The organism is Cytobacillus sp. FSL R5-0377 (assembly GCF_038004385.1).
Lineage (GTDB): Bacteria > Bacillota > Bacilli > Bacillales > Cytobacillaceae > Cytobacillus.
This window is the reverse complement of record NZ_JBBORA010000001.1, coordinates 2,250,344-2,308,014: the sequence shown is the minus strand read 5'-3', so window position 1 is coordinate 2,308,014 and position 57,671 is coordinate 2,250,344. Positions and strand designations below refer to the sequence as shown.

Here is a 57,671-nt window from a genome sequence, read left to right as displayed (position 1 = left end):
GATGCTTCTCGCTATGCTGATCAGATTGTCATCATGCATAACGGTGAAGTGTACAAAAAAGGGACACCCAAAGAAATTTTTTCTTCTCCGGAAGGCTTGCTTAAGCTTGGACTCGATGTTCCGGAGGTTGTCCGCTTTCAGCTGAAAATGGAAAAATCGCTTAACATCCGTCTTTCTAAGACGTGCCTGACTATGGATGAGCTGACGGATGAGATTGCTGCTGTGATGAAGAGGGGGACAGATACATGATGGACAAAATGATTTTTGGGCGCTATGTTCCGGCTGAGTCTGTCATCCATAGGATGGACCCTCGTTCAAAGCTTGTCCTTATTTTCTTATTCGTGTGCATTGTCTTTCTGGCAAATAATTTGCTGACATATGGATTGCTGACGATTTATACCTTTTTTATGATTGCTTTATCTAAAGTGCCGATCCGGTTTATCTATACAGGATTAAAGCCGGTCCTGCTGCTTGTTATTTTTACTTTATTTCTTCATTTGTTTTTGACAAAAGAGGGGGATGTTCTCTTCCGGTTTGGATGGATTACGATCTATGAAGAAGGTCTGAGACAGGGGATTTTCATCTCTCTGCGTTTTTTTCTGCTCATTCTGATGACTTCTATTCTGACTTTGACCACGACTCCTATTGAAATTACGGATGGTCTGGAAAGTCTGCTCAATCCATTAAATAAATTCAAGTTTCCGGTGCATGAACTGGCTTTGATGATGTCGATTTCTCTCCGCTTCATTCCGACACTCATGCAGGAAACCGATAAAATTATGAAGGCCCAGACAGCCAGAGGGGCCGATTTTACAAGCGGTCCGATTAAAGACCGTGTTAAAGCCATTATTCCTCTTTTAATTCCTTTGTTTGTCAGTTCGTTCAAACGGGCAGAAGAGCTTGCTGTGGCGATGGAATCACGGGGCTATAGAGGCGGGGAAGGCAGAACGAAATACAGGCAGCTTAACTGGGGTCTGAAGGATACATCGATGCTCGCCATGCTTGCAGCTCTCACCCTGGTGTTAATCCTGCTGAGATCATAAACGGGGTGGCCTTATGCAAAGATTTAAATGTATTGTGACATATGACGGAACCCTTTTTGCAGGCTACCAGGTGCAGCCTGGGAAGCGGACTGTGCAGGGAGAGCTGGAACGGACCTTAAAGAAGCTTCATAAAGGAAAAGACATTAGGGTGACTGCTTCAGGAAGAACCGATGCAGGTGTCCATGCAAGGGGGCAGGTGATTCACTTCGATTCCCCTTTGAACATTCCGATTGAAAAATGGGATATTGCCCTTAATTCCCTGCTGCCGGATGATGTGGCCATCATCGGGACGGAGACAGTGCCTAACGACTTCCATGCCCGGTTTGATGCGAATGGGAAGGAGTATCGGTACTTCGTGCACCGATCAACCAGGAGAGATCCGTTTAAACGCCATTATGCCTATCAATACCCCTATGCCTTAAATATGGATGCTATCAGACAGGCAGCGGCGGATTTAATAGGGACACATGATTTTACAAGCTTCTGCTCCGCTAAGACGGAAGTGGCAGATAAAGTCAGGGAACTTCAGGAGATAGATGTGCGTGAAGAAGGGGATATGCTCATCTTCCGATTTAGAGGCACTGGATTCTTATATAATATGGTCCGGATTCTGACCGGCACCCTTCTGGAAGTCGGCTCAGGGGAAAGAGACCCCGGATCCATGCCAGCAGCCCTAAAGGAAAAAAACAGGTCAGCTGCAGGAAAAACAGCACCTCCCCAAGGTTTATATTTGTGGAAAGTTTTTTATTAAAATTTTGGAAAAAACATTTGAGGAACCGCGGGGGCGCGTTGTAAAGCCAAACTCGTTTGAAAAAAGATTTTAAAACAACTAAACCAGGTGTAACATTCGCTTGACATTAGACTGTCAAAGTTATATTATAGCATATGGTATTATTATTAAAACCACGATAAGCCCCGGAACTTATTGTGTCGAATAGATAAACCAAAAATGATTATGAATGGAACTATTAGGAGGGAAACTGATGCGTACAACGTTTATGGCGAATTCAAACAATATCGAACGTAAATGGTACGTGATTGATGCTGAAGGCAAAACTCTTGGTCGTCTTGCTAGTGAAGTAGCGTCAATCCTACGTGGTAAACATAAACCAACTTATACACCACATGTTGATACTGGTGATCATGTAATTCTTATCAACGCTTCAAAAATCGAACTTACTGGGAAAAAGCTTACTGACAAGATCTACTACCGTCACAGCATGCACCCAGGCGGTCTAAAATCAAGAACTGCTCTTGAAATGCGTACAAACTACCCTGAGAGAATGCTTGAGCTTGCTATCAAAGGCATGCTTCCAAAGAACTCTCTTGGCCGTCAAATGTTCAAGAAATTACACGTATATGCTGGTAGCGAACATAAGCACCAAGCACAACAACCTGAAGTTTACGAACTTCGTGGATAATTTTTAGGGAGGTTATTAACTTGGCACAGGTTCAATATATTGGTACTGGTCGTCGTAAGAGCTCCGTTGCACGTGTTCGTTTAGTTCCAGGCGACGGTAAAATCATCATCAATGGTCGTGAAATCACAGATTACATTCCTTTTGCAGCTTTACGTGAAGTTGTAAAACAGCCGCTTGTAGCTACTGAAACAGTTAACAGCTACGACATTCTTGTAAATGTAAACGGCGGTGGATACACTGGTCAAGCTGGCGCAATCCGCCACGGCATCGCTCGTGCATTGCTTCAAGCTGATCCTGAATTCCGTCCAACATTAAAGCGCGCAGGACTATTAACTCGTGACGCACGTATGAAAGAGCGTAAGAAATACGGTCTTAAAGGTGCTCGTCGTGCTCCTCAGTTCTCAAAGCGTTAATTATCAGCGTTTCAAAGACTCTTTTCACTTCTGTGGAAAGGGTCTTTTTTTTGTTTAAAATATACTTTCAAACAAATTTGCCCACCAATCATAGCTCTAGTATTCGTTACATGTGAGCGGATATTCATTGTCAATATCTGATTGACCTGGAATCATCCTGGAAGGAAAGCAACTCATATCATTTATGAGGATTTATCCTGAGTATTGTTTCTGGTTCATATCCCCAATTCCCCAACCATGTGCTCGTTTCTGTGCAAATAAGGAGACATGGGTTCCCTCTTTAGAAATTTATTTCTATTTCATCAAACTGTACAAGCAATTTAAATATTTTTGAATATCATTTATAAACAATTTAGAAAGGATGATAAGATGAAACATTATATCGTCCCTCCTTCTTGGCCAAATTCTATTTCAACGGGATGCTGTATTCTAAAACCGCCTAGCCAAACATGTGATTGTCCACCTGGACCGCAGGGACCGCCAGGACCAGAAGGACCACAGGGGATACAAGGTCCAGAAGGACCAGAAGGACCACAGGGGGTACAAGGACCAGAAGGACCACAGGGGGTACAAGGACCAGAAGGGCCAGAAGGACCACAGGGGATACAAGGTCCAGAAGGGCCGGAAGGACCACAGGGGATACAGGGACCAGAAGGGCCAGAAGGACCACAGGGGATACAGGGACCACCAGGACCTCCAGGACCCGGATTAACTGGCTTTCAAATAGTGACACAATCTATCACTTCGACAGCTGGAGTCGCGACCCTTACTATTACTTGTCCACTTAATAATATTGCGATATCTGCTGGATTTTCTATAGCTGGAGGTAATCAAGTTAGAATAACTCAAATGCAGCCGGTTGGCACTCCCCCTAATCAATGGATTTTTCGAGCAGAAGGTCAAGGTGCTCAACAGTTCACACTATCCGGTTTTGTTATTTGTGCACAAATCGTTTAACTAGCTGAAGTAATTATAAAAACGGTGGTAAGTTAACAACAGATGATAAGTATCGAAAAGTACAGGAATAAATTGTAGAATACAAATTCAAACAAGATATTAATACAAACAAGGTATTCTTAATTAAGGCCCTTCCCTAAATGGGGTAAGGGTTATTTATTGTGACTACGGATGATAGGGGATAGGGAGGGGTATACGACAAACTGACATCTCCGCAGACAGGAAAGAGCAGGAACCGGTTCGCTTCCACGATATGGGCTGACAATAAATACAGGTGGCCTGACGCCAGCAGGTGTTTACTAACGTCTGATCTGCTGTTTACAAGCACCGTCAACTTTAGCTCAGCCGGCTGGCGGGGCTAATTCCTGTATCAGCGAAAAAATTGGAAATTATATTATTGCAAATATCGGGCTGAGAGAGGATTATTCACGCTGAGAGAGCATCAGCGGAGCTCAGACTGTATATGTTAGCGTTTTCATTCACTATCTCGCCTATATCCTCCCGTCTTTCCCTAATACCCTTGAATCTGTATTTGAGCATGTTACGATAGATACCGTTGATAAAATACGAACGGTTATACGAACAGTTTTTCATTTAAAGGAGGATGTCCATGTTAGCCAATAAAACAATCGCATTTTTAGGAGCAGGGTCAATGGCGGAATCAATGATTTCAGGAGTCATTACAGCTGAAAAAATGTCACCTGATCGGGTTTTTGTAACGAACAGAAGCAATGCAGACAGATTGGAAGAGATTCAAGACTTGTATGGTGTAAGTGCCATGCCGCAAAACGAAATCCCCTTTGAGGAAATTGATTTATTTATTTTAGCTATGAAGCCAAAAGGGGCAGAAGAAGCCCTTCTTTCGATTAAAGACAAATTATATCCCGGTCAGGTGATTCTTTCTGTTTTGGCAGGCATAACAACAGAGTTCATGGAAGAGCATTTAAATCCCGGACAGCAGGTAGTGCGTGTGATGCCGAATACTTCAAGCATGATTCAGGAATCTGCTACTGCTGTTGTCGCAGGAAAGAATACGAGCATGGCCAATGTGGAAATGGTTAAGGAATTGCTGGAATGCATGGGGGAAGTTTATATCATCGATGAAGACCAAATGGATGTTTTTACGGGATTAGCCGGAAGCGGGCCTGCTTACTTCTATTATCTGATGGAAAACATGGAGCAGGTAGGGGTACAAAATGGAATGGATGAAAAGACTGTCCGCAAAATTGTTGCCCAGACGATTTTTGGAGCAGCGAAGATGGTGCTTGAAAAAGAAGAAGCGCCAACTTCTCTAAGAGAGAAAGTGACCTCTCCAAATGGCACGACCGCCTCAGGACTCGAAGCCTTAAGGAGATACAACGGAGGCGAAGCCATCACACAGGCAGTTGAGCATGCCGCCAAACGTTCGAAGGAAATCAGCAAAGAGCTGGAAGACGCCCTTGTCACTTCCTAAGGGAAAAGGATTTACAAGTTTACAGGAGGTATTGGATGTTGATTAACGAAAAGCAGATAAAAAGAGTTGTTATTAAGATTGGGAGCAGCTCATTAACAAGCATGCACGGGGAGATTAGCCGCAGAAAGCTTGAAAAGTTTGCTGAGCAAATTGTCGAGCTGAAGGATGCCGGCTATGAAACAGCCGTTGTGTCATCAGGTGCTGTAGCAGCAGGATATAGGAAGCTTGGCTGCCTTAACAGACCATCTTCTCTTCCGGAAAAACAGGCTGCAGCTTCGATTGGCCAGGGGCTATTAATGGAATCTTACTCAGAACTCTTTTTATCTCATGGCTATGTAGCTTCACAAATCTTGATTACCAGAAGCGATTTCTCTGATGAAAAGCGTTATGGAAATATGCATAACACCATGAATGTGCTGCTGGAGCGAGGCATCATCCCGATCATTAATGAAAATGATACGGTTACAGTCGATCGTTTGCGCTTCGGGGACAATGATACTCTGGCTGCAAAAGTGGCTGGTCTGATTGATGCGGATTTCCTGATTATTTTATCAGACATAGACGGCCTCTATGACAGCAATCCAAATGATAATCCTCACGCAAGTCTTCTCGAGAGGGTTCACTGCATAACACCTGAAATTGAAGCTGCTGCAGGAGGATCTGGCAGTGCTGTAGGAACAGGCGGCATGAAGTCAAAAATCCAGGCAGTGAAAATTGCGATGGCTGCAGGAATTGACTCCTTTTTAGGAAAAGCAGGAACGGAAAACATTTTAATGGAAGCTGTGGAAAACAGAGCAAGAGGCACTTACTTCACGCCAGAGCCGGATGCATTCAATCTGGATAATGAAAAGCAGTGGATAGCATTCCACTCGGGTCCTGAAGGAAAGGTGACCATCAATTCCCATGGGATAGAAGCGATTGTGGATCATCAGGAAAACTTGTACTGCTCTGATATTCAGGAAGTCAAAGGGAGATTTAAGGATGGAGCAGTTGTCCGCATCCTGGATGAAGAAGGACAGGAAATTGGCCTCGGCCGCATTAATTATTCAAACGAACAGTTAACCGGCAATACAGGAGATGAAGAGCTTGAACCGGCCATAGCGCAGGAAACGTTTGTATGCTCCCGCGACTTTAAGCTGCCGGCATTGGTTTGAACTTTTTTAGGAGGGATTCAATGACTACTGCATCAGCAGTATTAAATAATGTAGAAGAACAGGCAATAAAGGCAAAGAAGGCTGCCAAAACCTTAAGTATTTTAAATACTGAAGAAAAGAACGAAGCACTCCATACAGTTGCAGATGCGTTGGAGACTGGATATGAATCGATTCTTGCAGCTAATATGGCCGATCTTAAAAGCGGTAGGGAGAAAGGGTTCGAAGAGGCGTATATGGATCGGCTGTCATTATCGAAGGAGCGGGTTTATGAATTTGCAGACGGCCTTCGCCAGGTAGCTGAACTTCCCGATCCGATTGGAGATGTTATGTCAGGCTGGACCTTGGATAATGGGCTGAAGGTGGAAGAGGTCCGTGTTCCGCTTGGTGTCATCGGAATGATTTATGAAGCAAGACCTAATGTTACAGCCGATGCGGCGGGTCTTGCATTAAAATCAGGAAATGCTATTGTTTTAAAAGGCGGATCATCAGCACTGAATTCGAATCAGGCTATAGTAGAGATTATTCATGAGGCTCTGGAAAACACGAAGATACCTAAAGAAGCTGTCCAATTCATTGCCTCATCGGACAGGGAAGCGACAAAGCAGCTGTTCACCATGAAGGAGCATATTGATGTGTTAATTCCGAGAGGCGGCGCATCCCTCATTAAAGCAGTGGTCGAGAATGCGACGGTGCCTGTTCTTGAGACAGGAGTCGGAAACTGCCATATCTATGTAGATAAGGATGCAGATCCGGATAAAGCGATCAATATCCTGATTAATGCCAAAACCGACCGTCCCGCAGTCTGTAATGCGGCAGAAACACTGATTGTCCATAAAGCATGGCTGAATCAGCATAAAGAATTGCTTGCAAAAGCTCTAAAGGAACATGGCATTACTGTGCATGGAGATGAAGCTGCGGCAAAAGTCTTGCCCGATGTTGTGCCTGCAGGCAAGAGCGACTGGGCCAATGAATATTTAAGCATGGATTTAGCTGTGAAAACCGTTAATAGCCTTGAACAGGCCATTGACCATATTGATCAATACGGCACTAAGCATTCAGAGGCGATTATTACCGAAAATGGGGACACAGCTAAAAAGTTTATGCAGCTGACAGATGCAGCTGCGCTGTACCATAATGCTTCGACCAGGTTTACGGATGGCGGCGCTCTGGGCTTTGGGGCTGAAATCGGTATTTCCACACAGAAGCTCCATGCGAGAGGACCGATGGGGCTGCCAGCACTAACAACCCGCAAATATCTCATGTCAGGGAATGGGCAGATCAGATAAAGTGTTTTTATAAGCATCAGCTCCGGCTGGTGCTTTTTTTAACTACACCTTAAAAAATTGGCAGCCCGATTAGCGGCTGCTTTTTGCATTTCTCTCCCGCTGCAGATAAAGACTATCTGTAAGGGGTGAGAAAGCGTGACTGTCATAACAACGTTCAAAGAGAAAAAAAGAGAAAAGCAGATCAAATATGAAAAATCAGTCCTTCGGGAAATTTCGATAAAAGCTTTAAAAGAAAAAGTACAGCAATTTTTTGGATCTTCCAGATTTGTCTCTGGCCTGATCATGAATGCCGGAATTGAAGAGGCCTGCTATGATGTAGCGATTGAAGCCTATTTGCTGGGGGCCAATTATAGCCGTTTTGGGCGCTATGGCGAATCGCTGGATCAGGTTCGCCACAGATGTGAAAAAGAATATAAGCACTTAGTGGATACGCTCTATAACTTTTTCCTGTATTGGGGCCATGGCTCGGAAGCGGCTATGAGTGAATCCCTTTATTATATGTGCGAGCAATATGTAAACAGCTGGTGGTCAGAAGGGTTTAACAAAGGGGAGAGAAGGCATAAATTGCGTCTCCACTAAAGAATTTGGTTAAAGCGCTGTCTCCTGATCGAAGTTCTAGATCTCCATCTTGTCCCATATATTGAAGTGAGGATAAGCAGGAGGGGACTGATTAGGGCGTATGAAGAAAAAATTAAAAATAGGCGGGTTTGCAATCGGGCTTATCGTCCTTTTTCTTATTTTACAATATGACTTTACGGATGATGATTCCTGGGAATCGTGGAATCTGCCTTTAACCGGGAAGATCATCTTGCTTGATCCCGGCCATGGCGGCCCGGATGGCGGAGCAGGTGACGAAGGGGCACTCGAGAAAGATATTGCGCTGGATGTATCATTAAAGGTAAGGGATTACCTCCAGGAGCAGGGAGCACTTGTGCTCATGACGAGGGAGGATGACAGGGACCTTGCACCCGAGGCAACCAAGGGATACAGCCGGAGAAAAGTAGAAGACCTGAAGAAACGGCTTGAAATGATAAATACGTCTAACTCTGACTTTTATGTCAGCATCCATTTAAATTCGATTCCCTCTCCCCAATGGAGCGGAGCACAGACCTTCTATGCACCCGGGATTAAGGAGAATGCCAAAGCCGCAAAATTTATACAGGACGAACTTCGCCGCAACTTGGAAAATACAAAGCGGAACTCCAAGCCTCTGAACAATGTATTCATCTTAAAATACGCCAAAAAACCGGGTGTCTTAGTAGAAGTGGGATTCTTATCAAACCCGGGGGAGCGGGCTAATCTGAAAACTGATGAATATCAGGATAAAATAGCTGCCTCTATCTATAATGGAATAATGCGCTACTATACCAACGAAAAAGAATTGACTGAAACATGGGAATGAAAAGGTGCTGAGAAAGTGCCTTTTCTTTTTTGAATGTTTTTCCGGTGTGATAGAATTAACTGTATAGAATTTTCAATATGTTATACTAAAATGGAAACGAATTCAAAAGGCGGGTGCAATGTATGTTAACTGAACAGAAAGTCAGAGAAGCTTTAAGCGGCTTGAAGGAACCATTTATACATAGAACATTGGGCGAACTTAACGCCATTGAAGAAATTAAAATCAAAGAAGAAAAGAACCATGTCAGTGTTAAGATTCAGGTTGCCAAGACAGGTACTGCTGAACAGCTTCAGCTTCAGACGGAAATCGTCAATCTTTTAAAAGAAGCAGGGGCTGCGACCGTTGGCATCCGCTTCAGCGAGCTTCCTGATGAAGTGCTTTCGCAATTTAGAGAGGCAGCGGCTGAAGAAGACAAAGGCCTGCTTTCTCCTGGTAATAAGACGGAATTCATCGCTATTGCCAGCGGAAAAGGAGGTGTCGGCAAATCAACCGTTTCGGTAAACCTGGCTGTATCCCTGGCAAGACTGGGCAAAAAGGTCGGATTGATTGATGCCGATATTTATGGATTCAGCGTTCCGGACATGATGGGCATAACGAAGCGTCCTGTGGTTAGGGGAGAACGTATTCTGCCGGTTGAACGCTTTGGCGTAAAAGTAATTTCAATGGGATTCTTTGTAGAAGATAATGCGCCGATTATCTGGAGAGGTCCGATGCTTGGCAAAATGCTGAACAGCTTTTTCAATGAGGTAGAGTGGGGAGAATTAGATTACCTTCTTCTTGATTTGCCTCCTGGGACAGGAGATGTTGCACTGGATGTTCACACCATGCTTCCTTCCTGTAAGGAAATTGTCGTTACAACTCCGCACCCTACAGCAGCATTCGTTGCGGCCAGAGCTGGTGCAATGGCGCTTCGCACAGAGCATGAAATCCTGGGTGTTATTGAGAACATGGCTTATTTTGAGAGTCAATTGACTGGAGAAAGAGAGCACGTGTTTGGTCAAGGCGGGGGTATGAAGCTCGCTGAAGAACTGCGTACAGAAGTGCTGGGCCAGCTTCCTCTTCAGCAGCCTGATTGGAATGAAGAAGATTTTGCACCGTCCATTTATGACGAAGAACATAAGCTTGGTCAAATCTATACAGACATTGCCCGTAAAGTAATCCAAACGATTGAAAGTAAATAAAAGATAAAACCTCTTCCGATGGAAGAGGTTTTATTCTTAAGGGTTAAGATCCGCCGCCGCCGCTACCGCCGCCTTGGCTTTCACCTTGGCCTCCGCCTTCACCCCCGCCTTCTTGACCGCCTTCTTGACCTCCGCTTTTTGTTTCCTCAGCTGCCTTTAGAAGGATATCCTGAATTTTTGCTTTAAAAAGCGGGCTTTCAAATGTCTCAGTCATTACTTTCTGAATGTGCTCCCGATATTCCTTGCTTTTAAGGACATTTGTCACTTCTTTTTCAAGCTCGGGATCTTTAAGTACTTCAATCATCATTCCCCGGTATTCAGGGTCTTTCATAAGGTCTTTTAAAAGCTTTTCATTTTCCTTTTGCATGCTTTTGGCCATGCTTTCGGCAAACTTTGGATCGTCAAAAGACTTTTTCCAAAACTCTGTGCCTTTATCAGAAGTTAAGGTCTTTTCAATGGTTTCACTTACAACCTTTTGGTCCATGACCATCTTTTGCTGCATTTTTTCATCAGCCATCAATTCTTCAAGTGCTTTTTTTCCTTCATCTGTCTTTAATATATCTACAACCATTTTTTTAGTTTGCTCATAATCCATTTGGCTGGCGCCCGATTCACCTTGGCCGCAGCCTGAAATGAAAAACACTAGCGCTAATGGAAGGAGCAAACGGAAATTTGTTTTCATGGTGAAGCTCCTTTCAGAGGTGTCCTTACCTTTAGAATGAAGATTTTTAGCAAATATTATGCGCTGGAAATACAATGCCTAGATTTTTCAAACTTTGGTTGGTACAATCAATAAGAATGAATTTATTTATTATGGGGGAAAAATAAATTGACTAGCCGTAATTGGGTAAAACTGTTTATAACAACTCTTTTAGTCGGTGGATTAACTACAGGAGTTGTTGGGTTTATTGTGCGCTGGGATGAATTTGCGCCTATTTTTATTGACTTCGCTTTCCTGCAAATTCTGTCAGTATTGTTCTGGCTTATCGGTGTAGGATTAATCTTCAGTATTATTAGCCAAATGGGCTTTTTTGCTTATTTGACTGTACACCGCTTTGGATTGGGGATTTTTAAAGGGTTATGGAATCCTATTCAAATTGTCCTTATTTTATTTGCTCTATTTGACCTGGTTTATTTCCGATATAAGGCTTTTGCGGGTGAAGGAGATAGCATGCTGCCGTATATTGGCGTTGCAGCATTTCTTCTTATAGTCGCTCTTGTGGTCGCAGCATTAAAAACCAAACAGACCAACCAGCATGCGTTTATTCCTGCAGTGTTCTTCATGGTGGTCGTAACCGCCATTGAGTGGGTACCGGTATTAAGGGTAAACGAAGAAAGCTGGCTATATCTGATGCTGATCCCATTATTAGTATGCAACACCTATCAGCTGCTAATTCTGCATAAGCTGAATGAAGATTCACAAAAACAGAGAAACAATATAGCTAAAAAGCCATCCAAATAACGGATGGCTTTTGTTGTTTTATCGAAGTCCAACGGGCATGAAGTGCACCCACTTTAAGACTCAGCGTAATCAAAGGAGGATAAGTGAGGGGCAAACTGCTCGTAAAGGCCCGAAAAGAGGAATAATGACTAATAAGTACCAGATTCCTGTTCAACGTCTTTGAGGCCCGCTTCCTGCGGGCCTCAAGTAATAATCAGTGGTGGATAAAGATGGCCCCCATGGATCAAAGCTTCATTTTATTTCATTCGTTTTTGTCTCGGCATTAGCAATCATTTCTGAGACGGAAACAAAGCTAAGCCCCCTGGATTTTATATCATTTAAAATGAGCGGAAGAGCTTTAGCCGTTTGTTTAGCAGAATCGGATGCATGCAAAAGGACGATATCACCTTTTTTGGCCTTTGATACATTCTCTGTTATCCGATTGACACCCGGATTCGTCCAATCCTTTGAATCGACGCTCCAGTGGACAACGGTAAAACCCATCCTGTCAGCAATCTTTAAGGTTTTCTGATCAAAATGCCCTGTTGGCGCGCGTACAAGCTTAATGTCTTTAATATTCAGCTTTCTAAATGCCTCCTGCGCCCTTGCAAGGTCCCTCCTGATTTTATCCTCTTCAAGCTCTGTATAATCTTCATAACCATAGCCCAGAATTCCGATTTCATAGCCTTCTTTCGCGATCCTTGACACTAAATCCGGATGGCGTTCGGCCCAGGAACCGGCCAGAAAAAAGGTAGCAGATTTTACATTTTCTTTTTTAAGAATATCCAATATGGGCTCTGCTTTGACATCCCCCCATCCTATATTAAAAGTGAGGGCTAAATCCTTTTCCCCTTTGTATATCGCCTTAGGCCCGTCTTTAGCTGAAAAAGCAGGCAATTGGACAATACTTTGCATGTAGAGGAACCAGGCAGTGAAAAATGCTGCAATGACAATCAGCGAAATTTGTTTTAAAGACTTACCATTCAACACGAAAAAAAAGTTCATATTTGTTCACCTCGTCCGATACCTTCCTAGTCTCATACCTATGCTGAACTTGTCTCTTCCATGTATAAAAAATTTATTCATAAAAATTATCAATTGGAAAAATACTACAATAAACAAATTAAAGAATATAATGGAGGCAATTTAATGATTGGAATGCTTTTAAGCCAAAAAGAGCTAAAAGAAATGGAGTATCTGATCAAGCGGGAAATGGACGAAATATTATTCGATTTAAAAGATGACAGAATCGACCACATTGTCAAAAGAGCCATGGAGGAACGATATAAAATTTTATTTTCATTATTTCAGCGCTTGGCAACACCAGCAGATTGCCTTAAATATATGCGTTCCAGCCAGCATCATGAAAAGAAGGGGTAATATTTTTTGTGCTGAAGAAAAAATGGCAAAAAGGATGTTGACTTCTTCTTGGTATCTTGGTATATTAATAAACGTCGCTGATGACGGAAAGCATTAATGAAAACAACTTAAAAAAAGTTGTTGACGTCAAAGTTGACACGTGATATATTAATAAAGTCGCTTCTGGGCGGCGGATTGATCTTTGAAAACTGAACGAACAATACGTCAACGTTTAATCATTAGTCTTTTTTGAAAAGACAATCGAGCTATATCAACTCTTATATGGAGAGTTTGATCCTGGCTCAGGACGAACGCTGGCGGCGTGCCTAATACATGCAAGTCGAGCGGACGGATGGGAGCTTGCTCCCTGAAGTCAGCGGCGGACGGGTGAGTAACACGTGGGCAACCTGCCTGTAAGACTGGGATAACTCCGGGAAACCGGGGCTAATACCGGATAACTCTTTCCCTCACATGAGGGAAAGCTGAAAGATGGTTTCGGCTATCACTTACAGATGGGCCCGCGGCGCATTAGCTAGTTGGTGAGGTAACGGCTCACCAAGGCGACGATGCGTAGCCGACCTGAGAGGGTGATCGGCCACACTGGGACTGAGACACGGCCCAGACTCCTACGGGAGGCAGCAGTAGGGAATCTTCCGCAATGGACGAAAGTCTGACGGAGCAACGCCGCGTGAGTGATGAAGGTTTTCGGATCGTAAAACTCTGTTGTCAGGGAAGAACAAGTACCGGAGTAACTGCCGGTACCTTGACGGTACCTGACCAGAAAGCCACGGCTAACTACGTGCCAGCAGCCGCGGTAATACGTAGGTGGCAAGCGTTGTCCGGAATTATTGGGCGTAAAGCGCGCGCAGGCGGTTCCTTAAGTCTGATGTGAAAGCCCCCGGCTCAACCGGGGAGGGTCATTGGAAACTGGGGAACTTGAGTGCAGAAGAGAAGAGTGGAATTCCACGTGTAGCGGTGAAATGCGTAGAGATGTGGAGGAACACCAGTGGCGAAGGCGACTCTTTGGTCTGTAACTGACGCTGAGGCGCGAAAGCGTGGGGAGCAAACAGGATTAGATACCCTGGTAGTCCACGCCGTAAACGATGAGTGCTAAGTGTTAGAGGGTTTCCGCCCTTTAGTGCTGCAGCAAACGCATTAAGCACTCCGCCTGGGGAGTACGGCCGCAAGGCTGAAACTCAAAGGAATTGACGGGGGCCCGCACAAGCGGTGGAGCATGTGGTTTAATTCGAAGCAACGCGAAGAACCTTACCAGGTCTTGACATCCCCTGACAACCCTAGAGATAGGGCGTTCCCCTTCGGGGGACAGGGTGACAGGTGGTGCATGGTTGTCGTCAGCTCGTGTCGTGAGATGTTGGGTTAAGTCCCGCAACGAGCGCAACCCTTGATCTTAGTTGCCAGCATTCAGTTGGGCACTCTAAGGTGACTGCCGGTGACAAACCGGAGGAAGGTGGGGATGACGTCAAATCATCATGCCCCTTATGACCTGGGCTACACACGTGCTACAATGGATGGTACAAAGGGCTGCAAAACCGCGAGGTTAAGCGAATCCCATAAAACCATTCTCAGTTCGGATTGCAGGCTGCAACTCGCCTGCATGAAGCCGGAATCGCTAGTAATCGCGGATCAGCATGCCGCGGTGAATACGTTCCCGGGCCTTGTACACACCGCCCGTCACACCACGAGAGTTTGTAACACCCGAAGTCGGTGGGGTAACCTTTTGGAGCCAGCCGCCTAAGGTGGGACAGATGATTGGGGTGAAGTCGTAACAAGGTAGCCGTATCGGAAGGTGCGGCTGGATCACCTCCTTTCTAAGGAATATTTACAAGAAACGTGACGTTCTTTGTTCGTTCAGTTTTGAGAGTTCAATCTCTCAATGAATGATTCGTTCTTTGAAAACTAGATAATGATTATGAAGAAGCAATAACCGAGTAATCGCCATTTTAGTGAATTCTCTCTATGTTAAATAGAGTAAGAACCTTTGATCTTGTTCATCTTCGATGAACCTGTCAAATACGGTTAAGTTAGAAAGGGCGCACGGTGAATGCCTTGGCACTAGGAGCCGATGAAGGACGGTACTAACACCGATATGCTTCGGGGAGCTGTAAGTAAGCTTTGATCCGGAGATTTCCGAATGGGGAAACCCCCTATCCGTAATGGGATAGGATCTTTACCTGAATACATAGGGTATAGAAGGCAGACCCGGGGAACTGAAACATCTAAGTACCCGGAGGAAGAGAAAGCAAACGCGATTCCCTGAGTAGCGGCGAGCGAAACGGGATTAGCCCAAACCAGGAGGCTTGCCTCCTGGGGTTGTAGGACACTCTATACGGAGTTACAAAGGAACGAGGTAAATGAACAGGTCTGGAAAGGCCGGCCAGAGAAGGTAAAAGCCCTGTAGTTGAAACTTCGTTCCCTCCAGAGTGGATCCTGAGTACGGCGGGACACGAGAAATCCCGTCGGAAGCAGGGAGGACCATCTCCCAAGGCTAAATACTCCCTAGTGACCGATAGTGAACCAGTACCGTGAGGGAAAGGTGAAAAGCACCCCGGAAGGGGAGTGAAAGAGATCCTGAAACCGTGTGCCTACAAGTAGTTAGAGCCCGTTAATGGGTGATAGCGTGCCTTTTGTAGAATGAACCGGCGAGTTACGATTACATGCGAGGTTAAGTTGAGAAGACGGAGCCGCAGCGAAAGCGAGTCTGAATAGGGCGAATGAGTATGTGGTCGTAGACCCGAAACCAGGTGATCTACCCATGTCCAGGGTGAAGTCCAGGTAACACTGGATGGAGGCCCGAACCCACGCACGTTGAAAAGTGCGGGGATGAGGTGTGGGTAGCGGAGAAATTCCAATCGAACTTGGAGATAGCTGGTTCTCTCCGAAATAGCTTTAGGGCTAGCCTCATGTAGTAAGAGTCTTGGAGGTAGAGCACTGTTTGGACTAGGGGCCCCCATCGGGTTACCGAATTCAGACAAACTCCGAATGCCAAAGACTTATCCATGGGAGTCAGACTGCGAGTGATAAGATCCGTAGTCAAGAGGGAAACAGCCCAGACCACCAGCTAAGGTCCCAAAGTATACGTTAAGTGGAAAAGGATGTGGAGTTGCTTAGACAACCAGGATGTTGGCTTAGAAGCAGCCACCATTTAAAGAGTGCGTAATAGCTCACTGGTCGAGTGACTCCGCGCCGAAAATGTACCGGGGCTAAACGTATCACCGAAGCTGTGGATTGACATCTTTCGATGTCAGTGGTAGGAGAGCGTTCTAAGGGCGTTGAAGCCAGACCGCAAGGACTGGTGGAGCGCTTAGAAGTGAGAATGCCGGTATGAGTAGCGAAAGATGGGTGAGAATCCCATCCACCGAATGCCTAAGGTTTCCTGAGGAAGGCTCGTCCGCTCAGGGTTAGTCGGGACCTAAGCCGAGGCTGAAAAGCGTAGGCGATGGACAACAGGTTGATATTCCTGTACCACCTCTTTACCGTTTGAGCAATGGGGGGACGCAGGAGGATAGGGTAAGCGCGCTGCTGGATTAGCGCGTCCAAGCAGTTAGGCCGGTAACGAGGCAAATCCCGTTACCACATAGGCTGAGCTGTGACGGCGAGGGAAATTTAGTACCGAAGTTCCTGATTCCACACTGCCAAGAAAAGCCTCTAGCGAGGGAAAAGGTGCCCGTACCGCAAACCGACACAGGTAGGCGAGGAGAGAATCCTAAGGTGAGCGAGAGAACTCTCGTTAAGGAACTCGGCAAAATGACCCCGTAACTTCGGGAGAAGGGGTGCTCATTAGGGTGAATAGCCCTGATGAGCCGCAGTGAATAGGCCCAGGCGACTGTTTAGCAAAAACACAGGTCTCTGCGAAGCCGCAAGGCGAAGTATAGGGGCTGACGCCTGCCCGGTGCTGGAAGGTTAAGAGGAGAGGTTAGCGCAAGCGAAGCTTTGAATCGAAGCCCCAGTAAACGGCGGCCGTAACTATAACGGTCCTAAGGTAGCGAAATTCCTTGTCGGGTAAGTTCCGACCCGCACGAAAGGCGTAACGATCTGGGCACTGTCTCAACGAGAGACTCGGTGAAATTATAGTACCTGTGAAGATGCAGGTTACCCGCGACAGGACGGAAAGACCCCGTGGAGCTTTACTGTAGCCTGATATTGAATTTTGGTACAGCTTGTACAGGATAGGTAGGAGCCTGAGAAGCCGGAGCGCCAGCTTCGGTGGAGGCGTCGGTGGGATACTACCCTGGCTGTATTGAAATTCTAACCCGCGCCCCTTATCGGGGCGGGAGACAGTGTCAGGTGGGCAGTTTGACTGGGGCGGTCGCCTCCTAAAAAGTAACGGAGGCGCCCAAAGGTTCCCTCAGAATGGTTGGAAATCATTCGCAGAGTGTAAAGGCACAAGGGAGCTTGACTGCGAGACCTACAAGTCGAGCAGGGACGAAAGTCGGGCTTAGTGATCCGGTGGTTCCGCATGGAAGGGCCATCGCTCAACGGATAAAAGCTACCCCGGGGATAACAGGCTTATCTCCCCCAAGAGTCCACATCGACGGGGAGGTTTGGCACCTCGATGTCGGCTCATCGCATCCTGGGGCTGTAGTCGGTCCCAAGGGTTGGGCTGTTCGCCCATTAAAGCGGTACGCGAGCTGGGTTCAGAACGTCGTGAGACAGTTCGGTCCCTATCCGTCGTGGGCGCAGGAAATTTGAGAGGAGCTGTCCTTAGTACGAGAGGACCGGGATGGACGCACCGCTGGTGTACCAGTTGTCTTGCCAAAGGCATCGCTGGGTAGCTATGTGCGGAAGGGATAAGTGCTGAAAGCATCTAAGCATGAAGCCCCCCTCGAGATGAGATTTCCCATAGCGTCAAGCTAGTAAGATCCCTGAAAGATGATCAGGTTGATAGGTCAGAGGTGGAAGCGTGGCGACATGTGGAGCTGACTGATACTAATCGATCGAGGACTTAACCAAAATGAAAAGCGGAGGCGACTGTTCAACTTCGAGAGAAGTTAGGAGCCGAAGCTAGACGAGTCATTGGTGAATACTCGGCAAATACTTCTTCATACATTATCTAGTTTTGAGGGAACGAAAAAAGTAAATTTCCTCTTGAAAAATGATTAAAAGACGGTATAATAATAATTGTCTTTGAAAAATAGTCTGGTGGCGATGGCGAGAAGGTCACACCCGTTCCCATACCGAACACGGAAGTTAAGCTTCTCAGCGCCGATGGTAGTTAGGGGCTGTCCCCTTGTGAGAGTAGGACGCTGCCGGGCTGTTTTTAAAATACCGCTATTCCGCAGTAGCTCAGTGGTAGAGCATTCGGCTGTTAACCGAACGGTCGCAGGTTCGAATCCTGCCTGCGGAGCCATTTTCATAAAGCCCCTTATGGGAAATATGAGCTGTTGCTTCCATAGCTCAGCAGGTAGAGCACTTCCATGGTAAGGAAGAGGTCACCGGTTCGAGCCCGGTTGGAAGCTCTCTTAATGTAAACAACTAGAATACTAGGCCCCTTGGTCAAGCGGTTAAGACACCGCCCTTTCACGGCGGTAACACGGGTTCGAATCCCGTAGGGGTCACCATAATGGAGGATTAGCTCAGCTGGGAGAGCATCTGCCTTACAAGCAGAGGGTCGGCGGTTCGATCCCGTCATCCTCCACCATACTTGCCGGTGTAGCTCAATTGGTAGAGCAACTGACTTGTAATCAGTAGGTTGGGGGTTCAAGTCCTCTCGCCGGCACCATCTGTTTTTCGCAGATGGAGGGGTAGCGAAGTGGCTAAACGCGGCGGACTGTAAATCCGCTCCTTCGGGTTCGGCAGTTCGAATCTGCCCCCCTCCACCATTTATTTTTAATAAAACACAACAAACTGGACAAGCTATGAATGTCCTTTTTATTTTGTAATTATTGGGCTATAGCCAAGCGGTAAGGCACCGGACTTTGACTCCGTCACTCGCAGGTTCGAATCCTGCTAGCCCAGCCATTTTCCTTACTACGAGCCATTAGCTCAGTCGGTAGAGCATCTGACTTTTAATCAGAGGGTCGAAGGTTCGAGTCCTTCATGGCTCACTTTATAGAAATACGCAGACCTTGGGAATCGAGTCCTGAAGGTCTTAGTTGTAAATATAAATATGCATGCTGCGGAAGTAGTTCAGTGGTAGAACATCACCTTGCCAAGGTGGGGGTCGCGGGTTCGAATCCCGTCTTCCGCTCCAAATGGGGCCTTAGCTCAGCTGGGAGAGCGCCTGCTTTGCACGCAGGAGGTCAGCGGTTCGATCCCGCTAGGCTCCACCAACATACATAATTTATTAATCCTTAAACCAATGTGGTTTAAGGTTTTTTTATTTTATAAATATCGGAACATCATCGAAAAAACTAGGACCTTTTCCCCTAACAGCCGCATATATATACACGATTTTGTCGAGTTGAGTCATGTGTTTGAAAGCGGTTAAAATATATATATGAAGGGAAAGGGAGGAGTTACATTATGAGTAGACAGAAATTATCGATAATTGGAATGCCAATGGATCTTGGCCAGATGAGACGCGGTGTAGACATGGGGCCAAGTGCAATCAGGTATGCCGGGGTGAATGAACGTTTAAAATGTTTATTTGAAGAAATCCATGACCAGGGCGATATTCCAGTCGGCCGCCCGGAGGTCCAAATCGATCCAAATTCAAATCTTCGCAACTTGCACCTTATTGCAGAGAAAACGGAAATGCTTGCAGAGAAAGTGGATCACGCAATAAAAGACGGATCCTTTCCATTAGTTCTAGGCGGTGACCACAGCATCGCAATTGGAACATTAGCAGGGGTTTCAAAGCACTATACAAACCTCGGGGTTATCTGGTATGATGCTCATGGTGATTTAAATACAGCTGAGACTTCACCTTCAGGAAACATACATGGCATGCCGCTTGCTGTAAGCCTCGGTATAGGCCATCCGCTATTAACCAATGTAGGGGGATATGGTCCAAAGATTAAGCCTGAGAATATTGTCATTATTGGGGCAAGGTCATTGGATGAAGGTGAGCGGGAGCTTATTAAGGAAAAAGGCATTAAAGTGTACACTATGCATGAAATTGACCGTCTTGGAATGACCAAGGTTATGGAAGAGTCTATTACATATTTAAAAGAACGAAATACAGATGGCGTTCATCTTTCCCTTGATTTGGATGGACTGGATCCTCATGATGCACCAGGGGTTGGCACTCCGGTAATTGGCGGAATCAGCTACCGTGAAAGCCACTTGGCCATGGAAATGCTTGCAGAAGCACAAATCATTACATCCGCTGAATTTGTAGAGGTTAATCCTATTTTGGATGACAAGAACAAAACAGCTACTGTAGCAGTCGCGCTTATGGGTTCATTGTTTGGGGAAAAGCTTTTGTAATAAAGGAAAAATAAAAATGAGCAGAACATAAACAAGTTCTGCTCATTTTTTTGCTGTGAGTGTATAATATTTATTTAGGAGTTCATCGAGTTTACTGCTGATGTCAACGACCATGTGATCTGTAAAAGAGCCGGAAGCTGCTAATTGGACCATTCTTGTCCGGCAATCCTCAATTTCTCTCAATAATTCCTTAATACACACCGTAACCAATCCTTTTCGATAAATTTAGTACTTTTATACCCTAATAGGAAAAAAATAAACCAGAATAAGTAAAAATTTGTTAATATAGAAATTGAATGTTTTTTAATTAAAATGAAACCTTTTCCGCTATCGATTCGTATTATCGATTAGCCGCACTGGAGCGGAGGTAAAAAAATGGAGACAATCGTAAAGAAGAGGATAAAGCAAGTATTAAAAGGCGACCAGGATGCTTATGCTGAAGTTGTTGAAATATACAAAGATAAAGTTTTTCAGATTTGCTACAGAATGCTGGGAAACAGGCATGAGGCAGAGGATATCGCTCAAGAGGCCTTCTTAAGAGCTTATGTTAATATTGCCAGTTTTAATATTGACCTTAAATTTTCCACATGGCTCTATCGGATTGCCACTAATCTTTGTATAGACAGAATCAGAAAAAAGAAGCCTGATTATTATTTGGATGCTGAGGTCGCCGGAACCGATGGCCTGAACATGTATTCTCAAATCGCTTCAGATGCGAGGCTGCCGGAGGATGATGTAGAAAGCCTGGAACTCCAGGAAACAATCCAAAGGGAAATATCAAAGCTTCCAGAGAAATATCGTTCAGTTATTGTTTTAAAATATATTGAGGAATTATCGCTGAACGAGATCAGTGAAACGCTCGACCTTCCATTGGGAACCGTAAAGACCCGGATTCACCGGGGCCGGGAAGCTCTTAGAAATCAATTAAGATATGTCTAATAAAGAGGGTGAGAACTTTGAAATGTCCAGCAGAAATGGTTGTTTATATGCACGAGTACCTAGATGAAGAGATCTCAGCCGAACATGAGAAGGAATTAAGGGCACATCTGCAAAACTGCGGGGAGTGTCAGACTCATTTCCATGAATTAAAGAAAACGATCGCTTTAGTCCAAAGCACTTCACATATACAGGCACCTGAAAATTTCACGGCAAATGTTATGGCGAAATTGCCAAAAGAAAAGCGGAAGGTCGGGGTTCAGCGCTGGTTCAGGCATCATCCGCTATTAACTGCGGCATCACTTTTTCTTGTTTTAATGATGGGAAGCGTTGTATCTTCCTGGGATCAGGATCATCAATTATCTGTTTCTAAACAGCCGAACCTTGTGGTGCAAAACGATAAGGTGATTGTACCTGAAGGTGAAGTGGTAAAAGGCGATGTAGTGGTGAAGAATGGCGACTTGGAAATTCAGGGTGAGGTTGAGGGCAATGTTACGGTCATCAATGGCCAGCAGTATATGGCTTCGGCCGGCAAGGTCACTGGAGAAATCGAAGAGGTTGATGCCATATTTGAATGGCTGTGGTATCACATCAAAACGGCAGCTAAAGATGCTGTAGATGTCTTTGAAACAGGAGAAAAAGACAAAGAATAATCATAGGAATAAAGAATATCCCTGCTAAGAGAAGCAGGGATTCTTAGTATGCAAATGACGATGGTGAATTTTCCAGAAGGTATCTGCTGTTTCAAAATTGGAATTAGCAATGAATATGATATAATATGAAAGTTACATAAAGGAACTTTTGGCATTTTTGCTTTTGAAATATATATTTGGAGGAAGGATAATGTCGTTTGCGGATTTCTCTATATTGAAATTGTTGGCTAATACAATAGACATTCTCCTTGTCTGGTACGTCATCTATAAACTTATAATGATTGTGAAAGGAACAAAGGCTGTTCAATTGCTGAAGGGGATTTTTGTCATCATCCTGGTTAAAGTAGCAAGCGACAAGTTCCATCTGCAAACATTAGGGTGGATGATGGAACAAGTACTATTATGGGGATTTCTGGCCATCATCATCATTTTCCAGCCTGAGCTGCGAAGAGCACTGGAGCAATTGGGAAGAGGTAGATTCTTCTCAAGGACAGCTAATCAGGAGGAGGAAAATCAGGAGAAACTAGTCGAGTCTATTGCGAAGGCTGTAGATTATATGGCTAAACGGCGCATTGGCGCGCTTATTTCAGTTGAGCGGGAAACAGGGCTGAACGATTATATAGAAACCGGTATTCAGCTTGATTCCAAAATTTCATCCGAGCTCCTGATTAATATTTTTATACCGAATACACCGCTGCATGATGGAGCTGTTATTATTCAAAAGAATTGCGTGGCAGCAGCAGCCTGTTATCTGCCTCTGTCAGAAAGTCCTTTCATCTCAAAAGAATTGGGCACAAGACATAGGGCTGCCTTAGGCATAAGTGAGGTAACTGACAGTATTACCATTATCGTATCAGAGGAAACAGGAAGTGTTTCCTTAACCAAAAACGGGGAGCTGCACCGTGACTTAAAAGCGGAGGCTTTTAAAGATATGCTTTCAAGTGAATTGCTTGTTCAGCAGAAAGTAAAGCAGACTTCTTCAGGTCTTTGGAACTGGAGGGGAAAAAAGAATGGATAAGTTAATTGATAAATTAGTGGATACCCGCTGGTTTATGAAAATTGTTGCCTTGATTCTTGCCCTTTTTCTTTTTGATTCTGTATATGATGCAGATAAGGAATTAAAGGAAATAAACGTTCCAGGCCAGCAGGATTCAGCAGTTATAGAAGATGTACCGGTGAAAAGCTATTATGATACGGAAAACCTGGTCGTAACAGGTACTCCGGAGACAGTTGATCTAAGTATTGAGGGCCCGAAGAGCCATCTTGAGTCAGCGAAGAAACAGCAGAATTTTGAAGTATATGTAGATTTGACGAATGCAGAAATTGGCTCGGAAAGAGTGGAAATTAAAATCCGTGATATTTCAGATAAATTGGATGTAACCATTAACCCTCAATATGCAGATGTAACCGTCCACGAAAAAGTGACACAGGAATTTAAAGTGGATGCGGAATTCAATAATGGCCTTCTTGGTGAAGGGTATACTGCTGAAGCGGCATCTGCAGAGCCAAAAACAGTTAAAATTACGGGAGCAAAAGAAGTGATTGAGCGGATCAGTTTTGTGAAAGCAACTCTGGATGTGAAAGGTCCTATAACGGACACAATCACTGATGAAGCAACAGTCAGGGTACTGGACCGTGAGATGAATAAGCTTGATGTTATTGTGGAGCCTCGGGTCATCCGGGTAACAGTCCCGGTTAAGCAGCTAAGCAAGAAGGTACCTATAACGATTGTCCGGAATGGGGACCCTCAGGAGGGGGTTACCATTAATTCAATTAAATTGGATATTAATGAGGCTTCTATAACGGGCCGTGAAGATGTTTTGAATGAGACAGAAAGCGTCAGGGTAGAGGTAGATGTCTCAAAGATTGAGAAAGATACTGTGCTCACCCTGCCGGTTATTATTCCGGATGGCATTTCTGCAGTTGATCCTAAAACAGTGAAGGTGTCTGTTGATATCAGCACTGAGGAAAACGCGGACAAGGAAGAAGAGGAAGTTACAGAGGAGCCTGCCGAAGAAACACAGGCACAGGATCAAGAGGAAACCAAGACCTTTTCAAATCTTGCCATAAGCTTAACCGGCTTATCCGAAGAATATGAAGCGGTCCTAAAGAACCCTGCTTCCGGAAGGACAAGTATTACGGTTACCGGGAAAAGCAGCATTGTTCAGGATCTCAAAGCGGAGGATTTTAATCTATCTATGAGCCTGGCTGACCTTGGAGAAGGTGATCATGAGGTGCCTATCAATATAGACGGCCCTTCAGGTGTGGATATAGAGCCTGCTGCAGGTAAAGCGACCGTTACGATTACACAAAAAGAAGAAGCATAATATAGTTTTTAAAGGTAGAAGGAGCGATAATATAATGGGTAAATATTTCGGTACAGATGGAGTACGCGGAGTTGCAAATAGTGAGTTGACACCGGAGCTGGCATTTAAGCTGGGCCGTTTTGGAGGTTATGTATTAACGAAAGACCATGATCGTCCGAAAGTATTAATCGGCCGGGATACCCGTATTTCAGGCCATATGCTCGAAGGTGCACTTGTCGCAGGGCTATTATCAATTGGAGCAGAAGTAATGCGCCTAGGAGTCATTTCAACCCCTGGTGTCGCTTATTTAACAAAAGCATTGGGAGCAGAGGCCGGTGTCATGATTTCAGCCTCTCATAACCCGGTTGAAGATAACGGAATCAAGTTTTTTGGCCCGGATGGGTTTAAGCTGTCCGATGATCAGGAAGCGGAGATTGAGGAATTAATGGATATGGCAGAAGACCAGCTTCCAAGACCTGTCGGAGGAAACCTGGGGCAGGTAAATGATTACTTCGAAGGCGGACAAAAGTATCTTCAATACTTGAAGCAGACAGTTGACGAAGATTTTTCCGGCATTCACATTGCGCTTGATTGTGCGCATGGAGCTACTTCGCCGCTTGCAACGCACCTGTTCGCTGACCTTGATGCAGATTTATCCATGATGGGTGCCTCTCCTAATGGGTTAAATATCAATGCAGGGGTCGGATCCACTCACCCTGAGGCACTATCTGCCTTTGTTAAGGAAAGAGAAGCAGATGTAGGTCTGGCATTCGACGGAGACGGAGACCGTTTGATTGCCATTGATGAAAATGGCGACATTGTGGATGGCGACCAAATCATGTATATTTGCGGAAAATACATGAAAGAACAGGGAAGACTTAAGCAGAATACAGTCGTTTCAACAGTCATGAGCAATCTTGGATTCTATAAAGGGCTGGAAGCCAATGGAGTGGAAAGTGTGCAGACCGCTGTAGGCGACCGCTATGTTGTGGAAGAAATGAAGAAGAACGGCTACAACCTTGGCGGAGAACAGTCAGGCCATATCATTTTCCTGGACTACATCACAACGGGAGATGGCCTTTTGACAGGGCTTCAGCTTGTGAACATTATGAAAGTGACCAAAAAGCCATTATCTGAGCTTGCAAACGAAATGAAGAAATTTCCTCAGAAGCTTGTGAATATCCGTGTAACAGACAAGCATCATGTGACAGACAATGAAAAAGTAAAAGAAGTCATTGCACAGGTTGAAGAAGAAATGAACGGAAACGGACGCATTCTTGTCCGCCCTTCCGGAACAGAGCCGCTTGTCCGTGTAATGGCAGAAGCGCCAACAGGTGAACTATGTGCGTCATATGTAGAGCGCATTGCTAATATTGTAGAAAGTGAAATGGGATTAAAAGAGTAGAAGCACAATTCATATGCATAAGGGAACTCATGAGCTCCCTTATGCATATTTTTATATATAGCAGCTTCTAGCTGTTCTATGCACATATTTGTTGACTGAAGTCTGACTTTGATGTATGATAGTCCTGTTTTTGTATTTACGAATACAATACAGCATCATTCAAGAAGAGAAAGGTGGATAGTGAGAAGATATAGTTTTTAAAGCGCCTGAACTGATCCTGGACGTAAGGATTAGTTGACGAGGAGGAGGTTTATCGAATGTTCGGCGGATGCCTCCCGGTTGAAAGCACAACCGATGATTTCTTCTTTAAAACATTCAGGCAACTGAATGGACAAAGAGAAGGAAATGCTAAAATTAAGAATCGCTCTTTTAAAAGGCTGTAATGCCTCACAGAGCGGCAATCATACAAAACAGAGATAAGGGGCAGGACTGCCCCGAAAAGGCTTCTTGCCCCTTCATTATTAGGAGGAAAAGAAGTATGTGTGGAATCGTTGGATATATCGGAAACTTAGATTCAAAGGAAATCTTATTAAAGGGCTTGGAAAAGCTTGAATATAGAGGCTATGATTCAGCTGGAATCGCAGTTATGAATGAGAACGGCGTTCAGGTTTTCAAGGAAAAGGGCCGCATTGCGGACCTTCGCAATATTGTGGATGAAGATGTGACGGCAAACACAGGAATTGGACACACCCGCTGGGCGACTCATGGTGTGCCAAGCACAGTCAATGCTCACCCTCATCAAAGCAATTCAGGCCGTTTTACGCTGGTTCATAATGGCGTTATTGAGAACTATGACATCTTAAAGCGTGAATATTTGCAGGGTGTAGCTCTTCAAAGTGATACAGATACAGAAATCATCGTTCAGATGATTGACTTATTCGTGAGCGAGGGATTAAGTACTGAAGAAGCGTTCCGTAAAACGCTGACACTTTTAAAAGGCTCTTATGCAATCGCTCTTTTGGATGCTAAAAACAACGAAACAATTTTTGTAGCGAAAAACAAGAGCCCGCTTCTGGTTGGCTTAGGCGACACTTTCAATGTAGTCGCTTCTGATGCAATGGCGATGCTGCAGGTGACTGATCAGTATGTTGAACTGATGGACAAAGAGATCGTTATTGTCACAAAAGAGGCTGTTAAAATTCAGACACTGAATGGCGAGGCGATCATCCGCGATCCTTATACAGCTGAATTAGATGCAAGCGATATTGAAAAGGGAACTTACCCTCACTACATGCTGAAAGAAATCGATGAGCAGCCTTTAGTGATGCGCAAAATCATCCAGAAGTATCAAAATGATAATGACGAGCTGACGATCGACCAGGAAATTGTTGAGGCGATGAACGACGCTGACCGCATCTATATCATTGCTGCAGGTACTTCTTATCATGCAGGACTTGTTGGAAAGCAGTTTATCGAAAAAATCGCAAAAATCCCAGTTGAAGTTCACATCTCAAGTGAGTTTGGCTACAATATGCCATTGCTTTCAGAGAAGCCGTTATTTATCTTTATCTCTCAAAGCGGTGAAACAGCAGACAGCCGGGCCGTGCTTGTGAATATTAAGGAAATGGGCCATAAGGCGTTAACGATTACTAACGTTCCAGGTTCTACTCTATCCCGTGAAGCGGATTACACATTATTGCTTCATGCAGGTCCTGAAATTGCCGTTGCTTCTACAAAGGCTTATACAGCCCAGATTGCTGTATTGTCCATACTTGCAGAAGTAACTGCGAATAGCCGCGGACTAGAGCTGGACTTCAACCTTGTGCAGGAGCTTGGCATCGTTGCGAATGCCATGGAAGTACTTTGTGATGCGAAGGAAGAGTTTGAAGATATTGCACGCAAATTCCTTTCTACTACTCGCAATGCGTTCTTCATTGGCCGTGGAATCGACTATTATGTCGGCCTTGAAGGTGCACTTAAACTGAAAGAAATCTCATATATTCAAGCTGAAGGCTTTGCAGGCGGAGAATTAAAGCACGGAACGATTGCTTTAATTGAGAACGGTACGCCAATCATTGCTCTGGCAACTCAAGAAAGTGTTAACCTGAGCATTCGCGGCAACGTTAAAGAGGTTGTTGCCCGCGGAGCAAACCCTTGCATCATTTCCATGAAAGGGCTGGAAACAGAAGAAGACAGCTTTATCATTCCGGAAGTGAACGAGCTATTAACACCTCTTATCTCTGTAATACCATTACAATTAATCTCTTACTATGCTGCACTGCACCGCGAGTGTGACGTAGATAAGCCGCGTAACCTGGCTAAGTCGGTTACTGTGGAGTAAGGAGATATTTCATCCTAAAACGAGTGAAAATTGGAGGACTCCTCCGGTTTTCCTCGTTTTTTTTTGTCCAAAAGCGAGGAAGCAGGATTTTGGACAAAAACAGAAGAATAAAGAAAAAAATTAGGGAACAGCCAATTAATCGCCAGCAGAAAACGGAAGATTGCTGATCGCAATGTTTTATGATGAAAGGAGGACTACTATGCCTTGTATCCATGAATTTGGAATACTAGATGATTTAGTTAAGCAAAAAAACTATATTCATTATGAACCGGACCAATATAATTGTATATCTGTTAATGATAATGTTATACAAGGTCTGGATAAATATTTATCTGTCATGAAAACCTATTTTCATTCAATTAGCCGCTCTGAATGCGGTTTAGCCTATTCGGGGATTACTATTATTTCCGCCTGAGTCATTATCATTATTTTACGATATCGTAACCTCATCAGAGTATTTTAATAAATCTAAAGAGCTTAATGAACTCGCTTTAAAAATCATACAAGCAACAAAGGAAGAGAAATACATGATTCATTTTGGAGTTTGAAATATAGAGTCTTAATTAATATTTAATTATAGAGTTTTCATTAAAGTAGGTGTTAGTTTGGATTACATAATGGATTTGGCAGAATCGCTGAGAAGTAAAAAGGTAAAAGTAAAGGAAATACCAAAATGGGGAGCATATTTGAGAAAGCAATGGGAAGACAGTTTTGCTGATCATCTTAGTGATAATGATAAGAGGTCCATTTATTTTTATGACGAAGATGGCTTTTGCGGCTACTTGTGGCATGTATTTAGTTATGAAAGAAGGAAGTGCTTAAAGGAGGAGGAGGCTGATATAGCGTTTAATAAAGAAGTAAAGAAGTATTGTTACATTTTTTATCAGCATTCGGATAATGCCTTAATCCTTGAACATGCTTCATCTTTAACAGCCAGGGACTTTGCAGAGCAAGAGGATATTTACGTAGTAGATAAAGAGTTTAATTGGACATATGCAGTAACCCATGAAACTGGCTGGTGCGGTCCATACTTTAGCCGAAAATGAGCTAATATCTCTTTACTTGAAGCGAATTCGGTCAGGATTTACAATCGTTTTCTCAAAGGGTATGATTTTTATAGATTAGTTAATAGATTATGGGAGCGGTATAATGAAAGAATTAACATTTAAATCGTACGACCAATTTCTTCAATTTAACGAGCATAAGGCAATGGAAAAAGCGGTCATGAAGGGGCTTCAGGGAGATGAGCTTGTAAAATTCAAGCTTGAATTCCTGCAAAGGGCTAAAACCATGTGGAAAGAGTATGATTGTGACCTTTGGCTGGAAAAACACGGATATGTCATCATAAATGTCTGGAAAGATGGAAGCGGTAAAAGAAAAGTGACAAGAGGAAGGCCGAAAAAGCTGGATTCTGAAAAATATTTGCACACTGTCCATGTAAGATTGGATGAAGAAACATATCGGCAGCTGACGAATCACTGCCAAGAGAATCAGATCGACGTATCTGAAGCTATTCGGGTACTGATTAAAACACTATAGAGGCAGAAATGGGAGATTCAACTTTCGAGTTTGAGTCTCCTTTTCATTTATACGGCCTTACTAAAATAAGAGAATATTAGATAATTGCCGAAATTTGCTATCTTTCTCTTTTCTTTTATTATTTTTTGTGATACATTAATTGTGCAGAGATAGTGATAATCATTTTCAATAAATAAAAAACTATACATATCAAGGCTCTTTTTTTTAACCATTTAATGATAATGATTATCATTCTTTCACAAGTAGTTTTATAGAAAAGACTTCTGATAATAAAAATGTTATGAGGGTTATCAATGAGATTATGGATGTTAGGAATTGCAGCCATCGTTCTATCTTTTATCTCGCTGTTTATCGGTGCAATAGATATAACGCCTATGGACCTGCTTAATTGGGAATCAGATGAAACACATATATTCCTTATTAGCCGCATTCCACGGTTACTGGCGATTATATTAGCGGGGGCAGGAATGAGTATTGCCGGTTTAATCATGCAGTCTTTAAGCCGGAATAAGTTTGTATCACCGACTACTGCCGGAACACTGGATGCAGCAAAACTTGGGATTTTAATTTCTATGCTATTTTTTACGAATGTCACTTATACACAGCAGGTTATTTTTAGCTTTGCCTTTGCTTTAGCAGGTACATTTCTCTTCATGCAGATTTTAGATCGTATAAAATTTAAAGATGTTATTTTCGTTCCGTTAATCGGCATTATGTATGGAAATATATTATCTTCGATTACTACGTTCCTTGGATATGAAGCGGATCTGCTCCAAAATCTATCTTCCTGGCTTATGGGAAGCTTTACTTTGATTATTGCTGGCCGCTATGAGCTTTTGTATGTCAGTATTCCAGCTATTGTTCTGGCGTATGTTTATGCGAATAAATTTACGGTTGCCGGAATGGGGGAGGATTTTGCAAAAAATCTTGGCTTAAGCTATAAGCTGGTATTGAACATCGGCCTGATCCTTGTTGCAGTTATCGCCACAACGGTGGTTCTTACTGTAGGGGTTATTCCATTTTTGGGACTAATCGTTCCCAATGTTGTCTCCATCTATTTAGGTGATAATCTGCGCAAAACGATCCCGCATACAGCGGTGCTGGGAATTGTCTTCTTATTAATCTGTGACATTCTGGGGCGCATCATTATTCACCCTTATGAAATTCCAGTTAATGTAACAGTGGCAGTGATAGGCAGTGCTATCTTCTTAACGATGCTGCTAAGGGGGAGAGCATATGCGAAATAGTACAAAACTGATCATGTTAGCAGCTATTGCTATTGTGTGTATTTTGCTATATGGCTTTTATGATATTAAAGGCGGATTTGATTATGCTTTTCCAAAGCGTATGCTTCGGGTTACAGCAATGATTATTACTGGAATCGCCATTTCTTACTCAACCGTTGTGTTCCAGACTATTACACATAACCGCATTTTAACACCTTCTGTTATGGGCCTGGATTCTATGTATCAAGTGGTACAGACATTAATCTACTTTTTTGCAGGTTCAATGTCAGTGTGGGTGTTAAATAAATACTTAAACTTTGGCGAAGCCATTTTGGCTATGGTCGTATTTGCCCTAATTTTGTACCGGTTTTTGTTCAGAGCTGATAAGCACCCTATTTATTTTCTGCTATTAATAGGGATGATTATAGGAACACTCCTGGGAAGCCTGGTCACATTCCTTCAGGTACTGATAGATCCAGTCGAATACTTAAGTCTTCAAAGCCGGCTGTTTGCGACCTTTACAAATGTGAAAGTAGAGTTATTATTTATTTCAATTGGCATCCTGGCTCTGGCGTTTCTATATGGCTACCTGATCATGGGAAAGCTGGATGTGATGTCGCTTGGCCGGGAAAATGCGATGAACCTTGGCATCAACTACGACAGTATGGTTATGAGAATTTTAATCCTTTCGTCCGTTTTAATTGCCACATCCACAGCGCTTGTTGGCCCTATTACGTTCTTTGGACTTATTGTTGCCAACCTCTCTTATCAATATCTGGTGACATATAAACATTCGATCCATATATTAGGGGCGAGTTTGATCAGTATCATTGCATTGGTAGGCGGTAATTTCCTTGTGGAACATATATTTGAGCTGCGTACGACATTAAGTGTCATCATTAACTTTATTGGCGGTATTTACTTTATCTATCTATTACTAAAGGAAAGTAGGGCAGCAGGATGATTGAAATCAAAGGATTAACAAAACAATTTGGTAAAAAGCCTGTTGTAGAGGATGTTACAGTCACAATCGAGCCGGGGACCATTACCTCTTTTATTGGACCGAATGGTGCCGGCAAGTCGACGCTTCTTTCTATGGTAAGCCGTTTATTAGAGGCGGATACTGGTGAAGTATTACTTGATCAGAACAATGTGAAAAAGTGGAAGTCCTCGGATTTTGCTAAGAGAGTATCCATTTTGAAACAGGCCAACTATCTCAATGTGAGACTGACAGTGCGCGAGCTTGTATCATTTGGGCGCTATCCCTATTCAAAAGGGCGTTTATCAGCTGAGGACGAAAAGTTTGTTGACCAAGCCATTGAATATATGAATCTGGATGAAATGGAAAACAAATATCTAGATGAATTGTCAGGCGGTCAGAAGCAGCGGGCATTTATTGCCATGGTCATTGCTCAGGATACGGATTATATCCTGCTGGATGAGCCATTAAATAATCTGGATATGAAGCATTCCGTGCAAATTATGAAAATTTTGCGCAAGCTGGTTGATGAACTTGGAAAGACGGTTGTCATTGTTTTGCATGACATCAATTTTGCATCCGTATATTCGGATCGTATCGTTGCGTTAAAAAATGGCCGGCTGATGAAAAATGGACCTACCCGGGAAATCATAGATTCGGATGTGCTTCGTGAAATTTATGATATGGATATCCCCATTCAGGAACAGAATGGCTGCAGGATCTGCGTGTACTTTAACTCGCATACCTAAACAATAGATTCCTGGAGAAGTCTATTATCTTTCTCCAGGAATCTGATTACTGTGTGTAATATTTTTGAACTTATGGAAAATAAATTAAAAACTTCACAAAAAGTTATTGACTAATAAAGATTATTCAATAATAATTATCATCATAGTTGATAATGATAATCAATATCAATAAAACACGAAAAAAGGGAGAGTTACTTAAGATGAAAAAAGTTCTTTATGTCTTGTTAGCAGCAATGGTATTATTGCTTGCTGCATGTGGATCCAGCGAAGAAGCTTCAAAGGACGAATCAGCTGACAAAGCTGAAGCAAGCCAATCTGAAGAAACAAATGCATCTGAAGCAGAAGGAAGTGCTGCTTATCCAATGACAGTTTCTCCGACAGTTGCTTCAGTAGAAGGCAATGAAGGTGGAGCAACTAATTTTGAAGATGTAAAATTTGAAAAGATGCCAGAAAAAATTGCTGTATTTGATTACGGTTTTCTGGATACATTGGATGCTTTAGGAGTTGAGGGGATTGTTGGGGTTGCGAAGGATTCTACCCTGCCTGCTCACCTTGAAAAATACGCATCTGATGAGTATGAAAGTGTTGGCGGTTTAAAGGAACCATTACTTGAAGATATTGCTGAAATGGACCCGGATGTAATCTTCATCTCTGGACGTCAGTCAGCTTTCTATGAAGAATTAAAAGAAATTGCTCCTGTTGTGTTTGTTGGAACTTCGGATGCTGACTACTGGAACACATTCCAATCTTCTGTTGATCTGGCAGCGAAAATGTTCGGCAAAGAAGCAGAAGCTGAAGAATACAAAGCAAAATATGATTCAGCTTTAGAAGAAATCAAAGCGTTAGCTGGAAACTATGAAAGTTCTTTAGTAACAATGTATAACGAAGGTAAACTATCAGGATTTGCAACAAATTCCCGTTTTGGCTACATGTATGATGTTTATGGATTTAAGCCGGTAACAGAAGATATCGAAGCATCTTCTCATGGATCTAACTTCGGTTTTGAAGCGATCCTGGAATTTAACCCGCAAGTACTATTCGTCATTGACCGTACAGCAGCTGTTGGCGGCGACTCTAATATTAAAGAGGATATGGAAAATGACATCATTAAGAAAGCAGATGCTTATCAAAACAAAAAAATCGTTTACCTGGATGGACCACTTTGGTACCTGAGCGGTGGCGGTTTACAATCAGAGCTTGCTAAAATTGAAGAAGTTTTAACTGAGCTGAAGTAATTAACCTGTAAGGGCTGTCTGGAGAATCTGTAGGGACTCTCCGGCGGCCCTTTTTTAAAAGGAAATTCATTTTATTAAAGGGGCGGGAAATATGAAACAAATTAACAGATATATCGATTCCGTTTTTTATAACCAAGATGATATTCTGGAGGGTGTTCTTAATTCTATAAAAGAGAATGGCATGCGATCCATATCCGTTTCTCCTTCTACTGGAAAGCTTCTTACGCTGCTGGTATCTATGTCAGGTGCAAAGAATGTCCTTGAGATTGGGGCGCTTGGTGGATATAGCGGGATTTGTTTAGCCAGGGGTTTTACTCAGGCAGGAAATTTAACATCTCTTGAGCTCGTAGAGAGTTACGCAGAATTAGCACACAATAATCTGGCTAAAGCCGGGTTTGGGGATCAAGTATCCTATTTGACCGGCCCAGCTATAGAAAGCCTCGAAAAGCTTGTTGGCGATAACCGGCAATTTGATTTTTTCTTTATCGATGCAGATAAAGAAAATTACGGAAACTATCTGGAATATTGCATCAGACTGGCGGATAATGGGGCTTTAATTGTTTGTGATAATGTATTGGCAAGAGGCAGTGTAGCCGATGAGAGTGCTGAACCTGGACGTCATACTGAATTCATGAAAAAATTTAATAAAACAGTGGCTGATCATCCTCAATTGGAATCTTTGCTTATTCCTATTGGTGATGGCCTGACGATCTCAAAAGTAAAAAAGTAATTAATTCAATAAGGTAAAAAAGTACAATCGTAAATTTTCCAAGCTAATTTGCATAGACAAGAGGCTGGATGCTAGGCATAGCATTCAGTCTTTTACCCATTGATCTGAAATACTAGGACTGCGGTAATAATTCCAGAAAAATCCCCTGCGTTTAGCCTATTTCCTGATCTAAAATTGACATCAATATTTTTGTTGATTATTATGAACTCTAAATAAAAAATTGCGGATGTGTTTTGGGGAAGACTAAACAGGCCGTTTAGCACCAGGACTTTTACATTTTTAGGTTATTGGATCATTTGGGAGTGAGACATCATATGCAGGAAGAAAAATTAGAAAGAGGTCTAAAAAATAGACACGTCCAGCTAATCGCTATTGGTGGCGCCATTGGAACAGGTTTATTTCTGGGAGCAGGGAAGTCCATCCATTTAGCAGGGCCATCGATTTTATTTGCATACGTCCTTACAGGGCTTGTTTGCTTTTTAATCATGCGGTCACTCGGAGAATTATTGCTATCAAATTTGAAATATCATTCCTTTGTCGACTTTGTGCAGGATTATTTAGGTGATATGCCAGCATTTATTACTGGGTGGACCTACTGGTTTTGCTGGATTTCAATCGCAATGGCGGATTTAACCGCAGTTGGCCTCTATACTCAGTACTGGTTTCCAGATGTGCCGCAGTGGATGCCAGGATTAATTGCACTGATTATTTTGTTGTTTATGAACCTGGCCACCGTCAAAATTTTTGGTGAAATGGAATTCTGGTTTGCATTAATCAAGATCATCGCTATTCTGGCATTAATTGTTATCGGTATATTCATGATTTTTAAAGGCTTTTCAACCAATTCGGGCCAATCCAGTTTTACGAATTTGTGGAGCCACGGCGGAATGTTTCCAAATGGCATGAATGGTTTTATACTCTCCTTTCAGATGGTAATGTTTGCATTTGTTGGAATTGAACTTGTAGGACTTACAGCAGGCGAAACAGAAGACCCGGAAAAGGTCATTCCAAAAGCGATTAATAATATCCCTATACGAATCATTATTTTCTATATTGGCGCCCTTTTCGTTATTATGAGTATTTATCCGTGGAGTGCAATCAAACCTGCGGAAAGTCCATTCGTCCAGGTCTTTGCGGCGGCAGGAATTGCTGCAGCTGCTGGTATTATTAATTTTGTCGTGCTGACTTCAGCTGCTTCGGCTTGTAATAGTGCCATCTTTAGTACAAGCAGGATGATGTACTCACTTGCCAAAGATAAGAATGCACCTGAATCTTTAGCAAAGCTTAATCGACGTAAAGTACCTTCAAATGCGCTGTTCTTTTCAACTGTGATTATTTTAATTGCTGTTATTCTGAACTATATAATGCCAGAAGGTGTATTTACCCTGATTACAAGTATTTCTACAGTGTGTTTCATCTATATTTGGGGTATTACAGTCATTTCTCATTTGAAATACCGCAAAAAAAGGCCCGATCTAGCCAAAGTGAATAAATTTAAATTGCCTCTTTATCCCTTTTCGAACTACTTAATCCTGGCTTTCCTGGCATTCGTCCTTGTAGTGCTTGCACTTGCGGAAGATACACGTGTGGCCTTGTTTGTGACTCCAGTTTGGTTCATATTGCTGATTATCATTTATAAGATAAAAAAATTAGGTTAAACTAGCTGATCAGCGAAAGATAGTGTGGATTTAAATGTATGGTTAGAAAACTTAGATCTGAACTGAAAAAACCTGGTGAGAAATTTTCTCATCAGGTTTTTTCTATCTGCATTATATTATTTTTCCCATAAGGGGCTCCTTTCACATCATTGCCTGCAGTTTAGTATGTTTCTGCTTTCTCTCCCGCTACTCCCGTAGTACATGAATAAGCTTCCTTGAATACTCACCGCACGCACGAAGAGAGTGCGCATGCATTTTCGAGGATCTCGCACCTTCCACTTCAATAGTCTCAATTTAAGGCTCTTAAAAATAAAGAGGCGGATGCTTATAGCAATCCGCCTCAGGCTGTCGAGAAACTCTCGACAGCTTTTATTTTTATCATTAACTTTATTAATTCACTGCGTTAATTTGATATAATATAATTAATTTTACTTAGGATGGTGGATGGCATGTTCAAACCGAAAAGAGAATCACAAAATGAAGCGGAATTTGTTTTTATTGAAGATTTAGTCCCTGAAGATCATCTTTTAAGAAAAGTTGATAAGTACATAGATTTTTCTTTTATCGGGGAGAAAGTCCGTCCCTTCTATTCAGAGAATAACGGGCGTCCTTCGGACCCCATTATGCTTTTTAAGATGATGTTCATTGGTTACTTTTATGGCATCCGTTCAGAACGACAATTAGAACGGGAAGTACAGATGAATGTGGCGTACCGATGGTTCCTTGGCTTGAAGCTCAATGATCCTGTTCCGGACCATTCAACCATCAGTTGGAACCGGCGAACTCGTTTTAAAGATACAAATATTTTTCAAGAGATCTTTGATGAAATTGTCCATCAAGCCATTAGTCATAAAATGGTCGGTGGAAGAGTTTTATTTACTGACTCCACTCACCTTAAAGCGAATGCAAACAAGCACAAATTCACTCGTGAAGAAGTAGAAATTGAAACTCGGGAATATATAGATGAACTTAATAAAGCTATTGAGGAAGACAGGTCAAACCACGGAAAAAAGCGCTAAAAGAAAGAGAGGAGGTGACAGAGACCAAGGAAATCCGAAAAAGTACAACCGATCCAGATTGCGGATTCATGTCCAGGGAAAATAAGCAGGAAATGTTCTGTTACTTAGACCACCGAACAACGGATATGAAGTTCAATATCATAACGGATGCCTATGTTACTCCTGGAAATGTCCATGACTCTATCCCTTATCTTTCTAGATTGGATCGTCAGATCGATCGTTTTGGATTTAAAGTAGAAGCAGTGGCACTCGACTCAGGTTATTTAACGAATCCCATTTGTAAAGGGCTTCACGACAGAAGCATTTTTGGTGTAATTGCACATCGGAGATATCAGCCGACCAAAGGATTATTTCCAAAATGGAAGTTTACCTATCATAAAGAACAAGATATCTATGTTTGTCCAAATGGCCAGAAGCTAGTTTATCGCACAACAACAAGAGAAGGGTACAGAGAGTACAAGTCTGATTCTAAAAAGTGTTCAGAATGCCCACTCCTGAAGGAGTGCACAAGGTCAAAGAACAAACAAAAGGTCCTAACACGCCATGTGTGGGAAGAATTTAAAGAGAAAGTGCGCCTAAACAGACTCTCCCTCTCCGGAAAAATTCTTTATAAATATAGAAAAGAGAAAGTTGAGCGAAGCTTCGCAGATTCAAAAGAACTGCATGGGCTTCGCTATTGCCGGTTACGGGGATTGCACAATGCGAGTGAGCAAGTATTACTCACCGCAGCGTGCCAGAATATGAAAAAGATCGCCACTCACCTAGCCAAGCTAGGATAATTGTGGCGATCTATTGTTTTTCCATAAAAAAAGCCTATTTTTAAGTCAGTAATTGAGAAAATAAAAAAAGCTTGTGGAAAAATCATACCTTTCTCCACAAGCTGAGGCGGATGCTTATAGCAATCCGCCTTTTATATAATAATTCTGAAGCAAATGAGCAATCCAATTTAAATCAGGGCTGCCTTGGATATTTGAGATCAATCCTTTTACAATGGCAGGCCGCAGGCTCGATTCCAAGACATCCTGCTTAAGAAGGACAAGAGATTCCTTCTCAATCGATTCATCTAATTCCTCGATTTTCTGCTCTATGATTTCAATCATTTGCCCATCTGTCATTTCTTCATGCCCGGCCTTCCTGAACGTGTCGTAGAGCTCGTCCGTTATAAACGGAATGGCCGAGTGCTTAGCCAGGAGGTCCGTTTTTTCCGCAAGTGACCGGCATAAAAGGTCCAAATCCAAGGGCACATTGAAAAATAGGAAAATATGAGAGTATACATGCATGAAGCCTTTAATGCAATAAATTAAATCATATTTAGTATGCTGGACAGCCTCACCATATAGCTGATCCAACATTGATAGGGTGATATCATCAATTAATTGATCAAAGTGGCGCCCTTTTGATATCAGTTCTTCATTAAAGCTATGCGCCTGTTCTTTAATAAAAACCTTTGCGAAGTCAGAATGCTTTTGAAAGGAGTGGAAAGTGGTGTAAAAGAACTTCCTCAAAAGCTCTTCGCCCGTATTATTCGGGTCCTTGACTATTCGGTCAATATCTGAGATAAACTGATCCATAAACTGATCGATCAAAGCCATGATCAACTCATCTTTTGATTTAAATGATAAGTAGAAAGCTCCTTTGGAAATACCGGAGTGAACGGTGATCTGCTGAACAGAGGTAGCTTCAAACCCTTGCTTGGCAAAGAGTTCTAAAGCGCTTTCCATAATTAATTGCTTTTTGCTCATGTATGAATGTCACTCCTTTATGATTGACAAATGACCACCCGGTCATTATTATATGTAATTGAGTCTAATAAGTCAATTTAGGGTAGGTGCACAAGTGAAAGGTTTAGTGAATTTTGTCCTGCAGAATAAACTTGCAGTCTGGCTGTTAACAATTATTATCACGGTATCTGGCATTTATTCAGGTACACGGATGAATATGGAGACCATTCCGGATGTCTCAATCCCTTACTTAATGGTAATGGATGTATACCCGGGTGCGACTCCTGAAAAAGTGATGGAAGATGTGTCCATCCCAATTGAAAAGGCCGTAGAAGGGCTTGAAAATGTAAAATCGGTTTACTCAAATTCATATTCTAACATGTCAAATATCCAAGTGGAATATGACTATGGTATTGATATGGACGAAGCCAAACGGGCTCTCCAATCAGCACTCGATGCAGTGGAGCTGCCGGAAGGAGCACAGGAACCTTCCATTACTGCCATCAGCATGAATATGATGCCGGTTGCGGCACTGAGTGTAAGCAGTAAATCAGAGGATATTGTTGAGTTAACCTCGACTGTAGAAGATATCATACTCCCAAAAATTGAAAAAATTGATGGAGTAGCATCAGCGACCATTACTGGTCAGCATGTGGAAGAAGTGCAGCTCACCTACAACGAAGAAAAATTGGCAGAGCTTGAGCTGACGGAAGATAAAGTAAAGGAAATGATCCAGGCAAGCAACATGGCCGTTTCATTGGGGCTTTACGAATTTGAGGAAGGTGAACAGGCTGTTGCAGTAGACGGCAAGTTCATGACTGAGGATGAATTAAAGAACATGCTCATTCCGGTAACGCCTTCCGCACAAAACCAGTCACCTTTTGTTAAGCTGAGTGACATTGCTGAAATTGACACTGTCGGAAGAGTACAATCGGTTTCCCGTACAAACGGAAATAATGCCATTGCGATTCAAATTGTTAAAGAACAGCAGGCAAACACGGTTGAAGTAGTCAACGATGTAAAGGATTTAATCAAGGAAGAACAAGAAAAGATCGAAGGCCTTGTCATAGATGTTTCTCTTGACCAGGGTGAGCCAATTGAAGAATCTGTATCAACGATGATTGAAAAGGCAGTGTTCGGCGGACTGATCGCTGTCTTAATTATTTTGCTGTTCCTGCGTGATTTCAAATCTACAATCATCTCAATTGTATCCATTCCAGTTTCCATTTTCATGGCTTTGCTGCTGCTGAACTGGATGAATATTACCTTGAATATTATGACGCTTGGAGCCATTACGGTTGCCATCGGCCGTGTAATTGATGACTCTATCGTTGTAGTCGAAAATATTTACCGCCGTTTGCATTTAAAAGAAGAAAAACTGACAGGGCGGGCACTTATCCGTGAAGCAACGATTGAAATGTTCAAGCCAATTCTTTCCTCGACATTAGTAACGGTTGCTGTATTTGCCCCGCTCATCTTTGTAGGGGGCATGGTCGGCGAGCTGTTTATGCCATTTGCTTTGACGATGACGTTCGCGCTTGGTGCTTCACTCCTTGTGGCAATTACAATCGTTCCAGCGCTGTCTCACTTCTTGTTCAAAAAGAAACTGTACAGTGAAAAAACGGAAGGCGGCCATAAAGAAGCTGGAAGGCTGTCAAAATGGTATAAAGGCATTCTTGAGAAATCCCTTAATCATAAGATTATTACTTCCATCATTGCGGTAGTATTGCTGGCGGGAAGCATAGCACTGACACCAATGATCGGATTCAGCTTCATGGGCAGTGAAGAAGAGAAAGTGATGTATCTGACATACACGCCTGAAGCTGGAGAGCTTAAAGATGAAACATTAAAGAATGTTGAAGCAGTAGAAGAAGAGATGCTAAAGCGTAAAGATATTGACATCGTTCAAATATCTGTAACCGAAGAAGCGGATCAGATGGCTGCCATGATGGGCGGTGGAGCAGGCGGTGCCTTAATGTACCTGATCTTTGACCCGGAAATGGATAATTTCCCTGAAGTCCGTGAAGAAATAGAAGACTATGTGTTTAATATCGGACAATCAGGTGAATGGAAGAGCCAGAACTTCTCTTCTATGTCCGGCTCAACCAATGAAGTCAGCTACACATTCTACAGTGAAGATTTAGATAAACTGAATGAATCAGTCAAAATGGTAGAAGATGAAATGAAGGAAATTAAGGAATTGGAGGATGTTTCTTCAAGTGCAGAAGATGCATTTGTTGAATATACCTTCAATGTGGAGCAGGATGAACTGCTTCAATACGGTCTGACAGCCGGACAAATTGTCATGATGCTGAATCCGTCAAACACCAAGGATATCCTGACAACAATTGAAAAAGACGGGGAGACGCTTGAAGTCATTGTCCAGCAGGAGCAGGCCGAACAGCCGAAATCCATTGATGATATCCTGGCAACACAGGTGCCGACAGCCATGGGTACAACGATGCCTCTTTCCGAGCTTGTCACAGTGAAAGAAGGTACAACGCATAATACGCTTGCCCGCAGTAAAGGCGAGTACTTCGCGACCGTGTCAGCTACAGTGAAAAGCGATGACATCTCAAAAGCTACTTCTAAAACAGATGAAGCGATTGATGGTTTAGATTTGCCTAAGGGAGTAACAGTTGGAGTTGCCGGCGTTCAGGCAGATATGACTGAGACATTCACACAGCTTGGTGCTGCAATGCTTGCGGCTATCGCGATTGTGTACTTCATTTTGGTGGTTACATTCCGTGAAGGAGTGGCGCCATTTGCGATTCTCTTCTCCCTTCCATTTGCCGTGATAGGCTCATTCGTTGGCTTATTAATGGCTGGAGAAACCATATCTGTATCAGTTATGATGGGATTATTAATGCTGATTGGTATCGTCGTAACCAATGCCATCGTTCTGGTGGACCGGATCATCCATATGGAGCGTGACGGTCTGGTCATGAGGGAAGCGGTACTCGAAGCGGGAGCAACAAGACTTCGCCCTATTCTTATGACAGCCATTGCGACAATTGGAGCATTAATTCCATTGGCCATTGGCTCCGGCGGCGGAGGACTTATCTCCAAAGGGCTTGCGATTACCGTTATTGGCGGTCTTACAAGTTCGACGCTATTGACCCTGATCATTGTGCCAATCGTGTACGAAGTATTATCTAAAATGTTTAAGAAAAACCGCAGAGAAATCGAAGAAAACTAAAAGGAAGCCCTGCAGGACAGTTGAATGCCTGCAGGGCTTTTCTGCTTTTTCAACTAAATTCCTCTGCTAAATTCCCTTTTTTCTTTTATAAGATCCACTCTTGCAAATAATAGGGCATACATAACAGCAAAAATAAGATAGGCCAGGCCAACGATCAGGCTAAGGGTCCTTGGAGGAAAGATCTCCAGCAGGAATCCTGCCGTACCCATGGAGACTGCCAGGGAAAGGTTTGAGATCATCTGCATTAGACCGAAAAATGTTCCCTGCCTGGATCGGGGTAAGAACTTCATCATAACAGTATCCAGGCAGATATTGCCGATTCCGCCCGCAAAGGTGATCAGTACGACAGTGAAAAGAGCTGAGTAAAAGCTGGGCGCAACGCTAAGTAAAACATGACCGGTGCCTTCTATGGCGATAAAGATGAACGCAAGTGCCAGAAGGCGGCGCTTTATCATATGAGAGAAAAAGGAGCTTAGAATAAGGCCAATCCCCAATGCGCCATACATAAACCCAACACCCAGCTCACCCATATCAAATACTTCCAGTCCATATATACTGACTAGAATATTGTCTATGCCATTGGCGAGCGGCATTGTCAGCATCATAATAAAAAAGGCAATCAGTGCCGAAGAGCCAAGAATTAGCTTCCATGGTGATACGGCAGCCGGTGTACCCGTTTTTCTCCTATTATCCTCGGAAACTGGCGGGAAAACCATCCTCGAGATTAGATACGCTGATAACAGGAAGGTAAGACCGTTAATCATAAAAGCAGCATGGTTCCCCAGATAGTAGGAGAGCAGTCCGCCGGTGCTTGATCCCAAAATGAGAACTGCCCCAACCATAACCTGCTCAATCGCATTTACATATATAAGCCGATCGGATTTTATAAGGGCAGGTATTGCAGATATCCTGGCTGGTGAATAGATGGCTTCGCCCATAGATATCAGGAACGCACTTGTAAAAACAATCCATAGGTCCCCTGGTTCCCTTACGTAAAGAAGGCAGAGGACCGCCGGCACCCTCAGCAAGTCCACTGTCACCAGAATAGCTTTTTTGGAAAAACGGTCTGCGAGCATGCCTCCTATTGGAGCAATGAAGAAAAATGGTGCCATGCGGACAGCGAATAAAATTCCGATTGCCACACCGGAACCTGTTACTTGGTAGAGCAGTGCAAGCAGCGCCACTTGAGTAAATCGATTGCCAATTCCATTAATGACACCAGCCCAGAAGAGCTTTTGATAATTTTTCTCCCTTTTCCATACAGTCCAATTAGTCATGTTAACGTACCTCAGTGTAATATGATTTGATAATTATCTAATTAGATAACAAAAAATAATTAGATGTCCATCTAATTAGATTATATTCAAATTAGTTTGATTGCACAATCATAAATTTTTGTGGTGATGAAACTTTATTCAATGCAGAATCGTAATGATGAATAAGGAGGCGGGTGTGATGAAACTGCTATTCGAGGTCGTTTTTCTTTTATTTATGATCTATTTCAGCTATCACTACATAGTACTTATAACCAAAATGAAGAAAGCTGCCCTTTTTCCTTCAGTAAAAGATGATCTGAAAGCCGTCAGGAAATTCCCCCAAAAAAAATCGGATAGCCCTGTGATCTCCAAGAACAAACTCGGGCTTACTATGTATGCTGTCATGCTGGTATTTCTAAGCGCGATGTTTATATTCGGTAAATATTTTATGGAATTCAGCTGGACCTATCTCTATCTAATGTTTATCCCTTTAATGAACGCCAAAGATCTCCTGAATGTATTTGCGGTATATGATGATGGCTTTATAAGCGGAAGCAGGTTTGTTCCATGGAAAAAACTAAAATCCTTCCATTTTAAAAAGATAGATTTAAATCACAAATACTATGGCTATTCTCAGGAAGTAAATGAAGGCTATGAACTTATCCTTAAAACAAAAATGGCCAGCCACAGCCTGGCTGTAACAGAAGAGGAAATGAAAGAAAGGCTTGTTCATATCTTCGAAGAGCGGATGAAAACAGGCTAGAGAAGTTTTAAAATGCCCTTTTGTTGGTATTTATAAAGTAAACCATCACGAAAGGATCAGGAAAAATGAAAGAAATTACAGTAACGGTTGACTATGAAGGGTTAAAATATCAAACAAATATCATTACAAATAAAGAAGCCTGCGAGGATGAAATACGCAAGCAGGCGGAAGATCAGATCAGAAGACAGTTGAATAATTAAGAGTAAAAATGAACCCCCTTAATCAGCGAGATAAGGGGGTTTAATATGGGATCAGCGGAGCTTTTGATTTAGTTTCTGCTGAAGCATTTCAATTTTATTTGGCAGGACAAATAAGTACTCTATTAAACTCTCCAGGAGCTCCATCAGCAGAGCGGCCATTTCCTGATCAATATCCTTTTCAAGATCGAGCATCTCGTAAAAGGGACTGCCAGGCTGCGCCAGCTGGCTTAATGACTGAAGGGGCTTTGCTAAATCAACATGGTTTGGCAGCTGTTCAAACTGCTTTGACAGGTTTTGCCCTTTGACCTCTTCACCGAGGAAGTTTTTTAATATGCTCTCAAGGACCCGCTTTGACATCACAGCTGTTGCCACCGTATCTCTGGAATAGCTGACATTTAGAGCTGACTTGTAGGCACGTGTCAGATCTCCAGGCACTTCCTTTATTTTCTCCAGCTGAGTCAGGAGCTCCTTCGCAGAGTTAGGATCATAGATATAGAGGATTGTCTCATCGCTGGACTGGCCGGCCTCATTAAGAATCATGATAAAGACGGATTCTTTCTTACAGGCAGAACAATTTCCATGGGAAAGAATGCTTGATTTGCTGGTATGATTATAATTTGCTTTAATCGTAAAATGGCCCGGTTTGCTGCATTTTGGGCACTCGCACTGGACACTTGATGGCAGCTTCCGATAGCCAAATTGACTATGAGAAATAACTTGCGCCGGCAACACTCTTCTCACTATCATTTCCCCCCGATAGATTACTATTTTTCCATTCCATTACAATTAAGTATAACTTTGAAAAACAGGAGGAAAAAGATGAAAAATATGGAACTTTTCCGATTTTTATAATAACCAAAAAAAAGCTGCTCCCACATGGGGAAGCAGCTCTTTTTCCATTATCCTTTATAAGGGTTATTGCGGTTATCCCTATTGTTAAAATCATATGCATCTCGATAGCGGGTATCGACATCATCGTTATAGGCTGAAACAGTCCGGTCATCTGTTTCCAATTCTTCAGGATTTCCGCTCAGCGGACGGTTTAGATCCAGATTTTCATCTGTCCAGACACCGCTGCTGTTTCTGGTGTTATCCTTAAATGCATTCGTTCCGCGGTCAATTTCCCCAGGGTTTAAAGGATCAGCATTTGTATAAGTGGTGCGGTCACCATCCAAAACGGAACGGTCCGCATTTGTATAACCGTCAGTAAAGTCTGCAGACTTCGTTTCAGGATCGACTAACACAAGGATTTTTCCTGATTTGACATCTGCTTCATAGCGATGTGCTTCCTCTTCTGGAATGCCCATTCCAATAAGAGCTCCGGCAATGCCGCCTGCGCCTGCACCAACAGCAGCTCCTGTTAATGTCGCAGCAATTGGTCCAGCTGCCACAATTGGCCCGATTCCGGGGATCGCCAATGCGCCAACACCGGCCAGAAGACCTGTTAATCCTCCCAAAACACCGCCAGTTGCCGCTCCGGCAGCTAATCCTTCTTCTGTTTTTGTGCCTGTTTCTTCTGTAACGGCCTCCACATCGTCTTTATTTTTGCTGATTACAGAAATATCTTCAGGCCGGTATCCTTCCGCTCTTAATTTTTCAACCGCTTGAATAGCTTCGTGTTCTGTATCATATGCACCTACTATATGCTTGTTTGTTGCCATGTTCATCATCCTCCTTAACAATTTTTGTTTATCTATTCGTGTACATACCTTTTTCCTCACGGACATAAACCGCGTGGATAAAATTACTAGTAAATCTCCCTTGACTGCTAAGCGGCTTGACCTCTAACTGGATAATCGGTAGTTTAAAACTAGACAAGACATAAGGAAGGCGGATTCTCTTTGAAAAAACTTTATTATGAAGACCCATATATCAAAACATTTGAAACAGAACTTGTATATCAGGCAGCAGACGAAAAGGAAAGAGTATATGCCGTCCTGAAAGAAACGGCCTTTTATCCGACTGGCGGAGGACAGCCTCATGATGAGGGGGCACTCAATAACATAAAAGTGGTAGATGTCGAAGAAGTGGAAGGGGAAATCCGGCATTATTTAGAAGGAGAATTGGACACCTCCACAACAGAAGTGTCAGGAGAAATCGATTGGAAACGGCGGTTTGATCATATGCAGCAGCATGCCGGCCAGCATATTTTATCAGCTGCATTTGAAGAGCTTTACGGATATAAAACAGTCAGCTTTCATTTAGGCAGAGAAACATTAACCATTGATTTGGAGATCAGTGAACTGCCCGCTGAGCATGCAGAGGAAGCGGAAAGGCTGGCTAATGCCATCATTCTTGAGAACCGTCCAATTGAATCGAAGTGGGTGAGTGCAGAGGAAGCCTCCAAATTTCCTCTCCGCAAGAAGCTGTCTGTCAGTGAAGATATTCGGCTTGTGATCATTCCGGAGTTTGATTATAACGGATGCGGCGGAACACATCCGACTTCAACCGGCCAGGTATCCGGTGTGAAAATATTGGACTGGGAGCGCCAAAAAAAGAAAATTCGCGTACAGTTTGTCTGCGGCAGCAGGATACTAGCGCAGCTTCAGACCAAATATGAAATCACCCGAAATCTTAGCCAGCTCCTAAATGCACCAGAGAAGGAGCTGCCTTCGGCGGCGAGCCGTTTGATTGAAAATGGGAAGGACCTGGAGAAGCAGCTGGAAGAAGCAAAGGAGACCCTTTTGGCTTTTGAGGCAAAAGAATTGTACACAGCAGAAGAAGGAGAGTATGTCAGCCAAGTCTTTAAGGGGCGTACCATTCAGGAGCTGCAGAAACTGGCGCGCTTAATCGCTTCACAATCGGAAAATGCCGATGTAATCCTAATTAATGAGACTGCAGATAAACTTCAATTTGTCTGTGCCAAGGGAGCAGATTCGGAATCTGATATGAAGAGCCTTTCAGCAGAACTTTTGCAGAAAATTAACGGCAAAGGCGGCGGGAATCCTCAATTTGCACAGGGTGGCGGAGAAAAGCTCATGAGCGGGGAGGACCTGCTGCAGTATGCATTGAGACTTGCAGGCCAAAAGGGATATAAAGGATAGGTTTAATTGATAAAATATTTAGAAAAGTATTGAAAAGTGATTGTAATAAAGCCTCTGTTGTATTACAATTTTGGTACGGGCCATGCATTATAATGAATGTTTATGATAACCTCATAAACGCCTCATATAATATCCGGGTCTGCAGGAGGCAAGTTCATGTACAGACAAAATACCGTCTACATCATCGGAGACAGCAAAACATCATTGAACAATCCGATTATGCAAAAATACAACGGCTTCTTTATCGGTCTTGTGATCGACAGGGAAACAGATGAAATTGTAGATGCTGAATGTTCATCTACTATCAACTTAACTTCATTATTTATTAAATCTCTATTTGTCGGCAAATCCATACTCGAAGCAGACAAGGTAATGGAAGAAATTGAAGGCCGCTATTTCGGCTCCTCACAAAAGGCCCTAATGGTTGCCTTTAAAAATGCCCATATAAAATATACACAAATTTTGAATAAGTAAAGCTGCTTTTTCTGTTTTCCGCAGATGAAATCCAGCTATCAGAGAATATCTCCGATAGCTGGATTTTTTTGTATTTAGCTTTTATGAAAATTCAATTTACAGAAAATGTGAAAATAACTTACAATATAGAAAACTATAATAATATAATTTTTTGGGGGATTCGAAATGAAGCTTTATTTATCGGTTGATATGGAGGGAATTACGGGTCTGGCGGATCATACTCATGTCGGCTCATCGAAGCACAATTATGAACGCAGCAGGATAATTATGACGGACGAAGCAAACCATGTGGTGACAGCTGCCTTTGAAGAAGGCTGCAGTGAGGTGATTGTCAATGACAGCCACTCAAAAATGAACAATCTGCTGATCGAAAGAATGCACCCTGAGACTCAGCTGATTACTGGTGATGTTAAGCCATATTCAATGGTTCAGGGCCTGGATTCAAGCTTTAGCGGAGCCATGTTTGTTGGATATCATGCACGTGCTTCCATGAGAGGTGTAATGTCCCACTCTATGATTTTTGGTGTAAGGCATATGTATATTAATGATCATGCTATCGGAGAAATGGGCTTCAATGCCTATGTGGCTGGCTATCATGGCGTTCCTGTCCTAATGGTGGCCGGAGATGACCAGGCGGCATTGGAAGCAGAGAAATTAATCCCGAATGTGACAACAGCCGTTGTCAAAGAGACGATATCCCGTTCAGCGGTGAAATCGCTTACTCCGGCGAAGGCCGGCCAGCTTTTAAGAGAAAAGGCGGCAGAAGCGCTTAGCAAAAGGGAGCTTGTCAAACCGCTCGTGCCCCCGGAAAACCCTGTGTTGAAAATTGAATTTGCCAATTATGGCCAGGCTGAGTGGGCTGCTTTAATGCCTGGTGCAGAGATAGAAGTAAATACAACCATCGTCCGCTATCAGGCTAAAGATATTCTTGAAGCATACCAGGCTATGCTCGTGATGACTGAGCTGGCTATGAGAACTACATTCTGTTAGGAAGTGTTAATGAATGACTGGATACATAATAAAACGCCTCATCGCAATGGTCGTCACACTTTGGTTCATTATCACTCTGACTTTTTTCTTAATGCATTCCGTACCCGGATCGCCTTTTAATGAAGAAAGAAACACCAGTGAAGCGGTCCAGCGGAACCTGGAGAAATTCTATCATTTGGATGAACCTTTGTATGTCCAATATGGGATGTACTTGAAATCGGTTGTGACGTTTGACTTCGGGCCATCTATTAAAAAATCCTCCCAGACGGTTAATGAAATGCTCGGAAGGGGCTTTCCGGTGTCGTTTGAACTGGGAATCGTTACATTGACCGTGGCGGTTTTCTCAGGAATTGCCCTCGGAATCATAGCAGCTCTCCGGCACAATGGCTTTATTGATTATTTAGCGATGACCATTGCAGTTCTGGGAATATCCGTTCCAAACTTTGTCCTTGCCACACTATTGATTCAGCAGCTTGCTGTCAACCTGGCAATCCTTCCTGTGGCTACCTGGTCTAGCCCGAAGCATATGATTCTGCCGACTCTTGCGCTTGCGACCGGTCCAATGGCGATCATCGCCCGGCTGACAAGATCAAGCATGCTGGAAGTCCTGACACAGGATTACATCAAAACAGCCAAAGCTAAAGGTCTGTCACCGGTGAAAATTGTTTTTAAACACGCACTCAGAAATGCTCTTCTGCCTGTCGTAACTGTAATGGGATCGCTGGCAGCGAGCATTTTGACAGGCACTTTTGTTATTGAAAAAATATTTGCTATTCCCGGAATGGGAAAGTATTTCGTTGAAAGCATCAATACACGTGATTATCCCGTCATAATGGGAACCACCGTTTTTTACAGCTCGATACTGATTATCATGCTGTTTTTGGTGGACATTGCCTACGGGGTTCTGGACCCAAGAATTAAGCTTCATAAAAAGGAGGCGAGCTAATGGAACTGCGCAAACAGCATGATAACCGCAACCTTGCACCCGATATTCCGGATGATTGGTTTGTGCCAAAGGCCAAAGACGAGAATGAAGCGGAAGCAGTTGTAAGGCCAAGCCTCTCTTATTGGCAGGATGCGTGGCGCCGGCTTTTGAAAAACAAGCTGGCGATGGCAGGACTATTCTTTCTTATTGCTTTAGCCTTTATGGCTATATTTGGCCCGATGATTTCTCCGCATAGTGTATCCCAGCAGTCATTGACCAATCAGAATCTTCCGCCATCTTCAAAATACTGGTTCGGAACAGATGAGTTAGGCCGGGATGTTTTTGCAAGAACATGGTATGGAGCCAGGATCTCCTTATTCGTTGGAATCGTGGCAGCCATGATTGATTTTGCAATCGGGGTCATTTACGGCGGTATTGCCGGCTATAAAGGCGGCAGAACAGATAATGCCATGATGAGGGTAGTTGAGATACTTTATGGACTTCCATATTTGCTGGTTGTTATTTTAATCAGCGTCGTAATGGGGCCGGGTTTGTTCACCATTATATTCGCCCTTTCCGTAACAGGCTGGATTGGGATGGCCCGGATTGTCCGCGGACAGGTTCTGCAGATCAAAAACTATGAATTTGTATTGGCATCAAAGACGTTCGGAACAAAAACATCGAGGATTATAAAGAAAAACCTGCTGCCGAACACAATGGGACCTATCATTGTACAGATGACTTTAACAGTGCCATCGGCCATCTTTGCAGAGGCGTTCCTGAGTTTTCTGGGATTAGGCATTCAGCCGCCTTTTGCCAGCTGGGGCTCCATGGCAAGTGATGGGCTGTCTACCATTCTGTCAGGTCACTGGTGGCGCCTGTTCTTCCCTGCCTTTTTCATCTCCTTGACCATGTTTTCATTTAATGTGCTTGGAGACGGATTGCAGGATGCCCTCGATCCGAAGTTAAGGAGGTAGCAGCATGGAGAAAGTACTTGAAGTAAAAGACCTGCAAGTCACATTTACCACTTATGGCGGGGAAGTCCAGGCTGTAAGGGGTGTATCATTTGATCTCTACAAGGGAGAAACCCTTGCTATTGTGGGTGAATCAGGCTGCGGGAAAAGTGTGACCTCCCAGAGCATCATGCGGCTGATTCCATCACCTCCCGGGAGAATAGCAGATGGCGCTGTCCTCTTTAAAGGGAAGGACCTGACAAAGCTAAAAGAATCAGAAATGCGGGATATCCGCGGTGCTGACATTTCGATGATCTTTCAGGATCCCATGACAGCTTTAAACCCTACGATTACCATCGGGGAGCAAATTATAGAAGGAATTATGCAGCATGAAACCATATCAAGGCAGGATGCCCGCAAAAAGGCCCTAGAGATGCTGAATTTAGTTGGAATTCCAAATCCATCCGAAAGATTGAAGCATTATCCGCACCAATTCAGTGGAGGGATGAGGCAGCGAATTGTAATTGCCATGGCACTTGTCTGTGAGCCGGAAGTGCTGATTGCCGATGAGCCCACCACTGCACTAGATGTGACGATTCAAGCGCAAATATTAGATTTGTTTAAAGATATCCAGAAGAAAACCGGAGTATCCATCATTATCATCACCCATGACCTGGGGGTTGTCGCTCAAGTAGCCGACCGCATTGCTGTCATGTATGCAGGGAAAATCGTGGAGGCCGGAGAACGAAGGGAAATTTTCTATAATCCTCAGCATCCCTATACAAAGGGTCTGCTGAAATCCGTTCCCCGCCTTGACCTGGATGGATCCGATCTTATTCCCATCGGCGGATCGCCGCCGGATCTGTTCGCTCCCCCGGCTGGGTGCCCATTTGCTGCCCGCTGCGGATACGCAATGGAGGTATGTGACCGTGTTTATCCCTACAAAACACATCTAAGCCGTGATCATCATGTTGATTGCTGGCTCCAGGATGAACGGGCACAGAAAATGCTTGCGAGTGTAAAATAGGTTTTTCCTTTCGCAGTGCCGGACCCGGTACAGTGAAAGTTATGACTCTATCAGCTGTCAGACAGGCATCTGGTAGATAAAGAAATATATCTTAAGAGGGGGAAAAAGAATGAGAAAGTTTTTATCGCTGCTGCTTGCAGGTGTATTGCTATTTGTCATGGCAGCCTGTACGGCAAATGAAAATGCCGGCAAAGAAACAGACAGCAAGAATGATGGCAAGAAAGAAGAAGAAAGTGCTGAAAAAGTCCTTTATTTGAACAATGGCCAGGAGCCGACTTCGTTTGACCCTCCAATCGGCTTTGACTCTGTTTCATGGACTGCACTGAACAACTTGATGGAAGGCTTGACCCGTCTTGGAAAAGATCATGAACCAGAAGCCGCAATTGCTGAAAAATGGGATGTTTCAGAAGACGGAAAGACTTATACCTTTCATATCCGTGAAGACGCAAAATGGTCTAATGGCGACCCTGTAACTGCAGGTGACTTTGAATTTGCATGGAAACGCCTTTTAAATCCAGATACAGGATCTTCAGCCGCTTTTCTCGGCTATTTCATTGAAGGCGGAGAAGCTTATAATAATGGGGAAGGATCAGCTGATGATGTAAAAGTAAAAGCTGTTGATGACAAAACCTTTGAAGTTACTCTTGTTAGTGCGCAGGCTTACTTCTTAAGTGTAATTACCAACCCTGCGTTCTTCCCAATTAACGAAAAAGTTGCAACAGAAAATCCGAAGTGGTTTGCTGAAGCGGAATCTTTTGTGGGCAACGGTCCTTTCAACCTGACAGAATGGGAACATGACAGCCACTTTGTTATGGAGAAAAATGATCAGTACTGGGATGCTGAGACTGTAAAACTGGAAAAAATTCATTGGGCCATCATTGATGATACAAATACAGAATATCAAATGTACCAGTCTGGAGAACTGGATGTATCCGATGTGCCTTCTGAGCTGAGTGAGCAGCTGCTGGGAGAAGCAAAAGTTGAAGACCAGGCTGGAGATTATTTCTATCGATTTAATGTAAACATGGAGCCTTTCCAGAATCAAAACATTCGTAAAGCATTTGCGATGGCAGTGGATCAGCAGCAAATTGTTGATTTCGTTACAAAGAATGGTGAAAAGCCGGCATACGGATTTGTTTCTTATGGTTTTGCTGACCCTTCAGGAAAAGATTTCCGTGAAGCTTCAGGAGATCTTGTAAAAACAAATGTGGAAGAAGCGAAGGCATTGCTTGAAAAAGGTATGAAGGAAGAAGGATATGATAAGCTTCCGGAAGTTACCTTAACTTATAGCACGGATGATACACACAAAAAAATTGCTGAAGCACTTCAGCAAATGTTCAAAGAAAATCTTGGTGTGGAAGTAAAGCTTGCCAACATGGAGTGGAATGTATTCTCTGAAGAACAAAAAGCGCTTAAATTCCAATTATCACGCAGTTCATTCCTTGCTGACTATGCAGACCCTATCAACTTCCTTGAAAACTTCCAGACAGGTCATTCCATGAACCGCACTGGCTGGAGCAATGAAAAGTTCGATCAGCTGATCAAAGATGCGAAAAATGAGGCAGACGAAGCAAAGCGTTTCGAACTGATGTATGAAGCAGAAAAAATCTTATTTGAAGAAATGCCGATTATCCCTATCCATTTCTACAACCAGGTTTATCTCTATAATGATGCTGTTTCAGGAATTGTCCGCCATCCGGTTGGATACATGGAGCTTAAATGGGCAGATAAGAAGTAATACTTCTTCGGCTTGATGTGAAAGTGACAGGAAAAGGGATGTTCGTGTGAACATCCCTTTTTTAAAGTAAAAGTCTGCTTGCGCGTTTCGAGATTATTTCCCGAAAAATAATACATTTTCCCGAATCTTAGCTTATATCCTCGACAATTATTTCATTTCCCAAACAATGCTTTTGCTGCAGGAGCATATAATGCTAATAAAACTTAAAGGATGTGACAGCATGGCAATCAAACCTCAGCGCCTGAAAAAAGGTGATGCAATTGGAATTATAGCACCGGCAAGCCCACCCAATCAGGAGAACCTGAAACGATCACTGTCTTTTTTGGATGAACTTGGTGTAAAGGTAAAGATGGGCGAGCATGTAAAAGATCAATATGGTTACCTGGCCGGGAAGGATGAAGACCGTCTGGCGGATTTACATAGCATGTTTGCGGATAAAGAAGTCAGAGCCATCATTTGTGCTGGCGGCGGTTATGGAACCGGAAGAATTGCGTCTCAGATTGACTACAATCTGATTAAAGAAAACCCGAAAATTTTCTGGGGATACAGTGATATAACATTCCTGCACACCGCCATTCGCCAGCAGACAGGATTGGTTACCTTCCATGGGCCAATGCTCGCCTCTGATATTGGCAAAGAAGGTGCGGATCCGCTATCCCGGCAATATTTCAGGCAGCTATTTGAGCCGGTAACCCTTGACTATCCTGCAGGAATATCAGAACTGGAGACAATGGTGGACGGGAGGGCCACGGGGATCTTAACGGGCGGAAACCTGTCACTTTTGGCCAGTACAATCGGAACACCATTTGAAATTGATACGAAAGATAAACTTGTGCTTATTGAAGACATCAACGAAGAGCCCCGTGCAGTCGACCGCATGCTAAACCAGCTGCATATGGCCGGAAAGCTCGCGGATGCGGCCGGCTTTATCATAGGGGACTTTAATAATTGCGTTCCGGAAAGAGAACTTTCCCTGGAATTGGATGAAGTGCTGGATACGTATATCAAAAGGGTGAAAAAGTCTGCTGTAAAAGGCTTTCATATCGGCCATTGCTCTCCGCATATTTCTGTGCCATTAGGCGTAAGGGCAGAATTGGATGCAGCCGGTAAAAAGCTGACAATCGAAAGCGGAGTTAAGTAAAAGGGTGGTATAGATGAAAATAAACACAATTGAAACATTCAGAGCTGCGGTACCACTGAAAAAACCATTTAAAACGGCTTTAAGAACAGTTGAGACAGCTGAAACGATTGTTGTGAAAGTAACATGCGATAACGGAATAGCGGGGTGGGGAGAAGCACCTCCCACTGTGGTGATCACTGGAGACAGCCTATCAAGCATAGAGTCAGCCATTCGTCATGTATTAAAGCCTATGCTGGTCAATAAGAGTCTTCTAAACTATGAGGAAATTTTCCAGGGGATTCAATCCGCTTTAATAGGAAATTCAAGTGCAAAGGCAGCAGTGGATATGGCATTGTACGATTGTCTTGCACAGCAATGCAAACTGCCCCTCTACCAATTCCTGGGCGGCCATAAAAATGAGGTAGAGACCGATTATACGGTAAGCGTCAATGGTCCTGAGGAAATGGGTGAAGATGCGGTTTCCTATGTGCAGCAAGGCTTCGATGTCCTTAAGGTAAAGGTCGGCAAGGATGATATTTTAACAGATATAGAGAGAATACGGGAAATCCGCACCCGGGTAGGATCAAAGATAAAAATCCGCCTGGATGCCAATCAGGGATGGAAGCCAAAGGATGCTATTTACGCCATCCGGAAAATGGAAGCACTGGACTTGAATATTGAGCTTGTGGAACAGCCGGTAAAGGCATGGGATATAGAGGGGCTTAAGCAGGTTACAGATGCAGTTGATACACCGATTATGGCAGATGAAAGTGTCTTTTCCCCGAAGCAGGCATTTGAAGTCATTAAAACCCGAAGTGCTGATTTGATTAATATCAAGCTGATGAAATCAGGGGGCATTTATCAGGCGCAGATTATTAATCAGCTCGCTGAAGTTTGCGGGATGGAATGCATGGTTGGCAGCATGATTGAAACCAAAATTGGTATTACGGCTGCAGCCCACTTTGCCGCCAGCAAAAAGAATATAACCCGCTTTGATTTTGACGCCCCATTGATGATGGCAAAAGAAATTGTAGAAGGCGGAATCCGTTATTCAGGCCGCAAAATTACCCTGCCATCTGAACCGGGTCTTGGCATCAGAAATGTATCCTTAGCAGTGAACCAGCAGGAATTGACATCCTGACAATTATAAAGAGGAGGAATTCGTTTTGGGAAATCAGAAAAAGTGGCTTGTCTCTGTTCCTGCTGCAACCCTGTGGACAGCAAGCGATTCTCCGAGAGAAATAGACCTTGAGGCCATCACGAATCCAGTTAACCTGGATTCGTGGCTTGAAAAACTCACCTATGAACCCCGCCTGGAGCTTTGCAACGGGAATCTGGTACAGTCACAAGTTTTATACGGAGAAGAAGTAATTGTGCTGGAGGAGAAGGAAGGGTGGGTACATGTTGCTGTCCCTAGCCAGCCTTCATCAAAGGATGAAAGAGGATACCCCGGCTGGATCCCGAAAGTCCAGCTGGCTCAGAATGAAGACTGGAAGTTTAAAAGTGGAAACGCCGCTGTCATCCAAAATAAAAAAGCAGCACTCTATTCTATTGAGAGAGAGCCAAAACTAGTTCTAAGCTATCAAACTATCCTTCCGGTTTTAAAAGAAGATAACGAATGGATCCAGGTGCAGACTCCTGAAGGAGAAGGTTATTTAAAATCTGCTGACGTGAAGGTCTTTGAATCAATCGAGGCTATACCCATAGGCAGCGGTCAAGATATCATCACTGCGGGGGAACAATTCTTGGGTCTGCCTTATTTATGGGGCGGCATGAGCAGCTTTGGATATGACTGTTCAGGGTTCAGCTATTCAATGTGCAAAGCAAATGGAGTGATCATTCCCCGTGATGCCCATGATCAGGCGGAAGCGGGAAAACCGGTCGAACTTGATTCCATTGAACCCGGGGACTTATTGTTTTTTGCTTATGAAGAAGGGAAGGGCAAACTCCATCATGTAGGCATCTATTATGGTGATGGAAAGCTGCTTCATTCTCCTAATACCGGTAAAAATATCGAGATAATAGACTTAAAGGATACTATTTATGAAAAGGAACTATGTGCAGCTAGACGCTACTGGCAAGAGACGGGGGAATAAACATGGCAAATGAAGCACTTCTGCAGGTCAACAATCTAAAAAAGCATTTTTCAATGGGGAAAGGACAAACTCTGAAGGCAGTTGATGATGTCTCCTTTCATATTAAAAAAGGAGAAACATTCGGGATTGTAGGTGAATCCGGCTGCGGAAAATCAACAGCAGGACGTACGATTATTGGCTTATATAACCGTACAGAAGGCGAAGTCCTTTATGACGGAAAAAATGTTCATACCATGACAGAAAAAGAGAGGTTTGCTTTTCACAAAAAAATGCAGATGATCTTTCAGGATCCCTATGCATCATTAAATCCGCGTTCTACCGTCCAGGAAATAATTTCTGAGCCCATGGAGGTCCATGGATTATATCCAAATAAGAAAGAGCGGCTGGAGCGGGTCTATCAGCTCCTGGAAGATGTAGGCCTTAACCGCGATCATGCCAACCGCTATCCGCATGAATTCAGCGGCGGACAGAGGCAAAGGATAGGAATTGCCCGCGCTTTAGCACTTGATCCGGAATTCATTATTGCAGACGAGCCAATCTCAGCGCTGGATGTATCGGTACAAGCCCAGGTGGTGAACCTGCTTAAGGGCCTCCAAAAGAAAAAAGGCCTGACCTACTTATTTATCGCCCATGATCTCTCGATGGTTAAGCATATCAGCGACAGAATTGGGGTTATGTATTTGGGGAATTTAGTGGAACTGACCACAAGCGAAAACTTATATAAAAATCCGCTTCACCCTTATACACAGGCCCTGCTGTCTGCTATTCCCATTCCTGACCCTGATGTCGAGGATCACCGGGAAAGAATCATTTTGGAAGGGGAACTCCCAAGTCCGATGAATCCGCCTAGCGGCTGCGTATTCCGCACACGCTGCCCTTATGCGATGGAGGCATGTGCTTCCATGAAGCCTGAGTGGCAGGAGATTGAGAAGGATCACTTTGTGGCCTGC

The 57,671-nt window shown here is 43.4% G+C and carries 52 protein-coding genes, 10 tRNA genes, 3 rRNA genes and 1 pseudogene (2 of these 66 running past the window's edge); 59 read left to right on the top strand and 7 right to left on the bottom strand.

Annotated features, from left to right (window positions below; all coding sequences use genetic code 11):
- The 12 genes from NSQ49_RS11880 to NSQ49_RS11825 form a co-directional block, all read left to right on the top strand.
- Window positions 1-249: the final stretch of an energy-coupling factor ABC transporter ATP-binding protein gene (locus NSQ49_RS11880; protein WP_251284577.1), read on the top strand. It extends 621 nt beyond the left edge of the window; only the last 249 of its 870 coding nucleotides appear in the window; the start codon falls outside the window, past its left edge; the stop codon is at window positions 247-249.
- Window positions 246-1,043: an energy-coupling factor transporter transmembrane component T family protein gene (locus NSQ49_RS11875; protein ID WP_159869737.1), complete on the top strand. Its 798-nt coding sequence runs from the start codon at window positions 246-248 to the stop codon at window positions 1,041-1,043. Before NSQ49_RS11880 ends, NSQ49_RS11875 begins: the two co-directional genes overlap by 4 nt.
- 13 nt (window positions 1,044-1,056) lie before the next feature.
- Window positions 1,057-1,794, top strand: coding sequence for a tRNA pseudouridine(38-40) synthase TruA (gene truA / locus NSQ49_RS11870; RefSeq protein ID WP_159869740.1), 738 nt, complete (start codon window positions 1,057-1,059; stop codon window positions 1,792-1,794).
- 232 nt (window positions 1,795-2,026) lie between these two features.
- Window positions 2,027-2,464 (top strand): 50S ribosomal protein L13, encoded by a 438-nt coding sequence (gene rplM / locus NSQ49_RS11865; protein WP_159869743.1) that lies wholly within the window; start codon window positions 2,027-2,029, stop codon window positions 2,462-2,464.
- Window positions 2,465-2,484: 20 nt separating this feature from the next.
- Window positions 2,485-2,877, top strand: coding sequence for a 30S ribosomal protein S9 (rpsI, locus tag NSQ49_RS11860; protein ID WP_009336614.1), 393 nt, complete (start codon window positions 2,485-2,487; stop codon window positions 2,875-2,877).
- A 369-nt stretch (window positions 2,878-3,246) separates the two neighbouring features.
- Window positions 3,247-3,834 carry a hypothetical protein gene (locus NSQ49_RS11855; protein WP_341070738.1) on the top strand — a complete coding sequence of 196 codons (588 nt, stop codon included), beginning with the start codon at window positions 3,247-3,249 and terminating at the stop codon, window positions 3,832-3,834.
- 610 nt (window positions 3,835-4,444) lie between these two features.
- The gene (gene proC, locus NSQ49_RS11850; RefSeq protein ID WP_159869746.1) at window positions 4,445-5,287 is read left to right on the top strand and encodes a pyrroline-5-carboxylate reductase; all 843 of its coding nucleotides are present in this window, start codon (window positions 4,445-4,447) and stop codon (window positions 5,285-5,287) included.
- A 35-nt stretch (window positions 5,288-5,322) separates the two neighbouring features.
- Entirely contained in the window at window positions 5,323-6,441 is a 1,119-nt protein-coding gene (proB, locus tag NSQ49_RS11845; protein ID WP_251284575.1) for a glutamate 5-kinase, read from the top strand.
- A gap of 20 nt (window positions 6,442-6,461) precedes the next feature.
- Complete coding sequence (locus NSQ49_RS11840) at window positions 6,462-7,727, top strand: glutamate-5-semialdehyde dehydrogenase (protein WP_251284574.1); 1,266 nt, start codon at window positions 6,462-6,464, stop codon at window positions 7,725-7,727.
- 135 nt (window positions 7,728-7,862) lie between these two features.
- Window positions 7,863-8,306: a YbaK family protein gene (locus tag NSQ49_RS11835; RefSeq protein ID WP_159869755.1), complete on the top strand. Its 444-nt coding sequence runs from the start codon at window positions 7,863-7,865 to the stop codon at window positions 8,304-8,306.
- Between the two features lie 100 nt (window positions 8,307-8,406).
- Entirely contained in the window at window positions 8,407-9,129 is a 723-nt protein-coding gene (gene cwlD, locus NSQ49_RS11830; RefSeq protein WP_159869758.1) for an N-acetylmuramoyl-L-alanine amidase CwlD, read from the top strand.
- Between the two features lie 122 nt (window positions 9,130-9,251).
- Window positions 9,252-10,310: a P-loop NTPase gene (locus tag NSQ49_RS11825; protein ID WP_159869761.1), complete on the top strand. Its 1,059-nt coding sequence runs from the start codon at window positions 9,252-9,254 to the stop codon at window positions 10,308-10,310.
- A gap of 43 nt (window positions 10,311-10,353) precedes the next feature.
- Here the strand turns inward: NSQ49_RS11825 and gerD are convergent, their stop codons facing one another.
- Window positions 10,354-10,992, bottom strand: coding sequence for a spore germination lipoprotein GerD (gerD, locus tag NSQ49_RS11820; protein ID WP_251284573.1), 639 nt, complete (start codon window positions 10,990-10,992; stop codon window positions 10,354-10,356).
- Window positions 10,993-11,139: 147 nt separating this feature from the next.
- On the opposite strand from gerD, the gene NSQ49_RS11815 reads away from it, so the two are divergent.
- Window positions 11,140-11,772: a KinB-signaling pathway activation protein gene (locus NSQ49_RS11815; protein ID WP_159869767.1), complete on the top strand. Its 633-nt coding sequence runs from the start codon at window positions 11,140-11,142 to the stop codon at window positions 11,770-11,772.
- A 231-nt stretch (window positions 11,773-12,003) separates the two neighbouring features.
- On the opposite strand, the gene pdaB is transcribed toward NSQ49_RS11815, so the two are convergent.
- A complete protein-coding gene (gene pdaB / locus NSQ49_RS11810; protein ID WP_159869770.1) occupies window positions 12,004-12,756 on the bottom strand; it encodes a polysaccharide deacetylase family sporulation protein PdaB in 753 nt (250 codons plus the stop codon).
- A gap of 144 nt (window positions 12,757-12,900) precedes the next feature.
- Between pdaB and NSQ49_RS11805 the strand changes: the two genes are divergently transcribed.
- From NSQ49_RS11805 to rocF, 15 genes are all read left to right on the top strand, one after another.
- Entirely contained in the window at window positions 12,901-13,131 is a 231-nt protein-coding gene (locus tag NSQ49_RS11805) for a hypothetical protein (RefSeq protein WP_159869773.1), read from the top strand.
- A gap of 258 nt (window positions 13,132-13,389) precedes the next feature.
- Window positions 13,390-14,939, top strand: a 16S ribosomal RNA gene (locus tag NSQ49_RS11800).
- A gap of 206 nt (window positions 14,940-15,145) precedes the next feature.
- Window positions 15,146-18,081 (top strand): 23S ribosomal RNA (locus NSQ49_RS11795).
- 185 nt (window positions 18,082-18,266) lie between these two features.
- Window positions 18,267-18,383: ribosomal RNA gene (rrf, locus tag NSQ49_RS11790) — 5S ribosomal RNA — on the top strand.
- Together the 16S, 23S and 5S rRNA genes with 10 tRNA genes alongside form the textbook arrangement of a ribosomal RNA operon.
- Before the next feature lie 20 nt (window positions 18,384-18,403).
- A tRNA-Asn gene (locus tag NSQ49_RS11785) sits at window positions 18,404-18,478 on the top strand.
- A 36-nt stretch (window positions 18,479-18,514) separates the two neighbouring features.
- Window positions 18,515-18,587, top strand: a tRNA-Thr gene (locus NSQ49_RS11780).
- A gap of 27 nt (window positions 18,588-18,614) precedes the next feature.
- Window positions 18,615-18,689, top strand: a tRNA-Glu gene (locus tag NSQ49_RS11775).
- 4 nt (window positions 18,690-18,693) lie between these two features.
- Window positions 18,694-18,769: transfer RNA gene (locus tag NSQ49_RS11770), tRNA-Val, on the top strand.
- 5 nt (window positions 18,770-18,774) lie between these two features.
- Window positions 18,775-18,850 (top strand) — tRNA-Thr (locus tag NSQ49_RS11765).
- 16 nt (window positions 18,851-18,866) lie between these two features.
- Window positions 18,867-18,950 (top strand) — tRNA-Tyr (locus tag NSQ49_RS11760).
- Between the two features lie 64 nt (window positions 18,951-19,014).
- Window positions 19,015-19,089: transfer RNA gene (locus NSQ49_RS11755), tRNA-Gln, on the top strand.
- 13 nt (window positions 19,090-19,102) lie between these two features.
- Window positions 19,103-19,175: transfer RNA gene (locus NSQ49_RS11750), tRNA-Lys, on the top strand.
- A gap of 71 nt (window positions 19,176-19,246) precedes the next feature.
- Window positions 19,247-19,321: transfer RNA gene (locus NSQ49_RS11745), tRNA-Gly, on the top strand.
- 3 nt (window positions 19,322-19,324) lie between these two features.
- Window positions 19,325-19,400: transfer RNA gene (locus NSQ49_RS11740), tRNA-Ala, on the top strand.
- Between the two features lie 193 nt (window positions 19,401-19,593).
- Window positions 19,594-20,499 (top strand): arginase, encoded by a 906-nt coding sequence (gene rocF / locus NSQ49_RS11735; RefSeq protein ID WP_159871359.1) that lies wholly within the window; start codon window positions 19,594-19,596, stop codon window positions 20,497-20,499.
- 42 nt (window positions 20,500-20,541) lie between these two features.
- Here the strand turns inward: rocF and NSQ49_RS11730 are convergent, their stop codons facing one another.
- Entirely contained in the window at window positions 20,542-20,700 is a 159-nt protein-coding gene (locus NSQ49_RS11730) for an aspartyl-phosphate phosphatase Spo0E family protein (protein WP_159871361.1), read from the bottom strand.
- Window positions 20,701-20,874: 174 nt separating this feature from the next.
- Between NSQ49_RS11730 and sigW the strand changes: the two genes are divergently transcribed.
- The 17 genes and pseudogenes from sigW (at window position 20,875) to NSQ49_RS11645 (ending at window position 37,994) form a co-directional block, all read left to right on the top strand.
- Window positions 20,875-21,438 (top strand): RNA polymerase sigma factor SigW, encoded by a 564-nt coding sequence (gene sigW, locus NSQ49_RS11725; RefSeq protein WP_061794087.1) that lies wholly within the window; start codon window positions 20,875-20,877, stop codon window positions 21,436-21,438.
- Between the two features lie 17 nt (window positions 21,439-21,455).
- On the top strand, window positions 21,456-22,088 hold the full coding sequence (locus NSQ49_RS11720) for an anti-sigma factor family protein (protein WP_159871363.1): 633 nt from the start codon (window positions 21,456-21,458) through the stop codon (window positions 22,086-22,088).
- A 190-nt stretch (window positions 22,089-22,278) separates the two neighbouring features.
- The gene (cdaA, locus tag NSQ49_RS11715; protein WP_159871365.1) at window positions 22,279-23,106 is read left to right on the top strand and encodes a diadenylate cyclase CdaA; all 828 of its coding nucleotides are present in this window, start codon (window positions 22,279-22,281) and stop codon (window positions 23,104-23,106) included.
- Window positions 23,099-24,415 carry a CdaR family protein gene (locus NSQ49_RS11710; protein WP_251284282.1) on the top strand — a complete coding sequence of 439 codons (1,317 nt, stop codon included), beginning with the start codon at window positions 23,099-23,101 and terminating at the stop codon, window positions 24,413-24,415. Before cdaA ends, NSQ49_RS11710 begins: the two co-directional genes overlap by 8 nt.
- Window positions 24,416-24,449: 34 nt before the next feature.
- Complete coding sequence (glmM, locus tag NSQ49_RS11705) at window positions 24,450-25,799, top strand: phosphoglucosamine mutase (protein WP_251284283.1); 1,350 nt, start codon at window positions 24,450-24,452, stop codon at window positions 25,797-25,799.
- Between the two features lie 257 nt (window positions 25,800-26,056).
- Window positions 26,057-26,182 (top strand): hypothetical protein, encoded by a 126-nt coding sequence (locus NSQ49_RS11700; protein WP_268891691.1) that lies wholly within the window; start codon window positions 26,057-26,059, stop codon window positions 26,180-26,182.
- Window positions 26,183-26,277: 95 nt separating this feature from the next.
- Window positions 26,278-28,080 (top strand): glutamine--fructose-6-phosphate transaminase (isomerizing), encoded by a 1,803-nt coding sequence (glmS, locus tag NSQ49_RS11695; protein WP_159871371.1) that lies wholly within the window; start codon window positions 26,278-26,280, stop codon window positions 28,078-28,080.
- A 199-nt stretch (window positions 28,081-28,279) separates the two neighbouring features.
- Window positions 28,280-28,628, top strand: a pseudogene (locus tag NSQ49_RS11690) (short-chain dehydrogenase).
- Between the two features lie 69 nt (window positions 28,629-28,697).
- Window positions 28,698-29,126, top strand: coding sequence for a DUF4275 family protein (locus tag NSQ49_RS11685; protein WP_159871414.1), 429 nt, complete (start codon window positions 28,698-28,700; stop codon window positions 29,124-29,126).
- Window positions 29,127-29,229: 103 nt separating this feature from the next.
- A complete protein-coding gene (locus NSQ49_RS11680; RefSeq protein WP_159871375.1) occupies window positions 29,230-29,619 on the top strand; it encodes a ribbon-helix-helix protein, CopG family in 390 nt (129 codons plus the stop codon).
- Window positions 29,620-29,912: 293 nt separating this feature from the next.
- On the top strand, window positions 29,913-30,866 hold the full coding sequence (locus NSQ49_RS11675; RefSeq protein ID WP_159871377.1) for an ABC transporter permease: 954 nt from the start codon (window positions 29,913-29,915) through the stop codon (window positions 30,864-30,866).
- Window positions 30,856-31,809 (top strand): iron chelate uptake ABC transporter family permease subunit, encoded by a 954-nt coding sequence (locus NSQ49_RS11670; protein ID WP_251284284.1) that lies wholly within the window; start codon window positions 30,856-30,858, stop codon window positions 31,807-31,809. The genes NSQ49_RS11675 and NSQ49_RS11670 overlap by 11 nt, the downstream gene beginning before the upstream one ends.
- Window positions 31,806-32,573, top strand: coding sequence for an iron ABC transporter ATP-binding protein (locus tag NSQ49_RS11665; RefSeq protein WP_159871383.1), 768 nt, complete (start codon window positions 31,806-31,808; stop codon window positions 32,571-32,573). Before NSQ49_RS11670 ends, NSQ49_RS11665 begins: the two co-directional genes overlap by 4 nt.
- 200 nt (window positions 32,574-32,773) lie before the next feature.
- Window positions 32,774-33,808: a siderophore ABC transporter substrate-binding protein gene (locus NSQ49_RS11660; protein ID WP_159871386.1), complete on the top strand. Its 1,035-nt coding sequence runs from the start codon at window positions 32,774-32,776 to the stop codon at window positions 33,806-33,808.
- 91 nt (window positions 33,809-33,899) lie between these two features.
- Window positions 33,900-34,538 carry an O-methyltransferase gene (locus tag NSQ49_RS11655; RefSeq protein ID WP_159871389.1) on the top strand — a complete coding sequence of 213 codons (639 nt, stop codon included), beginning with the start codon at window positions 33,900-33,902 and terminating at the stop codon, window positions 34,536-34,538.
- A 314-nt stretch (window positions 34,539-34,852) separates the two neighbouring features.
- Complete coding sequence (locus NSQ49_RS11650) at window positions 34,853-36,196, top strand: amino acid permease (RefSeq protein WP_251284285.1); 1,344 nt, start codon at window positions 34,853-34,855, stop codon at window positions 36,194-36,196.
- Window positions 36,197-36,645: 449 nt separating this feature from the next.
- A protein-coding gene (locus NSQ49_RS11645) for an IS1182 family transposase (RefSeq protein WP_159871978.1) occupies window positions 36,646-37,994 on the top strand; the annotation gives its coding sequence in 2 pieces (ribosomal slippage) (window positions 36,646-37,210 and window positions 37,210-37,994; 1,350 coding nt in all).
- A gap of 114 nt (window positions 37,995-38,108) precedes the next feature.
- Here the strand turns inward: NSQ49_RS11645 and NSQ49_RS11640 are convergent.
- Window positions 38,109-38,957, bottom strand: coding sequence for a TetR/AcrR family transcriptional regulator (locus NSQ49_RS11640; RefSeq protein ID WP_159871395.1), 849 nt, complete (start codon window positions 38,955-38,957; stop codon window positions 38,109-38,111).
- Window positions 38,958-39,051: 94 nt separating this feature from the next.
- On the opposite strand from NSQ49_RS11640, the gene NSQ49_RS11635 reads away from it, so the two are divergent.
- Window positions 39,052-42,135, top strand: coding sequence for an efflux RND transporter permease subunit (locus NSQ49_RS11635; protein ID WP_251284286.1), 3,084 nt, complete (start codon window positions 39,052-39,054; stop codon window positions 42,133-42,135).
- A 53-nt stretch (window positions 42,136-42,188) separates the two neighbouring features.
- On the opposite strand, the gene NSQ49_RS11630 is transcribed toward NSQ49_RS11635, so the two are convergent.
- Entirely contained in the window at window positions 42,189-43,412 is a 1,224-nt protein-coding gene (locus NSQ49_RS11630) for an MFS transporter (protein WP_251284287.1), read from the bottom strand.
- A 178-nt stretch (window positions 43,413-43,590) separates the two neighbouring features.
- Here NSQ49_RS11630 and NSQ49_RS11625 point away from each other — a divergent pair, with 178 nt between their 5' ends.
- Window positions 43,591-44,154 carry a hypothetical protein gene (locus tag NSQ49_RS11625; protein WP_251284288.1) on the top strand — a complete coding sequence of 188 codons (564 nt, stop codon included), beginning with the start codon at window positions 43,591-43,593 and terminating at the stop codon, window positions 44,152-44,154.
- A 65-nt stretch (window positions 44,155-44,219) separates the two neighbouring features.
- Window positions 44,220-44,354, top strand: coding sequence for a BA3454 family stress response protein (locus NSQ49_RS11620; RefSeq protein ID WP_159871406.1), 135 nt, complete (start codon window positions 44,220-44,222; stop codon window positions 44,352-44,354).
- A gap of 51 nt (window positions 44,355-44,405) precedes the next feature.
- Here NSQ49_RS11620 and NSQ49_RS11615 read toward each other — a convergent pair whose 3' ends face one another.
- Window positions 44,406-45,101 (bottom strand): hypothetical protein, encoded by a 696-nt coding sequence (locus tag NSQ49_RS11615; RefSeq protein WP_251284289.1) that lies wholly within the window; start codon window positions 45,099-45,101, stop codon window positions 44,406-44,408.
- A 152-nt stretch (window positions 45,102-45,253) separates the two neighbouring features.
- The gene (locus NSQ49_RS11610; protein ID WP_159871753.1) at window positions 45,254-46,015 is read right to left on the bottom strand and encodes a general stress protein; all 762 of its coding nucleotides are present in this window, start codon (window positions 46,013-46,015) and stop codon (window positions 45,254-45,256) included.
- A 180-nt stretch (window positions 46,016-46,195) separates the two neighbouring features.
- On the opposite strand from NSQ49_RS11610, the gene NSQ49_RS11605 reads away from it, so the two are divergent.
- From NSQ49_RS11605 to NSQ49_RS11555, 11 genes are all read left to right on the top strand, one after another.
- Window positions 46,196-47,398, top strand: a complete 1,203-nt coding sequence (locus NSQ49_RS11605; protein WP_251284290.1) for an alanyl-tRNA editing protein — start codon at window positions 46,196-46,198, stop codon at window positions 47,396-47,398.
- Between the two features lie 156 nt (window positions 47,399-47,554).
- Window positions 47,555-47,872 carry a DUF3870 domain-containing protein gene (locus NSQ49_RS11600; RefSeq protein WP_159871747.1) on the top strand — a complete coding sequence of 106 codons (318 nt, stop codon included), beginning with the start codon at window positions 47,555-47,557 and terminating at the stop codon, window positions 47,870-47,872.
- Window positions 47,873-48,037: 165 nt separating this feature from the next.
- The gene (locus tag NSQ49_RS11595) at window positions 48,038-48,862 is read left to right on the top strand and encodes a M55 family metallopeptidase (RefSeq protein ID WP_251284291.1); all 825 of its coding nucleotides are present in this window, start codon (window positions 48,038-48,040) and stop codon (window positions 48,860-48,862) included.
- Between the two features lie 13 nt (window positions 48,863-48,875).
- Window positions 48,876-49,808 carry an ABC transporter permease gene (locus tag NSQ49_RS11590; RefSeq protein WP_159871741.1) on the top strand — a complete coding sequence of 311 codons (933 nt, stop codon included), beginning with the start codon at window positions 48,876-48,878 and terminating at the stop codon, window positions 49,806-49,808.
- Complete coding sequence (locus tag NSQ49_RS11585; RefSeq protein WP_159871738.1) at window positions 49,808-50,764, top strand: ABC transporter permease; 957 nt, start codon at window positions 49,808-49,810, stop codon at window positions 50,762-50,764. The genes NSQ49_RS11590 and NSQ49_RS11585 overlap by 1 nt, the downstream gene beginning before the upstream one ends.
- A gap of 4 nt (window positions 50,765-50,768) precedes the next feature.
- Window positions 50,769-51,767 (top strand): ABC transporter ATP-binding protein, encoded by a 999-nt coding sequence (locus NSQ49_RS11580; RefSeq protein ID WP_251284292.1) that lies wholly within the window; start codon window positions 50,769-50,771, stop codon window positions 51,765-51,767.
- A gap of 109 nt (window positions 51,768-51,876) precedes the next feature.
- Window positions 51,877-53,505, top strand: coding sequence for a peptide ABC transporter substrate-binding protein (locus tag NSQ49_RS11575; RefSeq protein WP_159871732.1), 1,629 nt, complete (start codon window positions 51,877-51,879; stop codon window positions 53,503-53,505).
- Window positions 53,506-53,725: 220 nt separating this feature from the next.
- Window positions 53,726-54,646, top strand: coding sequence for a S66 peptidase family protein (locus NSQ49_RS11570; protein ID WP_251284293.1), 921 nt, complete (start codon window positions 53,726-53,728; stop codon window positions 54,644-54,646).
- 13 nt (window positions 54,647-54,659) lie between these two features.
- The gene (locus NSQ49_RS11565) at window positions 54,660-55,766 is read left to right on the top strand and encodes a dipeptide epimerase (protein WP_251284294.1); all 1,107 of its coding nucleotides are present in this window, start codon (window positions 54,660-54,662) and stop codon (window positions 55,764-55,766) included.
- 25 nt (window positions 55,767-55,791) lie between these two features.
- Window positions 55,792-56,721 (top strand): C40 family peptidase, encoded by a 930-nt coding sequence (locus NSQ49_RS11560; RefSeq protein WP_159871723.1) that lies wholly within the window; start codon window positions 55,792-55,794, stop codon window positions 56,719-56,721.
- Between the two features lie 2 nt (window positions 56,722-56,723).
- On the top strand, window positions 56,724-57,671 hold the 5' portion of the coding sequence (locus NSQ49_RS11555) for an ABC transporter ATP-binding protein (protein WP_251284295.1). 63 nt of this gene lie beyond the right edge of the window; 948 of the gene's 1,011 nt are visible here — the first part of the coding sequence; its start codon is at window positions 56,724-56,726; its stop codon lies beyond the right edge, outside the window.

Excerpts from the sequence above, each read along its gene's own strand:
- NSQ49_RS11660 (WP_159871386.1), top strand. The coding sequence starts at position 32,774 with ATGAAAAAAGTTCTTTATGTCTTGTTAGCAGCAATGGTATTATTGCTT.
- NSQ49_RS11655 (WP_159871389.1), top strand. The coding sequence starts at position 33,900 with ATGAAACAAATTAACAGATATATCGATTCCGTTTTTTATAACCAAGAT.
- NSQ49_RS11840 (WP_251284574.1), top strand. The coding sequence starts at position 6,462 with ATGACTACTGCATCAGCAGTATTAAATAATGTAGAAGAACAGGCAATA.
- NSQ49_RS11625 (WP_251284288.1), top strand. The coding sequence starts at position 43,591 with ATGAAACTGCTATTCGAGGTCGTTTTTCTTTTATTTATGATCTATTTC.
- cwlD (WP_159869758.1), top strand. The coding sequence starts at position 8,407 with ATGAAGAAAAAATTAAAAATAGGCGGGTTTGCAATCGGGCTTATCGTC.
- rocF (WP_159871359.1), top strand. The coding sequence starts at position 19,594 with ATGAGTAGACAGAAATTATCGATAATTGGAATGCCAATGGATCTTGGC.
- proB (WP_251284575.1), top strand. The coding sequence starts at position 5,323 with ATGTTGATTAACGAAAAGCAGATAAAAAGAGTTGTTATTAAGATTGGG.
- glmM (WP_251284283.1), top strand. The coding sequence starts at position 24,450 with ATGGGTAAATATTTCGGTACAGATGGAGTACGCGGAGTTGCAAATAGT.
- NSQ49_RS11650 (WP_251284285.1), top strand. The coding sequence starts at position 34,853 with ATGCAGGAAGAAAAATTAGAAAGAGGTCTAAAAAATAGACACGTCCAG.
- NSQ49_RS11685 (WP_159871414.1), top strand. The coding sequence starts at position 28,698 with ATGGATTTGGCAGAATCGCTGAGAAGTAAAAAGGTAAAAGTAAAGGAA.
- NSQ49_RS11575 (WP_159871732.1), top strand. The coding sequence starts at position 51,877 with ATGAGAAAGTTTTTATCGCTGCTGCTTGCAGGTGTATTGCTATTTGTC.
- glmS (WP_159871371.1), top strand. The coding sequence starts at position 26,278 with ATGTGTGGAATCGTTGGATATATCGGAAACTTAGATTCAAAGGAAATC.
- NSQ49_RS11590 (WP_159871741.1), top strand. The coding sequence starts at position 48,876 with ATGACTGGATACATAATAAAACGCCTCATCGCAATGGTCGTCACACTT.
- NSQ49_RS11615 (WP_251284289.1), bottom strand. The coding sequence starts at position 45,101 with ATGATAGTGAGAAGAGTGTTGCCGGCGCAAGTTATTTCTCATAGTCAA.
- NSQ49_RS11580 (WP_251284292.1), top strand. The coding sequence starts at position 50,769 with ATGGAGAAAGTACTTGAAGTAAAAGACCTGCAAGTCACATTTACCACT.
- NSQ49_RS11875 (WP_159869737.1), top strand. The coding sequence starts at position 246 with ATGATGGACAAAATGATTTTTGGGCGCTATGTTCCGGCTGAGTCTGTC.
- NSQ49_RS11700 (WP_268891691.1), top strand. The coding sequence starts at position 26,057 with ATGTTCGGCGGATGCCTCCCGGTTGAAAGCACAACCGATGATTTCTTC.
- NSQ49_RS11610 (WP_159871753.1), bottom strand. The coding sequence starts at position 46,015 with ATGGCAACAAACAAGCATATAGTAGGTGCATATGATACAGAACACGAA.
- NSQ49_RS11675 (WP_159871377.1), top strand. The coding sequence starts at position 29,913 with ATGAGATTATGGATGTTAGGAATTGCAGCCATCGTTCTATCTTTTATC.
- NSQ49_RS11825 (WP_159869761.1), top strand. The coding sequence starts at position 9,252 with ATGTTAACTGAACAGAAAGTCAGAGAAGCTTTAAGCGGCTTGAAGGAA.
- rplM (WP_159869743.1), top strand. The coding sequence starts at position 2,027 with ATGCGTACAACGTTTATGGCGAATTCAAACAATATCGAACGTAAATGG.
- NSQ49_RS11620 (WP_159871406.1), top strand. The coding sequence starts at position 44,220 with ATGAAAGAAATTACAGTAACGGTTGACTATGAAGGGTTAAAATATCAA.
- cdaA (WP_159871365.1), top strand. The coding sequence starts at position 22,279 with ATGTCGTTTGCGGATTTCTCTATATTGAAATTGTTGGCTAATACAATA.
- sigW (WP_061794087.1), top strand. The coding sequence starts at position 20,875 with ATGGAGACAATCGTAAAGAAGAGGATAAAGCAAGTATTAAAAGGCGAC.
- NSQ49_RS11570 (WP_251284293.1), top strand. The coding sequence starts at position 53,726 with ATGGCAATCAAACCTCAGCGCCTGAAAAAAGGTGATGCAATTGGAATT.
- NSQ49_RS11855 (WP_341070738.1), top strand. The coding sequence starts at position 3,247 with ATGAAACATTATATCGTCCCTCCTTCTTGGCCAAATTCTATTTCAACG.
- pdaB (WP_159869770.1), bottom strand. The coding sequence starts at position 12,756 with ATGAACTTTTTTTTCGTGTTGAATGGTAAGTCTTTAAAACAAATTTCG.
- proC (WP_159869746.1), top strand. The coding sequence starts at position 4,445 with ATGTTAGCCAATAAAACAATCGCATTTTTAGGAGCAGGGTCAATGGCG.
- NSQ49_RS11670 (WP_251284284.1), top strand. The coding sequence starts at position 30,856 with ATGCGAAATAGTACAAAACTGATCATGTTAGCAGCTATTGCTATTGTG.
- NSQ49_RS11640 (WP_159871395.1), bottom strand. The coding sequence starts at position 38,957 with ATGAGCAAAAAGCAATTAATTATGGAAAGCGCTTTAGAACTCTTTGCC.
- NSQ49_RS11665 (WP_159871383.1), top strand. The coding sequence starts at position 31,806 with ATGATTGAAATCAAAGGATTAACAAAACAATTTGGTAAAAAGCCTGTT.
- NSQ49_RS11600 (WP_159871747.1), top strand. The coding sequence starts at position 47,555 with ATGTACAGACAAAATACCGTCTACATCATCGGAGACAGCAAAACATCA.
- NSQ49_RS11585 (WP_159871738.1), top strand. The coding sequence starts at position 49,808 with ATGGAACTGCGCAAACAGCATGATAACCGCAACCTTGCACCCGATATT.
- gerD (WP_251284573.1), bottom strand. The coding sequence starts at position 10,992 with ATGAAAACAAATTTCCGTTTGCTCCTTCCATTAGCGCTAGTGTTTTTC.
- NSQ49_RS11630 (WP_251284287.1), bottom strand. The coding sequence starts at position 43,412 with ATGACTAATTGGACTGTATGGAAAAGGGAGAAAAATTATCAAAAGCTC.
- truA (WP_159869740.1), top strand. The coding sequence starts at position 1,057 with ATGCAAAGATTTAAATGTATTGTGACATATGACGGAACCCTTTTTGCA.
- NSQ49_RS11680 (WP_159871375.1), top strand. The coding sequence starts at position 29,230 with ATGAAAGAATTAACATTTAAATCGTACGACCAATTTCTTCAATTTAAC.
- NSQ49_RS11710 (WP_251284282.1), top strand. The coding sequence starts at position 23,099 with ATGGATAAGTTAATTGATAAATTAGTGGATACCCGCTGGTTTATGAAA.
- NSQ49_RS11595 (WP_251284291.1), top strand. The coding sequence starts at position 48,038 with ATGAAGCTTTATTTATCGGTTGATATGGAGGGAATTACGGGTCTGGCG.
- NSQ49_RS11565 (WP_251284294.1), top strand. The coding sequence starts at position 54,660 with ATGAAAATAAACACAATTGAAACATTCAGAGCTGCGGTACCACTGAAA.
- NSQ49_RS11805 (WP_159869773.1), top strand. The coding sequence starts at position 12,901 with ATGATTGGAATGCTTTTAAGCCAAAAAGAGCTAAAAGAAATGGAGTAT.